Genomic DNA, 50342 nt, shown 5'->3' with positions numbered 1-50342 from the left:
TCGCTCCCGCAGAGTTTGAACGGCGGTATTTCGAGAGGCTCGAAAATATCTAGGCTAGCCGGGGCGATTCAAACTAGCTTTCGGCAATCATACAAATACAGTAACTGATGAACCATAGAGTGGTTTAATTTTGTACCAATTATGCTTTCAAAATCAATTTTGGAAATTGGAGACTCCGAATTAAGACCAGCATACTCCAAGAGGTCAAGCAAACCCTGATTAGAGGCAATAATTGCGTAGTAGGTAACTAAGTCACCGAAGATATTTGCTGCAAGATTGTTATGGACTTTTAGACATTCATCCTCAATCTCATTAATAAAATTGTCTTTGTTAGGTATCCATGTTCCCATTCCATCTAATGAAAACCACACTTCATCGTCATCTGGGGGTACATCAATTGCAATTCCGTTTTTCCTAAGATAAGTCATTTTGCAACCGTTATTTTTAGCTTGGCATGTTTGGTACAACAAAATCTCTAACATCTATTTTGCCAGTGACGGCGTTGGTGATTAATGCTGAGCAATATTCGGTTAACAGAGGTGGCCCCGTTTAGTTGGACAGAATGTTTGATATTTTAAGTGAAATACCTTGCGATTCTGTTTAAGCTGCCTTGGATGTTGCGGACAGGTGTTTAAAGTAAAACTCATCTGGCGTCAGCCTGTCAAGCGAGCTGTGCGGTCGGTCGCTGTTGTATTTTGAGATGTATCTTTCCAATCCTTGTTTGCTGCCGTCACGCTGGCGTAAGCATGAAGGTAAACTTCCTCATATTTGATTGAGCGCCACAAGCGTTCTACAAATATGTTAATCCGCCAGCAGCCTTTGCCATCCATGCTGATTTTGATATTACCCTTTGGGGTCAGGTCTTGCAAAACAACATTTCCAGCATGGCGACCTGCACGCCACACGTTGCAACCCTGATTCAGCTTGCGTAGGGAGGTACCTATTAAATGATCCTACGCTATCAAAAATTTGTTCAATTAATTGTGAGCACCTTTAAAATCGTTTAGGCTTAGGCAGCGCGGCTTTGGCTTCTGCCAAGCGCATTTGCTTTTTGGCTTCATCCTCACGCACAGCGTCTATCACGCGTACCACGCTTTTTAAATCTACCGGTTTATTGTCTTGTTTGAATTGTCCAGTCAGCACCGTTTCGGGTGTGAGTGCGCCTTTTGCGTAGAGCGCCCAGATTTCTTTGCCATAGTGTGTGTTAATAAGCTCGGGCGCAAATTGGCCGAAAAAATCAGCCAAATTACCGACATCTCGTTCCAGCATGCTCATGGCGTGGTTGTTGCCTGCGGCATCGACGGCTTGGGGTAAGTCGATGATGATGGGGCCATGGGCACTGAGCAGGATATTAAATTCGGAAAGGTCGCCATGGACGATGCCAGCGCATAGCATGCGCACGACTTCTTTGAGCAGCGATTGATGATGCTGGCGGGCTTCTTCGGCGGTGAATACCACGTCGTTGAGCCGTGGCGCGGCATTGCCTTCGGCGTCGGTGACTAAATCCATGATCAACACCCCTTCGTAAAATTGATAGGGGGTGGGCACGCTGACACCTGCGGCAGCAAGCCGGTACAGCGCATCGACTTCTGCACTTTGCCAGGCTTCTTCTTGTGCCTGTTTGCCGTATTTTGAGCCTTTGGCCATGGCCCGCGCCTGACGGCTGCTTTTAACTTTGCGGCCTTCGGTGTAATCGACACTTTGGCGGAAACTGCGTTTGTTGGCTTCTTTATACACCTTGGCACAGCGTGTTTCTTCACCGCAGCGCACAACGTACACCGTGGCTTCTTTACCGCTCATCAACTGGCGCATCACTTCATCTACCACACCATCTTCAAGCAGCGGCTCTAATCTTTTTGGGGTTTTCATCTTACGGGCTATTAATAATTTTGGTCAGACTATCATTAAACCGTAGGATAGAGGCGTGATTACAGTGTGCGTAACGTATTTATCTGCCAATTACCATAAAAAACACCGCCCCCCTGAGAGGCGGTGTTTATCGGTCAAGCTGTTTTAAATGACAGAACAAGAGTCATTGGGCTAAGCCTTTTTCACAAACTCCGACTTTAACTTCATCGCGCCAAAGCCATCAATCTTACAGTCGATATCATGGTCGCCATCGACCAGGCGGATGTTTTTCACTTTGGTGCCAACCTTAACAACGGATGAAGAACCTTTGACTTTCAGGTCTTTGATCACGGTGATGGTATCGCCATCTTGCAGCACGTTGCCGTTGGCATCGCGCACGACTTTGAGTTCTTCTGATTCGGTAGTGGCCACTTTGCTCCACTCATGCGCGCACTCAGGGCAGACGTAGTTATCACCGTCTTCGTAGGTGTATTCGGATTGGCATTTTGGGCAGGCTGGCAATGACATAAAAAACTTTCTGGCTAAAACTGTAAAACCATAAATTTTACAGGGTTATTATTGATATGTCTTAGTTATTCATTCACTTTTGCACATATGCCTTGAAAGCAGGCTAGAATGGGTTGGCTTGCATCACTTAAGGATTGCACATGTGGTTACGTACTGAATGTGATATCAGCTTTGTTGTCAGTATTCCCACACCGTTTATTTTGATGCTGAGGCCGCGCAGTGGGGTGCATCAGTGGGTGGCTCGGCAGTCTTATACGCTTAAGCCCAGTGTGCCGGTGGAAGAATATACCGACACTTATGGCAATCTTTGCCAGCGCCTGATTGCGCCTGTGGGTGAGTTTTATATCAGCACATCGGCGGATATTTTGACCGCTGACAAGCTTGAGACTGCGCCCGGCGGGCGGTTTGAAGAGGTTCAGCATTTGCCTAACCATGTGCTGACTTATTTACTGCCGTCACGCTATTGTGAGTCAGATAAATTCATTGATCTGGGCCAGCAAATTGTCGCCAACGTGTTGCCTGGATACGACCAGGTAAAGGCCATCGAGCAATGGATACGCCAGAATATTCGTTTCAATCCGGATTCTCCACATTTTCAACTGTCTGCGGTTGAGGTGAATCAGCAGCGCGAAGGCGTTTGCCGTGAGCTGGCGCATTTGGGCATCGCCTTGTGCCGAGGGCTGTGCATCCCGGCACGCATGGTGGTGGGGTATTTGCACGGACTACAACCGATGGACTTTCATGCCTGGTTTGAAGCGTATGTGAATGGGGGATGGTACACGTTTGACCCGAGCCAGTCAGAATCCATGGGCGGACGCATTACTGTGGCCTATGGACGTGATGCGGCCGATGTTGCCATTTTTAACCAGTTTGGCCCGGCCTTGTACCCGGCGCTGATGCAGGTGCGTGTCACGCAACTGGCCGCCGCACCGATTTAAATGGCGCGAGAAACACACCATGAAGCGATTAAGAATCAAACATCTGACTGAATACCTGTTCTCGGGCACAGTCACACTGCAGCAGCATTATTTATTGCTGCGGCCGCGTGAGGGGCACGATTTGCGCATTGAGTCTTCTATCCTGAATATTACGCCAGCGTATCAGATCAAATGGTATCGCGATGTGTTTGATAACTCGCTGGCGGCTGTCACGTTTTTGCAAGCGAGCGACAGACTCACCATTGCAAGTGAAGTGGTGATTCAACACTATGAAGAGGCCCCACTGGACTTTTGGATTGAACCGTATGCGGTGAATTATCCGTTTGCCTATGCGCAGGCTGACTGGGAAGACCTGGCGGCTTTTCAGCGGCCCACGTTTATGGATGATCAAGATGCGGTGAGCCAGTGGCTGCTACAACTGGGGCTGAGAAACGGCAGTATCAATACATTTGAACTGCTGACCCGCCTGAATCAGGCGATTTATACCCAGTTTCGCTACCAGATTCGCGAAGAACCTGGCGTGCAGACCCCGGCCACCACTTTGAATAAGCTGAGTGGCTCTTGCCGTGACTATGCCACCTTGTTTATTGAAGCTTGCCGCCTCTTGGGACTGGCCAGCCGGTTTGTCAGTGGCTATTTGCATGCCCCGGCGACTGAGGCCGGTAACGCCACCACGCATGCCTGGGCTGAGGTATATTTGCCAGGCACCGGCTGGAAAGGCTTTGACCCCACCGCAGGAAAGGTGACCGGCACACAACATATTGCCGTGGCGGTTTCCCGTAACCCGGAAACGATCCCGCCAGTGGCTGGCAGCTTTATCGGCCCCAATATTCAGCCTAAGTTGATTGTGAATGTACAAGTGAATTTGCTCACAAGCTAAGCAAGAGTAACCTTGCCGTGGATGGGTTGTTTCACGGCATATAGGCGAAAAAAAACCGCTTCACGAGGAAGCGGTTTTTTATGCAGCAATCTGGTCTAAATTACAAAACAGATTTCACTGTGTTCACAACATTCTCTACGGTGAAACCGAAGTGTTTGAACAGTGCGCCGCCTGGTGCGGATTCGCCGAAGGTATCGATACCAACAACGGCACCTTCAATACCTACATACTTACGCCAGAAGTCTGGGTGAGCAGCTTCAACAGCCACGCGTTTAACGCCTGGAGTCAATACGCTGTCTTTGTAAGCCTGGTCTTGACGGTCGAATACGTTGGTGGATGGCATGGAAACCACACGCACTTTAGTACCCGCAGCGTTCAATTCAGCAGCCGCTTGAATTGCCAGATCCAACTCGGAACCGTTAGCAATGATGATCACATCCGCTTTACCTGCAGCGTCAGAGAATACATAGCCACCCTTGCGGATCAGTTCAAAGTCTTTAGCATCGTGCTTGATGCCTGGCACTGCTTGACGGCTCAATACCAAGCTGGTTGGGCCTTCAGTGCGCTCTACTGCAGCAACCCATGCAACGGTTGTTTCTGTAGAGTCAGCTGGACGCCATACATCCATACGAGGAATCATACGCAGACCAGAAGTGTTTTCTACTGGTTGGTGGGTAGGACCGTCTTCACCTTGACCGATAGAGTCGTGGGTCAGCACGTAGATCACACGTTGATGCATCAACGCAGACATACGCATGCCGTTTTTCATGTAGTCAGAGAACATGTGGAAAGTACCGCCGTATGGCAACAAGCCACCGTGCAATGCCATACCGTTCATGATGGCAGCCATACCGAACTCACGTACACCGTAAGAGATGTAGTTGCCTGGCTCTTTACCACTCACGTGTTTGAATTCTTTAGCCGCTGTCAGGTTAGAACCTGTCAAGTCAGCTGAACCGCCCAGGAATTCTGGCAAGATTGGCGCCAACGCTGTAATTGCTTTTTGTGAAGCTTGACGAGTAGCCAATTTCTCAGCTTTTTCGTTCGTTTCAGCGATGATTGCGTCAGTCAGTGACTTCCAGTTAGCTGGCAATTCACCGGCCATACGGCGTTTGAATTCTGCAGCTTCTGCTGGGTAGGCTTTAGCGTAAGCGTCGAACTTGGCGTTCCAGTCAGCTTCGCGTTTTGCGCCTTTGTCTTTTTGGTTCCAGCCTTCGTACACGTCAGCAGGAATCACGAATGGCTCGTGTGGCCAGCCGATTTCAGCACGGGTTGCTGCAACTTCAGCTTCGCCCAATGCAGAACCGTGGCAGTCGTGTGAACCGGATTTGTTTGGAGAACCTTTACCGATGATGGTTTTACAGCAGATCAGTGATGGTTTGTCTGTCACTGATTTCGCTTCGTCGATGGCTTTCTGAATCGCAGCCTGGTCGTGACCATCTACTGAAACAACGTGCCAGCCGTATGCTTTGAAGCGGCCTGCGGTGTCGTCTGTGTACCAGCCTTCGATGTGGCCGTCGATAGAAATACCGTTGTCATCCCAGAAAGCAACCAGTTTGCCCAGGCCCCATGTACCAGCCAGTGCGCAAGCTTCGTGAGAAACGCCTTCCATCATACAGCCGTCGCCCAGGAACACGTATGTGTAGTGGTCAACGATGTCGTGGCCTGGCTTGTTGAATTGGCTAGCCAGCAGTTTTTCTGCCATGGCGAAACCAACGCCGTTTGCAATACCCTGGCCCAATGGACCGGTAGTTGTTTCAACGCCAGGTGCGTAGCCGTATTCTGGGTGACCAGCGCAACGGGAGTGCAATTGACGGAAAGACTTGATGTCGTCCATGGTCACATCGTAACCAGTCAGGTGCAGCAAGGAGTAAATCAGCATTGAGCCATGGCCGTTTGACAATACGAAACGGTCACGGTTAGCCCATTGTGGGTTGTTTGGGTTGTGGCTCAGATTGTGGTTCCACAATACTTCAGCAATTTCAGCCATGCCCATAGGTGCGCCTGGGTGGCCGGAGTTTGCTTTTTGTACAGCGTCCATGCTCAGAGCACGGATGGCGTTGCACAAGTCGACACGAGTTGCCATTGTTTTCTCCCTAGAGTGAAAGTGAACGGTCTTACACAAAAAGCTGCAAAACCTTGATTGAATTCTTTAAAAAAGCCAGAAAACCAGCCTTTTACGGAAAGGCTAGATTATTCCCTAGAACCTGCTTTTCTTCAAGCGTTAATGGTTATTAAATTCATGCACGCGCTTGGTGCCTCAAGCGGTAAAACCGCGATACCGAGCGCATGCAACTAGCCATGGTGGGAGAATTCCCCTACCATGTTGCAATACATTGATAGCAAAGGAGCTCCAAAGATGTCTAATGATCGAATTATTATGCGTGTGGGTGAAGCACTGGTGGCAGGCGGCCCACCCGGCACGGCGGCTGAACCCGAAGTGGCGATTGGTGAAATGAACGGCCCGATGGGCACAGCATTTGCCAACCTGCTGGGCGACCAGGTCAAAGGCCATACCCGCGTACTGGCGATTATGAACACCGACATTATGGTGCGCCCAGCGACGCTGATGGTGAGCAAGGTGACTGTGAAAGATCCGCGTTACACCAATATTTTGATGGGCACCGTGCAGGGCGCCATTGCCAACGGCGTACTGGATGCCGTACGTAGCGGCGATATCCCGAAAGAAAAAGCCAATGACTTGGGCATTATTGTTTCAGTGTGGTTGAGCCCGGCGATTCTGGAACAAGAGAAAATCGACCATAAGGCGCTGTTTGATATTCACCGTGAGGCGACCTTCAAGGCGATTCAAAAAGCCTTGCGCAATGAGCCTAGCATAGACTGGTTGTTAGAAAACCAGGAGAAGATTGTGCATAAGTATTACCAGATGGGCCTGGATAATAAGATTTAGAGCATGGCAAGTTTTAAAACACCAACTCAGCAATAAAAAAAGGATGCCTTGGCATCCTTTTTTTATTGTGCAAAGCCTTAACGTTTCAACGCAGCAATCACCGCTTCAATCGCCTTGCAATTGCCACGCGCATCGTCAAACGTCAGTAAGGGGGCTTTGCCATTGAGCACGCAATCACTGAAATGCTCAATCTCAAGATTAAAGTGGTTAGCCTTGGGCAGCACAATGGTTTCTGACTTGCCGCCCGCTTCCCAGCTAATGACCGGATCATCGCCCGGGTAAGACCACATATTGTGGCACTTGATCCAGCCCTTATCGCCAATCAGCTCATACTCGGCTTTGCGGCCACGCTCAAAACTCACATCAAAGTGGCCGAAACGCGCACGTCCCTGTGCATCAGGGCCAAAATCGAGCACACCACTGGCAACCACATCGGCGCCATGCTCGTTGAGTTTGCCATAGGCCAATACATCTTTAGGTTCGGCAGGGACGCCGTTTTGCGCAAAACACCAGCGCAAGGCATGGATGGCGTAAGGCCCAATATCCCACATGGCACCACCACCGTTGGCCATATCACGGGTAATGCGGTACATACGTGCAGGCGCCATCAGGAAAGAAAAACTGGCACGGCATGAAAGCACATCGCCGATGAGCCCGCTGTCGATTAATTCTTTAACCTTGGCATGCTGCGGATGAAAGCGGTACATAAAGCCTTCCATCACGGTCACCCCTTTGGCTTTGGCGGCAGATTCAATCGCATCAATATCTGCCAACTTGGTGGTCATCGGCTTTTCTATCAGCACATGCTTGCCTGCCGCAATCGCCTTGAGCGCCCATTCGGCATGCTCTTCGTTGGCCATGGGGCAATAGACAGCTTCAACATTGCTGTCTGTGAGCAGACTCTCCATATCGTCATAACAACTAACGCCACCCGCATTGGGTGCGTATTTATCCAGCGTGGCCTTGGCGGCGCCCGGGCGGCGGCTGGCAATGGCAACCAGTTGCGCGTTGCTGGCCTCTACAATCGCAGGTAGCAAGCGCTCATTCACACGCGCAGCACCGAGAATGCCCCATTTTAGTTTTGTCGTCATGATGCTCTTCCCATATTTTAATTTGGCTGATTATACCTTGCAGAAAATGGCGGGGTCATGCGCCTTTGCATTAAGAAAGACAGGGCAAGGGCTTTGTAAGTGCCCTAAAAGATTAAATCAGCCCCATGCGTTGTGCCGTGATGGCGGCTTCAGCCCGCGAAGAAACATTTAATTTGCGGTAGATTTCCTTGACGTACCCAGCCACCGTATTGCGCTTGAGACCGAGAATATTGGCAGTTTCTGCCATGGTCATGCCTTTGGCAATAATCGACAGCACCTCTTTTTCACGCTCGGTGAGAACGCCTTGTGCAGTCGCCTCGACATAGGGCTCGTGAAAATGCCGCAATAACTTGCGCGCAATCGCGGGTGACAGTGGCGGCTGACCCGTCACAATCCCATTCAGCGCCTGTACGATGGCGGTTTGTGGCTGGTCTTTCAGTAAATAACCATGCGCCCCTGCGCGCAATGCCGGGAAAATGTGGCTATCATCATCAAATATGCTGGCTACCACACAAATTGTTTGCGGTGAATGACGATTTAACCATTCAATCACCGCAACCCCGCTACCATCTGGTAGACTCAAATCAATGAGCGCGATATCGATTGCTGATAGATGGTTCAACGCAGTGAGTGCCTGCGCGATGTGATTGGCTGCGTGTATCTGGATATCTGGAAAACTCTGTTGCAGGACCTCAGACAGCCACAATTGTGACTCGGGAGTATCCTCAAGAATAAAAGCAGTTTTCATCATAGGGCAGTGGCTAGGACAGCAATAGCGTTGGGATAAAAACTATATACCAAATTCAACGTATAACACCCCCGCAAACAGGGGGCTCCGATCAAAAAATAATTCGAATACACTCATGACTAAGACTCTTTTGTGTTTGCCTGTTTTGTTGCCGAATCTAATGCGCCCCCTATCACGCCTGAACTGGATCAGTTTATTGATGGGCGGGCTATTGCTGGGCAACCTTCTAACACAAGAGGCATTCGCCATGGATGAATTACCCATACCCACGGCGTTTGGCCTCAACACCATGGCGCCTGAAAGTAGCTGGGGCATCCGCTTTGAGCAACGCAACAACGACTACCACCAGACCTATGATCAACATGGCAACTTGCAAGGGCTGGGCGCCAGCTTTGACGGCATTCAATTAAATAGCAGCATTTTCCCTTCACTCGCACTATTAGGTCCCGGTGCCTCGCTGGGAACGACGCGCTTCAAGAGTGAGGTGCGTAACCAGATCAGCACATTGACCATCGGCTATGGCATCACGCCGGATATCACGATAGGCGCGATCATCCCTTATGTGAAATCACACACGCGCGTCAGTTTTGGCGTCGACGGTGGTAATGTCGGCGCAAACCCCGCGTTTGACGCGAGTCAGCCCATCAGCGCAGGCAACTTTCCGTTTGCGCCTGCGGGTGGCGCGGTGGCTCCCATGGATACGGCTGGCGTGCAAAATATCCTGACGAATCCGGCGTATGGTTATCAATACAAGCAGATTGCTTCTCAACAGTCAGAGGGATTTAGCGACCCGACCATAGGCGTACTCTGGCGGGCCTACAAGGCGGCAGACCAGAGCCTGATTGTGGGCATCGGCTGGCGTGTCGGCCTGGCCAGAAAAGACGACCCGGATAACTTGCTGGATACGCCGCCCGGCGACGGTAGCGACGACCTGCGCACCCGCATAGAATATTTCAAGAATATAGGCAGTCACCTCGACTTGCGGTTACTGGCCGATTACAACTGGCAAACCCGCGACAAAGCCAGCATGCGCATCCCCTCTTCAGGCCAGTTACTGGCCCTCGCCAGTAGCAAACAAAGATTACAGCGCGACCTGGGGGACTTTTATGAAACCGATATTGAGTTGGGGTATCGCTGGTCCAACTGGCGCTGGGCGGCCACCTGGCACCGTTATGAAAAGCAGTCTGACACTTACCGCTCTGACCTTGGCACCGATACCAGCAGCCTGGAAACGAACACCTACACCCGCGCCGACCAGTACCGGCTGAGTGCGACCTGGAGTGGTATCCAGGCCTGGCAACAAGGCAAGTTACCGCTGCCGCTGATCGTCAGGCTCGAAATGCAGGATACTTTTTCCGGGCGCAACTTTGTCGATGTCCGAGACATTTACCTGCAAGTGACGGCCTTGTTTAGATGAGTTTTTGCGTGCATGCCCTGTTAAGACCATTGCGCGATAGCTGCATTTTTTTGTGGCTGTTGTTCGCCTCCCTAAGCACATTTGCAACCCCTGAGGTGACCAGCAACGCTCTAGTCAGCATGAAACAAGGAGAGTTTGTCCAGAGTGCCGCTCCCCAGCCCCCAGGTGACCATGCAGACTGGCAAACTGCCAGCCTGCCGGACATCTGGAAGATCACTCATCCGACGGCAGAGGGCATAGGCTGGTATCGCTTTCAGTTTGATTACCCGACACTCAGCCAGAAGGCTTTGTATGGACTCTACCTTTCCAGGCTCAGCCTGAATGCGGAAGCGTTTCTCAATGGTGAGAAGATAGGCTCTGGCGGTGCGTTTGAAGAGCCCGTCGCCAGGCACTGGAACCGCCCCTTGTTATTTGCCATCCCGCCCCACCTGCTCAAGCCCCGCGACAATCTGTTACTCGTAAGAGTCATTGCCCCCGCACACTCTCAAGGCATGCTCGCTCCGCCGCAAATAGATACATTAGAGCATCTGCAACCGCGCTTTGAAGAAGCCAGATTTATCCGTATCACACTGAACCAGACGTCAAGCTTGCTGATCGTGGGGATTGGGCTGCTGATGCTGAGCCTGTGGTGGCGCAGAAAGCAGGATACCGCCTACGGCCTGTTTGGACTGGCCGCCTTTGTCTGGGCACTGCAATCCCTCAATTTTTACATCATCACCGCGCCCTTGCCGACCCCACAATGGGAGTTGTTTGTGAATGCGAGTTTTCAGGCGATTGCCACCTTGTGGCTGATCTCACTGCTCGATTTTGTCGGCATCCGACTTAAGCGTTTCAATCAGTTGCTGTGGGCGATCCTCATCATGTCGCCGCTGACTTTGCTGTGCACTCCCGATGCTTACTTTACTGACGTCACCGATGTATGGCACCTGGTGACCATGGGCGTGGTGGTGTTCGGCCTCTGCTTGCTGGCAAAAGAAGGCATTATGCACCGCAACAAGGATGCCAACTTACTGTTGCTGACCTTGAGTTTGATCCTGCTATTTGCCTTTCATGACTGGCTGATACACACCAATATTGCTGCACTCAACCACTGGGTGAGCAATGAGGAATATCTGATGCAATTCTCGGCCCCCGTGCTGTTTTTGATTGTCGGGCTCATGATGACTTCAAGGTATGTGGGGGCCCTCAATGATTACGAGCAACTGAATCAGCAACTCGAACAACGCGTGGTTTCCAAGCATGAAGAGCTGAATCAAAACTTTCAGCAATTGCAGTCCATTCTCAAAGAGCAGGCCTCACTGGAGGAGCGCGAGCGGATTTACCAGGATCTGCATGACGACTTGGGAGCCAAACTGCTGACTCTGGTATACCGCGCCCAAGACAGCAACAATGCCGAACTTGCCAGGTCTGCCCTGCAAGACCTGCGCGATGTAGTTTCACGGGCCGGGACAGAACATATCCCATTGACGGATGCCATGGCCGACTACCGTATCGAGTGCGAGAAACGCTTGAGTGATGTCCATATCCAGCTGGTTTGGCAGATTGAGATGAAGGAAGACCATCTGCTTCTGACGCAACCCCAAGTCCTCAACCTTGGCCGCATTATCCGTGAGGCGGTTTCAAATGTGATCCGCCATGCACAGGCAAGCCAGGTCACAGTCAACCTGCGTTGTAGCGACAGGCAGCTGTTACTGACGGTAAGTGACAATGGCATCGGGCTGCCCGCCGAGTCGGCCAGAACCAAAGGGCGGGGTTTGCACAATATTCAGAAACGCGCGACGCTGCTGGGCGGTGAAGTGCACTTTGAAGCCTTGCCCGCAGGCGGGCTCAAACTCTGCCTGCAACTGCCGTTGCAAGCATTCGCGCAAGCTCCCCATTAATACCCCCTATCCAGGGGGTGCAAGCAAAATGGCAAAGTCTCTAAGATGAGTACTCCAATCATCAGGAGGAGAGAGACATGCACAGATTAACAATAATGACCGCACTCACTGGTTGTTTACTTGCCAGTGCCAATATGGCACATGCCACGAGTAGTACCGCGATCTTCTGGGGACCCACGCCCTACCTATCCTCGAGTGACATCCCGGCTGGCTTTTACCTGGGAGGCAATCCTGTCCTACTAGATAATCTGGAAGATGGATCGCTGGATGCGTCTATCAGTGCCAGTAACGGTTCAGTGTATGGACCCACCGGCATTGCCGACTCGGTGGATGCCGATGATGGCAACATTGATGGTTTTGGCACCGCAGGACGTAGCTGGTTTTCAGGCAATGTGACCTTCACTTACACGGGTAGCGGCCCTCTGCCAACAGCCTTTGGTGTGGTCTGGACGGATGGCTCTGGCACCATTACGTTCAGCGCAACAGATGCACTGGGGCAATCGCTGGGTTCACAGTCCTACACAGGCATTCCTGATGGCACGTTTGGCGGCACCACCGGCGATGACCGCTTCTTTGGTGTGCAATTTGCTGGCGGCGTAAAATCAATCACCATAGGCACCGGGGGCGGCATTGAAGTCGATCATATCCAGTATGGGCAAATGGTGAGCAGTGTGCCAGAGCCCACCTCGGCGCTCATGCTCAGTCTGGGCTTGCTGGGCGTGGTTGGATACAGGCGCACGCGCAAATCGACTACAGAATAAAGGCGCTGTCGCGGGCCAAAATCCTAGTAAAAAAATAAAAACGACTGTTTCACCCTTTGAGTAGCTGTGATGGCACCCCCCTGAACTGGGGGTGCCTTTTTTCGGGTGATTGCACTAGTCTATGGACATTCTTAATCTCGTGCCCACCAGGGCAAAGGGTTTGTCATGTTGACCTTGCAGCGCTACGCTAAACCATCTGCCGCCATCATTGTGTTGGCTGCTTGCCTGCCTTTCCAGGCCCTCGCCACAGAAATCGCAACTAACATGCGACTAAACTTTAACGAGATTGCCATCATGAACAGAACCACCTCGGTGTCTGTCGATGGCGTGGATATCACCACTTACAGCAACCAGATTGACAAGCTGTTGACCTTGGACCCAACTATTGCCAATGCGCGGTTTTTGAGCACCCGACTTGGAACGTTCAGTAGCGGCAGCATGACGATTGAACTAAGAGGTAATCAATTTATTTCACTGAATGACCCAGGGGTCTCAGTATTGCCTGATAGCCAACGCACCCTAACGCGGATAGAAGCCGGCGCCACATTGAGCGGCGGCCTGCTGACCACCACCGAGTCACTCAACCTCGATGCCACCTGGTTTTGCCGTGCAACCGCGCTTTCCTGTACCCGCGACGAAGTCTATAGCACGTTAAAATTTCTCTCTCCGCTCTCAAACTCAACCACCAGTGCAGCGGCACTGGTGCAACCCATACGCTTGCAAGCAAGTGGCGCACCCACGTTTACCGCGGATGGTGTGAGCATCAATTATGCCGGGCTCTCTTTATCCGGCACAGTCAATGTGAATGCCACCTTTACCGCCAAAACACGTAGCCAATATGTGGCAGATGCCCTCGCCGCCACCCCAGGGGCAGGTGGCGGAGTCGCAGCCGCACGCTGGGATGCTGCCGCAACCGATATTCAATCCCTGCGCAATAGTGTACTGACGGATGTCGCAGTCGCAAATACCCTGAAAATCGCCCGCACGCCCGAGCTAAAAGATGCACAAACACTGCTCGCAGCCGCCAGAGACAGCACCATTTTGCTCAATGCAGGCGCGACGGACCCTACCATGTTCAACTCACCCTTCGATCTCATGCGTCAGCTATGGAACGTCACCGCAACCGTGGACCCCTCTCTGGGACGCTCAACGGCTGGCTTTAGCAGCGAAGACCTGACCAGTGACCATGCAGCCCTGTCACTGGCGGCATTATCACTAATTGCCAGCGGCAGCAATGAGCATGATTTTGCTTCGAAACTAGATCAAGCGCTGGGCGTGCCACTCACGACAAGTGCCACCCCTCAATTGACGCTGGACGGGGCATTACTTGGGTTGACTAACGCCATGCTCTCCATCTATTACTTAGGCAATAGCAGCAGCGGCTTGGTAGAACTCAACCTGCCAGATGCTGCTCGCTATGCTCTGTTACGGAATGGATTATATGACCGCATCAGTTTGCTGGAGGGAAATGGCCTGACGGTGATTGGTAACAGCGATTATGCCGGTTCGGCAGTGTTGCAAGGTGAAGGTGAAGTCTATATCGGCGAAATCTCAAGTGGTTTGCTAGAACTCAGCGGACAGAGCACGGCCTCGCGCTTGCAACTCAACAATATATACAGCAACCAGTTTTTGGTCGTCGCCAGCTGGGCAGTGACCCCTGTGCCAGAGCCAAGCCAGGCCTGGCTGCTCATGATGGGCTTGCCACTGTTGTTATGGCGTCGTCAAAGCGCTTGAGAAAATACAGGCATATTTTGCCAGGTCGCTTTAACACACATACAAGCATTCTCATCCCATCATTTACTTAAAAGGAGCATATGATGTCATCCCCAGCGATTAATCCAGCTTGGTTTATCAAACTCGTTACGCTTTTTACTATTGGCCTGACTAGCATGCCCGCGATGGCAGCCTTCACGGTATACACGGATAAAGCCAGCTTTTTGACTGCAGCGGGTACGGTGTCTAGCGAAACCTTTGACGCAGTGACGGCAGACCTAGATCCCAGCAGCACCGGCATCCACCTCAATGACTTCACATTGAGCGGCAGTGTCAGTGTCGATGCACCTTCTTCAACGATAGATATCAATGGCACAACCAACCTCTATTTCAACACCTCATACGGCGGCTGGGCGGATCTGATTTTTAGTCAGCCAATCACTGCCTTTGGGCTCACCATGAACAATAGTCGGCTACAATTGCTCTCCATCAGCTTGGCCCGTATCGGCCCGGCCTATGGTGAATACCATCATATTGCCACCTATGCCGCGCCAGACCCTTACGTCAGCAATCAAACTCTAAATGGCTTTATTGGGTTCACCTCCGATGTGGCGTTTAATCGCATCGTCTTTGCTGGCACCGGTTGCTGCTCCAGTACGTTTGCCGTAGACGATGTCACCTATGCGACGACGCTGGCGACGCCAGTGCCCGAGCCGTTATCCGCCAGCCTGCTTGGCCTGGGGGTCGCAGGCTTGTGCCTGTTTAGAAAACAACCGCTGCGTGTATAACTCACCGACACCTTGGCCATCAGGCCTGATGTTGATTTAACCCCGTTCAGCGCGGGGTTTTTAATTGGCATTTTTGCATGCATCATGTTTGCGTCAGCGCAATATGCGGGCACCTCAGCGCCGTATTATTCGCTATACGCTTTTGAGGAGGCCTGCATGCAACCACTCACCATCTCACCACCCAGCCGCAAGGTACCGGCTAACCAGTTTGCACTGTTCAACCTGGGCTTCAGGCCTTTTTTCTTGCTGGCTGCCTGCTTTGCGGTGCTCTCGATTGGCCTCTGGGTGTGGAAATATGCAACGCATTCGGCGCTAGTGTTGAACACGGTGACCGCATCACAGTGGCATGCACACGAAATGCTATATGGTTTTGCCTTTGCCGTGATTGCGGGATTTTTACTGACCGCGGTCAAAAACTGGACCGGTCTGCAGACCTTACATGGTCGCCCGCTCATAGGCTTGGTCACCTGCTGGGCATTGGCCCGCGCCGTCATGCTGATGGCACCCTACCTGGTCGCATTGGCAGCTGCGTTTGACGGCCTATTCAACCTGTGGCTGCTCATCGCGGTTGCCAGACCGATTATTCAGGTGAAGCAATGGCGCCAGCTGGGCGTACTGTCAAAAGTACTGTTGCTGTCGGTTGGCAACCTGGCTTTTTATTCGCAAGCGCTGGGCTGGACAAACCAAGGTGCACATGCCGCGCTATGGATGGGTTTACTGCTCAATGTCAGCCTGATCATGGTGATGAGCCGCCGCATTTTGCCCATGTTTATTGAGCGTGGCGTGAAAGAACAGGTGACGCTCAAAAATTCAGTTTGGATAGATCGCCTGTTGATGGTCTGCCTGGCCGCACTGCTGATCAATATATTAACCGCCAATGCTGAAATTCTGAATACAGTGTTAGGACTTACTATCAGCGTCAGCGCAAGCTTTAGGTTATGGCGCTGGCATACCCCCGGCATTTGGCAGCTGCCGCTACTGTGGAGTTTTTATCTGGGTCTGTGGCTTATTAACCTGGGCTTTTTACTATATGCCTTGAGTTTTTTGCTGCCAAGCATTTCGGTGATTCTGGCCATCCATTGCTGGGCGATTGGCGGCATCGGCGTGATTACGCTGGCGATGATGACTAGGGTCTCCTTAGGGCACACAGGCCGCAATATTCATAACCCACCGCGTAGCTTGGTATGGATATTTGGCCTGGTCATTTTTGCTACCCTGAGCCGGGTGTTATTGCCTATCGTGCTGCCAGACTTTTACCGTTTGTCAGTGATGCTGGCTGCCAGCACCTGGATCGCCGCATTCACATTATTTACGATTGTCTATTGGCCGATCCTCAGTCAACCACGCATTGACGGCACGCCCGGTTAACGCTCATTCTTTCCACTTGATAGAACAACCAATACTGGCGATTTGCTCTTTTGGACCCTGCCCAGTTTCGGCCACCTGTTTCATGGCTTTGAACAATTCACGGGTACTCTCAGGAGCAGTTTCCTTGCGGCTCTCGTCAAACCGACCCCGGTATTGCAACGCAAAATCTTTATTAAAGCCAAAAAAGTCTGGCGTACACACAGCATCATAAAGTTTGGCAATTTGCTGAGTTTCGTCTAACAGATAAGGAAACGGAAACGCCATCTCGGTGGCAATTTTGCGCATGTTCTCAGGGCTGTCTTCCGGATAATCGGAAGGGTCATTAGACATAATTGCCACCGTATTCACGCCCAGCGTCTGTAGTTCTTTTACGTCAGCGATCAGGCGAGGCAAGATGGCTTTCACGTAAGGGCAATGGTTACAGATAAACATCACCAGCAGACCATTTGGCCCCATGCTGGTTTCAAGATTGACGAGCTTGCCATCTACATTAGGCAAATTGAATGCCGGTGCTTTCCAGCCAAAATCACAGACGGGGGGGCTAATACTTGCCATCAGAGTTGCTCCTGCCATTAGATCAAACCATCATGGTACGTGATTAAGACGCCAAGGTGAATCTTGTCACCACCGTGCCCGCACACAGGCATTTTGGTTACAATGCCAGTCATGAGTAATTTACGATTTCATAGCCCGGCTGCATTGACTGTGGGCCAATCCGTCCCACTCAGTGATAACGCTATGGCGCATGCGGTCAGGGTCATGCGGCTCAAAGTGGGCGATACGTTAATCCTGTTTTGTGGCGATGGTTTTGACTATCTCTGCGCGCTGACGCAGGTCGAGAAAAAATCCGCTACCGTTGAAGTCCTCAGCCGCACACAGGTCAGCAATGAATCGCCACTGAATATCCGCCTGCTACAAGGCATCTCCAGCGGCGACCGCATGGATTACACCATCCAGAAAGCGGTGGAACTGGGTGTGCGCGAAATCTTCCCGTTAAGCACCGAGCGCTGCGTGACCAAACTCAGTGGCGACCGCGCCGAAAAGCGCGTCGAACACTGGCAAGGCGTGGCAATCGCCGCCTGCGAGCAAAGTGGCCGCGCCATAATTCCGTTAGTACACGCGCCTCTCACGCTTGCACAATGGCTGAGCCAGCACGCGACCGCTAACAGCCTTAGCCTGTTATTGAATCCTGTCGGTGCACAAAGGCTGGCATCACTAAACCCGCCAAAAAACGCCATTCATTTATTAATTGGCCCGGAAGGCGGCTTGAGCGCGGCAGAAATTGCGCTCGCCTCGCAACATCACTTCCAGTCTATCGTGCTTGGCCCACGGATTTTACGTACTGAAACCGCAGCATTGACTGCCATGAGCGTGATGCAGTCACTGTGGGGAGACTTTTAAGCAGGTCTGACACTGCACACTTAGCAACCCAAGGAGCCTCTATGGAACCCCGCCCACCCTTACCGCCCTTTACCCTGGAAACTGCCATGCAAAAAGTACGCATGGCCGAAGATGCCTGGAACAGCCGCGACCCGGATCGCGTGATCCAGGTCTACACGGAAGATACGGTTTGGCGTAACCGTGCCGAGTTTCCAGTAGGGCGTGCAGAGGTGCATCAGTTTTTAACGCGCAAATGGGCGCGCGAACTGGATTACCGTTTGATCAAGGAAATCTGGGCGTTTCTGGATAACAAGATTGCTGTGCGCTTTGCCTACGAGTGGCACGACGACGCGGGCAATTGGTATCGCAGCTACGGTAATGAAAACTGGATGTTTAACGACGCCGGGCTGATGATGCAGCGCCACGCCAGTATTAACGACCTGCCGATTAAAGAAGCAGACCGCAAATTCTTCTGGCCCCTGGGTAGACGCCCGGATGAGCACCCCGGACTGACCGCGCTCGGTTTATAAGGCGGCACATGTTTCAAGTCATGCTGCAAATGGCCTTGCTGATTATGGCAGGCATGCTCTGGCAACGCTGGGCGCCCTCGCACATCACCGCCCTGTCACACCGTCGTGCGCTGACAGATCTGGTGTTTTATGTGCTATTGCCAGCCTTGGTGCTCAATATCTTATGGCAAGCACCGTTTGATTTGAGTGCAGTCAAAATTGCGCTGACTGCCGTGTGCCGCTTGATGGTCGCGGCCTCGTGCATGTGGCTGGTACTGCAATTATTGCAACGTCTGATGACCGTGACCCGTGCCCAGCAAGGCGCACTGATGCTGGCGGCCACCTTCCCGAACGCGACCTACCTTGGACTACCGGTGACCAGCGAGGTATTGGGCGACTGGACGCATGAAATTGTGCTCAAGTTTGATCTGTTTGCCTGCACGCCGATCTTACTCAGCCTGGGCATGCTCATGGCGCAACATTTTGGCCATGCAGAACAACGCTCGCACCCGCTCAAGGAACTCATGCGCGTGCCACCGCTATGGGCCTTGCTCTTGGCGGCCATCCTCAATCTGTGCCACATTCCGCAACCGGTCATGGTTGCACATGCCTTGCATACCCTGGCGGGCGGCGTGGTGCCCCTGATGCTGATTGCACTGGGCATGAGCATCCGCTGGGATACTTTTAAACTGAAATTCATGCCCTTGTTATTGCCCGTGTGTGCCATTGGCCTGTGCGTCGCACCGCTGGTGACCTGGTGCTTTGCACAATGGCTGGGCATCTCGGGTGACACCCTGACCGCCTGCATTTTGCTGGCTGCCATGCCGACCATGGTATTTGGCATTATTATCTGCGAGCGCTATCACCTGGATGGCGCACTGTATGCCGCGGCCGTGTTCTTGAGTACCCTGCTCAGCATCGCCAGCCTGTCAGTATGGTTTGCAGCATTGCAGCCCTGACAGCAACCGCTTTAGCTCGTTAAAACCATCCTGTCCGACGGAATCTTTGCCGTCAAATCTGTCATACGTCATATGACGAGTTGTCTGCAAGCGCAACTGTTTTTATGATGCAATCCATCAGTCATGCCTCCGTGAAGTGTTATTAGGGATTATCAAACGATCATGCCGAAAACCACGACCAACCATTACCTCAGTGCGCATCCCGCGCCACCGGATACGCTGGCCAGTTTGCTGGCGGGCGCCGGGATCACGATTAATGGCAACGCGCCCTGGGATATCCAGGTGTATGAAGAAAGCGTCTACCGCGATGTGTTGACCAAAGGCTCGCTCGGACTGGGACAGGCGTTTATCGAGGGCCGCTGGGGCTGCAACCGGCTGGACGAGTTTTTCCATCGCGTCATGCGGGCGGACCTGGATGAAAAAATGGGCGGGACGGCCAGACTCAAATTATTGGCTGAGATCATTCGTCATACCCTGTTTAACCTGCAAGCGCCGCACCGGGCTTATCAGGTGGCGCAGCAACACTACGATATTGGCAATGATGTGTTTGAAGCCATGCTGGATTCGAGCATGAGTTACTCTTGCGGCTACTGGCAACATGCGCAAACGCTGGAAGAAGCCCAGCGTCACAAGCTGGATATGATTTGCCAAAAGCTGGATTTGCAACCCGGTGACCGCGTACTGGAAATCGGCTGTGGCTGGGGCGGGCTGGCCAAACATATGGCACAACACTATGGGGTGCAGGTGCTCGGCATCACGGTGTCAGTTGAGCAACAGGCCTTAGCCAGAGAACGTTGTGCAGGATTGCCGGTGGATATCCAGCTCAAGGACTACCGCGAGTTGCATGGTCAATTCGACAAAATTGTCTCGGTTGGCATGTTTGAGCATGTGGGCCAAAAGAACTACGAAACGTATTTTGCCACCGCACAGCGCTTGCTTAAGGATAACGGGCTGTTTTTGTTGCATACCATAGGCAATCATAAAACCGCCCTGCATACCGACGCCTGGATAGACCGCTATATTTTTCCGAATGGCAAATTGCCCTCGGCCAGCGAAATCACTGGGGCGATTGAAGAAAAGTTTTTAATTGAAGACTGGCATAACTTCGGACCGGATTATGACCGCACCCTGATGGCCTGGTGGGACAAATTCAACCGTGCCTGGCCTGAATTGCAGTTTAAGTATGATGAAAGTTTTTACCGGATGTGGAAATACTACCTGATGTGTTGCGCAGGCTATTTCCGCGCCCGGCAAGGGCAACTCTGGCAGCTGGTATTGAGCAAACGGCAGAGCAACCGTGTGTATCGCTCAATCCGCCCGCAGCCAGTCAGTTGATGTTGACGTAGTCTCTCTGTGTTCTTGACCTTAATATGACGGCCTTGGCCGTCATTTTTTTGCGCACCGCTCCCCTTGAATATCTACAAAAACAAAACTTTTTAAGTGCCGATACACGCCGATGAGCGCGAACTGCCCCTGCTAACATTCTGCTGCGCTTGAAACTGCGCGCGCTTTACTTACGCTAAAAACTCAGACCGGGTCTCGCCTGATCGGCGTTTATCTGCTTTCATCGGTGAAAAATCAACACCCCAATATTTGCAATAAAAACCATTTTTATTTATTATTTTGCAAATTAACCTTAAATTAAACGCAAAATGCTCGGCTCAAACATCAGGGAATTGCGTAAATCGCAAAATTTAACCTTGCAGCAACTGGCTGCCCGCATGGGCACAGATGCCAGCAATTTATCGCGCATTGAACGCGGTGAGATTGGCATCTCTGAAGCCCTGCTGCGCGCCGCCGCACAGGCGCTGCATACCACGCCTGGCCGGCTCTATGATGCCAACCTAACCCCCGTCTCGCTGACCAACACGCCACCAGCCATCCTCTCTAGCACGAATAGCAAAGAGTTTGTGCATTGGTTTCGCTCTGCGGCGCCTTATATCCACGCCTTTGGCGGCAGCACCTTTGTCATTGCATTTGGCGGAGAAGTCGTCAGTGAACAACAGTTTGTGGCGCTTTCGCACGACCTCAACCTGCTGGCCAGCCTAGAAGTCAGACTGGTATTAGTCCACGGTGCCCGGCCACAAATTGAGCAACGCCTGAAACGTGACCACCTCACCCCCAAACTGCATAACGGCTTGCGGATCACCGACGATGCCGCCATGGAGGCGGTGAAAGAGGCCAATGGCGCCATCCGGGTAGAGATTGAATCACTGTTATCCATGGGCATTGCCAACTCGCCGATGGCAGGCAGCGACATCCGTGTTGCCAGTGGTAATTTTGTCACCGCCAAACCCTTGGGCGTACGCGACGGTGTGGATCTGCAACATACCGGCGAAGTGCGCAAGATTGATGCGGTCGGCATCCAGAAACGGCTGGACGATGGCGAGATGGTGTTGTTGTCGCCCATGGGTTACTCCCCCACCGGCGAGACCTTTAACCTGACCCTGGAAGATGTCGCGGTGAGTGCCGCCATTGCGCTGGATGCAGAAAAACTGATTTTCCTGATGGACTCAGAAGGGATCCAGAACCTGCGCGGCGAATTGTTGCGCGAAATGACCTCGGCCAAGGCGCGTAACCTGCTTCGTAACGTGCAGGAAAGTGATGAGCCGATTTTCTATTCCGAGGACGTCAATTATTACCTGCCCGCCGCCGTGCGTGCCTGCGAGCATGGCGTGGCCAGAACCCACCTGATCTCGCGCCACATTGATGGCGCCATTATTCAGGAGCTGTTTACGCGCCAGGGCATAGGCACCATGATCACCGAACTGTCACTGGAAACCATGCGCCAGGCCAATATCGAAGATGTAGGCGGCATTTTACGGTTGATTGAACCCCTGGAGAATGAGGGCATTCTGGTGCGGCGCGGCCGCGAACGCATCGAGATGGAGATCAACTATTTTTATGTGATGGAACACGATAACCGCGTCATCGGTTGCGCGGCTTTATATCCGTTTCACGAGGAAAAAATGGTAGAGTTCGCCTGCCTGGCGATAGATCCCGCTTACCGTGGCGGTGGCCGCGGTGACAAGCTGTTTAACTTTTGCCAGCAGCAAGCCAGTCAAAAAGGCTTTAAACAGCTTTTCTGCCTGACCACCCGCACCGAGCACTGGTTTCTGGAGCGCGGCTTTAGCGAACAAAGCGTGGAGCAACTGCCGCAAGAGAAACTCAAGTTCTATAATTTCCAGCGCAAGTCCAAGGTATTTGTGAAACCTTTGTAAGGCCGCAGACCCTTTTATGGCCCCTAAAAAACAAACAATGACCTTAGCTTCTTGAAATGCAACCATTTCATGCCCACTTACGTTACATTGGATATCCGATTGCCATGCAAGCGCTCTGGCAATCAAGCATTTATTTAAACCACATAAACAAAAGGAAAACATGAAACAGTTTTGGAAGCTATTGATGGTGTTGATGGTCTGCATGAGTTTGTTGTCTGGTGTGGCAGAGGCCAAGCGTTTGGGCGGTGGCGGCAGTTTTGGTAAAAATCGGCCTGCGCCTGCCAAACAAATGCAACGTGCGCCTGAAGCGACGCCACAACCAGCCCCTGCGGCTGCACCACGTAACGGGATGAGCAAATGGATGGGGCCATTGGCCGGTCTTGCCATTGGTGCCGGCTTGGCAACCCTGTTTTCACACGGCGGATTGGGCGATTTTGCCAATAATTTCAGCACATTATTGATGGTGGTTGCAGGCTTTGCCTTGCTGATGTTTTTAGTGCGTCGCTTTAAAAATGCGCAAGCCTCGCCGCCGCAATACGCCGGCGCAGGCGCACCGTATGCCCCCGCCGGATTTCAATCTGAATCCGCATACAACGCCAGCGCTGCCCCCACAATAAAAGCAGATATTCCTGCCGATTTTCCGGTGGATAGTTTTTTACGTGGAGCCAAAGCTTCATTTATTCGTCTGCAAGCCGCCAACGACCGCAAAGACATCCAAGACATTCGTGAATACACCACCCCTGAGGTCTATGCTGAAATCACGCTGCAATTGCAAGAACGCGGCGATGCCCCACAAACAACCGAGGTATTGAATATTGATGCCGAGCTGATTGAGGTGGTCACTGAAGGCGCTTACACCATTGCCAGTGTGCGTTACTCGGGTCAGTTGCGCGAAAACAATGCTGCGATTGAACACATCAATGAAATCTGGCACTTGCAAAAAGCGTTACAGCCAAGCAATGCGCCATGGTTATTGGCAGGGATTCAGCAAGCCTGATCTGGATGATGCATCCAGATTAGGCCACTGGCTGCCCTAAATTCGCATGAGGTGTAAGCGCTGTTTTTTAATCAGCGCTTCACATTTCTGCGGTAAAATTCACGCTGTTTTGAACTCAATACGGACCTCCGATGATGCAACATGCCACTGCCTCGCAAAAGGCAAAAACCCTGTCCGAAGCGCTGCCCTACATCAAACGCTTTTTTGATAAAACCATCGTGATTAAATATGGCGGCAACGCCATGACGGACGACCGCCTCAAAGAATGTTTTGCGCAGGATGTGGTGCTGTTAAAACTGGTGGGCATGAACCCGGTGGTGGTGCATGGCGGCGGCCCGCAAATCAATGAAATGCTGGACAAGCTGGGCAAAAAAGGCGAGTTCATTCAGGGCATGCGTGTCACCGACGAAGAAACCATGGACGTGGTGGAAATGGTGTTGGGTGGCCAGGTGAACAAGGAAATCGTGAACCTGATCAATCGCCATGGCGGCAAGGCCGTCGGCTTGACCGGCCAGGATGGTAACTTTATCCATGCGCACAAACTGCTGATGGAAGACCTCAAAGACCCGAGCAAAATGATTGATGTCGGCCAGGTGGGCGAGATTTCCGGCATAGACCCCAGCATCATTACGTTTCTGGATAGCGGTGACTTTATACCGGTCGTCGCGCCCATTGGCGTAGGCAAGGATGGCGAAACTTATAACATCAATGCTGATGTGGTGGCGGGCAAACTGGCTGAAATCCTTAATGCAGAAAAACTCATTTTGCTGACCAATACACCAGGTGTGCTGGATAAAAATGGCCAGCTGCTGACCGGCCTGACACCCAAGCAAATCGATGACCTGGTAGAGGATGGCACCCTGAGTGGCGGCATGTTGCCAAAAATCGGTTCTGCGCTAGATGCGGCGCGCAGTGGCGTCAAGTCTGTGCACATCATTGATGGCCGCGTGGAGCATGCCTTGCTGCTGGAAGTGTTGACTGACGAAGGCGTGGGCACGCTGATCAAGGCGAAATAGCCATTCAGCCACGCTCATCAGCAGTGCCCAACCATGGCTGAGATTATTTTATACAGCAACAAACTGTCGCGTGGCCGTGCCGTGCACTGGCTGCTCGAAGAGCTGGGCCTTGTGTATCAGGCGGTGTGGCTGGACTTTGGTCCGGCCATGAAAAAAGCAGACTACCTGGCAATCAACCCCATGGGCAAAGTACCTGCCCTCCAGCATGGCGGGGCCGTGGTCACCGAGACGGCCGCGATCCTGACCTATCTGGCAGACACGTTTGCCGACAAGGGCTTGATTCCAGCCGCAGGCACCCCGGAAAGGGCCGCTTTTTACCGCTGGATGTTTTTTATTGCCGGTCCGTTGGAAGCGTCAACCACGGCTGAGTTTCTGGGCTGGCAAACGCCGGAAAAAACACCTTTGGGTACGCCTTGTCAGGCTTTTCTGGGCTTTGGCTCACTGACACTCACGCTAGATACCCTGGAATCGCATTTACGCCAGCATGCCTATGTGTGTGGCGACCAGTTCACCGCCGCCGATGTCTATCTGGCGACCCATCTGGCGTTTGGCATGCGTTACACCAAAGCCTATCCGCCGCGTGCCGTCTTTGACGACTACTTAAACCGCCTGCTGCACCGCCCGGCCAAATTGCGGGCAGATGCCCTTTAATCTGGCACGACAGTAATGACGCGCAGAGTGTGGATTTTTGACCTGGACGACACCCTGCACAACGCCTCGGCGCACATCTTCCCGGTGATGAACCGCGCCATGACCCAATATATCCAGGATCACTTGCAACTGGATGAACCTGCCGCCTGCGCCTTGCGCCAGCATTACTGGCAGGTCTATGGCGCCACTCTCAAAGGGCTGATGCGCCACCACGGGGTCAACCCGCATCATTTTCTTGCAGAAACCCATGCCTTTCTGACGGACGAGATGGTGCATACCACCAAACAGCTCAGGCAATTATTGCAGCAACTGCCGGGACGTAAATGCGTCTTCACCAACGCACCGCGTCACTATGCGTTGCGCGTGCTGCAAGTGCTGGGCATTGAGGATTGCTTTTCACTGGTCTTCAGTGTGGAATCCAGTGGCTTTCACGCCAAGCCCAGCGTGCGCGGGTTTCAATTGCTGCTACGCCAGCTTAAATGCCGTGCGGCAGATTGCACCTTGTTTGAAGACAGCCTGCCCGCACTAATGACGGCCAAACGGCTGGGGATGCGCACGGTGTGGATCAGCAGCAAGTTACGCAAACCAAACTTTGTGCAATATAGGTTAGCGCATATGTTGGCGCTCACTCACAGTGGCCTGAAAAAAGGGCCGGTTTACATTCCCGCCGCCGGTGAATAAGGTTAAAATACGGGTCAAAATAACCACCTAACGATCAGGCTCAGGCTCCCCATCATTATGGCTACTATCAATAAAGAAGCACGCGCAAACCGTAAACAGCAAATTCTGGAAACCCTGGCAGGCATGCTGCAAACACCACGTGGCGAAAAAGTCACCACGGCAGCCCTGGCTGCCAAACTCGATGTTTCCGAGGCGGCACTTTACCGCCACTTTGCCAACAAGGCCAAAATGTTTGAGGGCCTGATCGAGTTTATTGAAAGCGCCTTGTTTGGTGTCATGAACAAAATCACCACCGACGAAACCGATGGCCTCAAGCAAGTACAGCTGATGCTGCAAACCATGCTCAAGTTTGCCGAGCGCAATCCCGGCATGTCACGGGTGTTGATTGGCGATGCCCTGGTCAATGAAGATGACGCCTTGCAATTACGTATCAACCAGTTGCTGGACAGGTTAGAAGCCAGCCTCAAGCAATCGTTGCGTATTGCCGAAGCACAGGGTCACAAAATCAATGATGCCGGCACGGCGGCCAATACCATGATCAGTTTTGTGCTGGGCCGCTGGCATGCTTTTGCCAAAAGCGGATTCAAACGCAAACCGAGCGACAATCTTGAGCAACACTTGGCCCAGCTGATTACGGGCTGCCTGCAATAAGTTTCAACAGAAAGTATCACGGATGGAAACCACTATTTTTGGCATGAATGAAGCCCAACTCACCGAGTTTGGCATGTCCTGGGGCCTCGCGTTCCTCATGCTGTTTATTGTCTTTATTGTGGGCAACCTGGCCTGGAAATCCAAAGCGGGCAAAACCGGCACTTTTGCCTTGTTTCTGGCCCTGACGCTGGGGCTGGTCGGATTCCTGGCCAAATTTGCCATTCAGCACTATCTGAATATTCACTAGCTGAATATTCACCTGTTTTATCAAAACCAGCGTCTGCTTTATACTGCATGCTCCCTTGGTGAGGTGAAGCAATGCAGCACATCCTGGTTTACTCAGACTCGTTAAGCTGGGGCATCATCCCCAATACCCGTCAGCGCCTGCCGTTTGAGCAGCGCTGGCCTGGGGTCCTCGAAATCAGCCTGAGTCAAATGCAGCAACGCGTGCGCGTGATTGAAGATTGCCTGAATGGCAGGCGCACGGTGTTCGAAGACCCGTTCAAACCCGGACGCAACGGCCAGCAAGGGTTGGCGCAGCGTATCGAAATCCATTCGCCGCTGGCGCTGGTCATCCTCATGCTGGGCACCAATGACTTTCAGTCCATGCATCCGCACACCGCCTGGCACGCCGCGCAAGGCATGGCCAGCCTGGTCACCACCATACGGCAAGCCCCGATAGAATCAGGCATGCCTGTCCCACAAGTCATGATCGTGGCACCACCACTCATCACTCAACCACAAGGACCGATTGCAGAAAAGTTTGCTGGCGCCGCACAAAAATGCCAGGGACTGGCCACGGCTTACCGCGCAGTCAGCCAGGCGATGGATTGCCTGTTTGTCGATGCAGGGTACATCGTCACCACCAGTGAAATAGATGGCGTGCATCTGGATGCTCCACAACATCTGCAATTAGGGCAAGCCCTGGCCCATGAAGTGAACGCGTTTCTAGGGCAGCAAGCCTGAATTGGCTATTGCGATCCTGCTGTCCGTCCGCTACCCTTAATCAATTTATCACACCACCGTTTTCGCCATGGATCACGTACTGCCCCCTCAAGATAACGATACTTATAAAACATTGCTGGAATCCACCAAAGCGATTCCATGGAAATTAGACTGGGCCTCCAAACGGTTCACTTATATTGGTCCACAAATTGAGTCCTTACTCGGCTGGACACAGGACAGCTGGCAATCCGCAGGGGACTGGGCCGCACGCATGCACGAGGAAGACCGCGATCGGGTATTCAATTTTTGTATCTCGCAATCACTGCAAGGCCTGGATCATGAAGCCGACTACCGCGCACTGACGGCTGACGGTGGCTTTGTCTGGATACGCGATGTGGTACATGTGATCCGTGCTGCGAACGGCGAGCCCGAGGCACTGATTGGCTTTATGTTTGATATCAGCGAACGCAAACAAACAGAACAACAATTACTGGATTTGCAAAAACAACTTGAAGTGCTGTCCTATCAGGATAGCCTGACTGGCGTCGCCAACCGCCGCATGTTTGACAGCGTGCTGGAAAAAGAATGGCTGGAAGCCAGCAGACATCAGCAGCCCTTGGCACTGATCATGATAGATATCGACTATTTCAAGCAATTCAATGATGCTTACGGGCATCTGAAAGGCGATGAGATACTCAAGCAAGTCTCCAGCCTGTTGTCTCATGCAGGCGTGCGTGCAAATGATTTTTTTGCCAGATTTGGCGGCGAAGAGTTTGCCTGGATTTTACCGGAGACCGATCTTGTTTCCGCAGGCAAGATTGCTGAGCGTTGCCGCCATCTGATTTTCAAGGCACAGATTCCGCATGCGCACTCAGCCGTCAGTCAGCTGCTCACCATCAGTGTGGGGGTGGGCAGCATCATCCCCTCAGCAACAGACCAGATGAATGATTTTTTGGCGGATGTAGACAGACTGATGTATCACGCCAAGCATCAAGGCAGAAACCGGATAGTCTTGCAGGAAGAGGTTTAGACCCTAAACGGTCGCGGACTGGTTAATGCAGATGCATGGCCTGCTGGATGGCCTGTGTTCTGGCTTCCGCCACCGCTTGTTTGATCTGCACAGGCGACTGGCATTGTTTGGCAATTGCGCCCGCATCTACGGTCAAGGCCGCCTGCAATGCGCGGCTCAGGTGCTCGGCATCCTCAAGTGGGCATTGCTCTAATCCCAGCCGGCCTCGGCTGTCACATTCACAGGCCTTGAGAAAATCCTCAAAACGGCTGCGCTGTCTGAATGCGTCCAGCTCCTCTAGAAAATGCAGCAGCGTACTTGCCTTCATTTGCCGCGCCGCATGCAATTTGCCATGATATTTCGCCACCACCAGTGACAGATCCTTGCAATCATTGGGCACTTTGAGGCGGGCCACGACATCCCTAATCAGATCAACGCTGCGCAACTCATGGCCAATATGGCGCGGCAGCACTTCAGCAGGCGTAGTGCCCTTGCCCAGATCATGGGTCAGTGCCGCAAAGCGTACAGGCAGGCTAAAGGCTTGCGTCGCAGCGTAATCTATCACCATCATGATATGGATGCCGGTATCCACTTCAGGATGATAAGTGGCGGTTTGCGGTACACCCCACAATCGGTCCAGCTCTGGGAAGATGATTTTCAACGCGCCGCAAGCACGCAGCATCTCAAACATGCGGCTCGGTTGGGACTCCATGAGGCCTTTGGCGATCTCTTGCCAGACGCGCTCGGGCACCAGGGCATCCACCTCGCCTGCAGCGACCATCTCGCGCATCAGCACCATGGTTTCAGGTGCCACAGTAAAATCGGTAAATCTGGCTAAAAAACGGGCAGCACGCAGGATTCTGACCGGATCTTCACTAAACGCGGCTGTCACATGCCGCAAGATTCTTTTTTCAATATCTGCCTGGCCACCGAACGGATCAATCAGTTGACCCTCCGCGGTCTGGGCAATGGCATTAATGGTGAAGTCACGGCGAGCGAGATCTTCCTCCAAGGTCACGTCTGGATCGGCGTGAACACTAAAGCCCTTGTAGCCTTTGGCGGTTTTGCGCTCGGTACGCGCCAGCGCGTACTCTTGCTGGGTCTGGGGATGTAAAAAAACGGGGAAATCCTTGCCGACTGCGCGGTAGCCTGCGGCTAGCATTTGTTCGGGGCTGGCACCCACCACCACATAGTCACGGTCTTTGACGGGCAGGCCGAGCAGGCTGTCCCGCACGGCACCCCCTACCTGGTAAATCTGCATGACAGGCAGCCCTGTACGCAATCAACGTCTGGCGTTGATGACACGCCCAGCGGCCGCGCGGAACTGATCATAGGCCCCCCGCGGATTGTTTTTGACCAGATACCCGGAAATCACGGCGAACATATCCGTTGGGACCACACACAGTTCGTTGGCCATCGGTTGCTGGCACACATTATCGACCTGCATGGATTTGACGTTATCGCGTGAGATCAGCTTGATGGGCAACAGCTGCATAAAGCTGCCTTGCAGCAGGGACATGCGCAGGCTCAAGCCCAGGATGGGGCGCTGCACATGGATGGTTTTCATGACCGCCTCAATGATTTGCTGCAAGGTCATGATGGCGGGGCCACCCAACTCATAAGTCTTGCCATAGGTCGCAGGCTCATCGACAGCATTCACCATGGCGGCAGCGACGTCTTCCACCCAAATCGGCTGGAACTTGGCATTGGGCATGGCCAGTGCCAGCACGGGAATCCATTGGATCAGCTTGGCAAACAGGTTGATAAAACGGTCACGCGTGCCAAAAATGACTGAAGGCCGGAAGATGGTCACATGCAGTTTTTTGCTGAACGCCATGACGGCACTGTCCCCCGCGGCCTTGCTGCGCAAATATTCACTGGGGGCACTGGCAGAAGCCTGCAGGGCGCTCATATGCAGCAAACGCGGAATCCCCAACGCTTCGCACAATTGCGCGACCTGGCGTGGAAACTGGTGATGCATTTTTTCAAAGGCGTTATCACGGGTTTGATGCAAGATGCCAATCAGGTTGATCACCACATCACTGCCCTGCAATTGCGCCTTGAGGGCGGCGTGGTCATGAATATCACACTCAACCACCTGCACATTAGGCAGCAAAATCAAGTGCTTGGCCTGCTCGCGACGCCGCGTCAGCACTTTGACTTGGTAACCGGCCTGATCTAGCCTGGCGACCACACTGCTACCAACAAAACCGCTACCACCCAACACTGTGACTGTCTTCATTTGCTTGTTCCTGATGCGTCTTGCGTTAACTGAGTTCGTATTTGCTTATTGTACCGAAAAACCGCCGCTTACTCTTGCTCTGAAATCGTGATCGTGGTGGTGACCGTGTCAGCCTCTGCCACACTGCGTGCGGGGATCGTCCCCAGACGTTTCTTGAGGGTCACCACCGGCAAGCCCAACCGCGCAGCGTACATATGCGCATTGGCCAGCACTTTTTTCACGTAATTGCGCGTCTCGCTAAACGGGATGGTTTCGGCATAAATTGCGCCTTCGAGTGGCGTACTGGCCGCCCAGCGCCGTGCACGGCTCGGGCCGGCATTGTAGGCGGCGGTGGCCATCACCTCCTGGCCATTAAACGTATCCAGCGTGTAGCGCATGTAATAAGTGCCCAGATTCACATTGGTTTCGATGTCATGCAGCATGCCATCATGGTAGCTATTCAAGCCGAGTTTTTTGGCGATCCATTTGGCAGTAGCAGGCATCACCTGCATTAAACCACCTGCGCCCACCGATGACTTGGCGTAGTGCATAAACCGGCTCTCCTGCCGGATAATGCCATAGACCCAGGCTTCATCAATCTCCCGGCTGCGAGAGGCTTTTTGCAGGTAATCGCGGTAGGGCGTGGGGTACCGTAACTCAAAATTATGGGTACGGCTGGTTTTGTCTGCCGCCAGCACCGCCAGGTCAAACCAGCCTTTCAGCATGGCATATTGTGCGGCGACGATACGTCCGGGATCATCCAGCGCTTCCAGCAAGTACATCCACTCCAGCCTGGCCTCGTAGCGTGCCTCGACGTCAAACAAGGCTTCCATGCGTTTGACTGCCGGTTGCCGTGCAAACTGCCGGACTTCGTCGTCAGCGGGTTGATAAGTGGCCGTCGGCTCACCCAGCATTGGCCCCAACTCTTCAGCGGCCAGCCAGCCATAAAAATGCCGCTCCTGCGAGAGTTTAGCCAATAAGGCATTGGCTTCTGCAGGCGTCCCCTTCATCAGCAGCGCACGTGCTTTCCAGTACCGCCAGGCAGCCTCTTCGCCCAAGACCGGCGGCATGTCAGAGATCACTTTCAGCAGCTGGTTCCAGTCCTGCTGACGCAAAGCGGCCCGTGCATACCATTCCCACTGCTCGTTATTGAGCACAGAGGCAGTCACCTTGTTAAAACTTTGCAAGGCTTCCGGCGCGTGTTTACGTGCCGCTTCCAGTGCGATATAAGCCTGAACCAGTTGCTTTTCTTCACCATCCAGCAAGCCGTTATATTTTTGATAACTGGCCCGCGCGACCTCGATCTCAGCCTTGGCCTGTCTATGGATGATATACATGTATAACGCCCGACCATAAGCGCTGCGGTCCTGAATCGTGCCTTTTTTCAGCGCCAACGCCGGGTTTTGCGTGACTTCGTCCAGTTGTTTAAACAGCGCAGCATCTGTTTTGCTGCTGCGTTTGGCCATCGCTTTGGCTAGGCCCGGCTTATTGGCAAACAGCGCGTCCCGATACAGGGTCAGTAACAACTTCTCGTCGAGCACGCCCACTTGCTGCAAGGCTTCCAGCATGCCCTGACAATCGGGTGGCAGGTCTTTGCCCGCCAGCAACAGTTTCTTGCCGTCCTCGTAGGCATTTGGATCATCCATGGCGATCCCGGCCTGAATCTGGTAACACTGGTTACCCACATCGTTCAAGCTGTAATACATGGGCATTTGCGCACGCATTTCAATAAACTGGTCCCAGAACTGCAAGCGGCCCAGTCGTTTCAACCACAGCTCACGCACCCGCTGCGACAGCAAGGATTCATTATTTTCCTGCAAAAACGCTTGCACCTGGTTGTAAGAGAGTTGATCCAGCGTGAGGATCATCTGCCAGTATTGCAGATAAGGCAGCAACGGCGAGCGCTTTTGCCTGAGCGTATCAGTAGCTTCGGATAATTGGGCCAGGTTTCTGGTTTGATAGGCTTGTTTGGCCTGTGCATAGACCTCAGCGTCGCCAGCGAATGCAGCAGTCGCGAAAATGAACAGCGCAGCAGCCAGTGCCACGAAAATGGGGAATCTAGTCTTCATGCATTAACGATCACGTGATGGCGTGATCAATTTCAAATTCTGGCCAATCGACTGAGGAAAAAGAACAACAGCAACAACAGGATGACCACAAACCCACCGCGCCAGACTGCCTTGAGCCAGCGCCAGTAGCGTGGCTGCCCGGTCTGCCAGCTCAGCAAGCCCAGGATCAGGGTGCTCAACACCAGCACGGCAAACAAGATTCGTATCCACCACATTGTGATCTGCCTGGACGCGGTTTACGCCGGTAACAGCGGCGCCGGACTAAAATAGTCGCGTTGTTTAACAAAGCCAACTGGGGCATGGGCGTCGTTATCAAACGTACAGTATTCCCAGGCGCTTTCATCGGCCAGCAGGGCGCGCAGTAACTGGTTATTCAAAGCGTGGCCCGATTTGAACGCAGTAAACTGTCCGACAATCGGATAGCCCAGAATATACAAGTCGCCAATCGCATCGAGGACTTTGTGTTTGGCGAATTCGTCTTCATAACGCAAGCCACCGCCGTTGAGGACTTTGTATTCATCCAGCACAATCGCGTTATCGAGGCTGCCGCCTTTGGCGAGCCCATTGGCCCGCAGGTATTCGACCTCATGCATAAAGCCGAATGTGCGTGCACGGCTGATCTCGTCCACATAGCTCTGGCTGTCGTAATCAATGGTGACCGTTTTGCCAGAAAACTCGAACACGGGATGTGCAAAATCAATGGTAAATTCGGCTTTAAAGCCATGGTGCGGCGTAAATTTTGCCCATTTATCGCCTTCGCTTACTTCTACCGGCTTGAGGATACGCACGAATTTTTTCGGTGCCTCCAACTCAGCCAGTCCGGCCGTTTGCAACAGATAGATAAACGGTCCCGAGCTGCCATCCATGATGGGCACCTCGGCGGCCGTCAGTTCTATCAATACATTGTCTACCCCCAAACCGGCGAGGGCAGACATTAAATGCTCCACGGTAGCCACGCGCGCACCTGAAAACTCTAGGGCGGAGCTCAGGCGAGTGTCATTCACTGCCGTCGGGGCGACCCGCATGGCAGGCGCATCGGGCAAATCGATGCGCTGGAACACCACTCCGTGATCGGCGGGCGCAGGCTTGAGCGTCAGCGTGACTTTTTCACCGCTGTGCAGCCCAACGCCGGTGGCGCTGATCGATTGTTTAAGCGTGCGTTGCTTTAACATGGTTTTCTCTACTGTTAATGATTGGCGACATTATAAGCCAATCGCTGTACTCACTCATGATTCATCTGGCCTTCCCTGTGTTGCACCCGGTTCCGCCAGGGGCATCATTAGTCAGCCTGCTTGCGCAAAAATGCCGGAATATCGTATTCCTCAATCCCGGAGTTCTTCATGGCTTCGACCTGCGCACGGCGGCTGTTGCTGGTGAATACGGCTGGCTCGTCTTCTTCAACCGTGTTAAAGATCGGCTGGTTAGTCGTACCATCACGCAGGGTCGTCATCACCTTGAGCTCAGGTTTGGCCTGGCGTTTGCCCACGGAACCGTTCAAGCCGGTGGCCACCATGGTCACACGCAGGTTATCGCCCATGCTTTCATCCATCACGTTACCGACGATCACGGTCGCATCTTCTGCGGTGAACTCCTTGATCGTGTTCATCACGTCATAGTATTCACGCATCTTGAAGCTGCCGCTGGCACTGATGTTCACCAGTACGCCACGCGCATTGGCCAGATTCACGTCTTCCAGCAATGGGCTGGCAACCGCTTGTTCTGCGGCAATCCGTGCACGGTTAGGTCCGCTGGCTTCTGCAGAGCCCATCATCGCCATGCCCATTTCAGACATCACGGTGCGTACGTCAGCAAAGTCCACGTTCACCAGGCCTGGGCAGTTGATGATTTCAGCGATGCCAGACACGGCATTGTGCAAGACATCATTGGCTGCACGGTAAGCTTCTACCACGGTCACGTCTTCACCCAGCACGTCCATCAGCTTTTCGTTAGGGATAACGATAAGAGAGTCTACGTATTGGGAAAGTTCTTCCAGACCTTCCTGTGCGACTTTGGCACGTTTGCCTTCAAAGGCAAAAGGCTTGGTCACCACGGCCACGGTCAGGATGCCCATTTCACGCGCCACTTCTGCAATGATCGGTGCAGCCCCAGTACCAGTCCCGCCACCCATGCCTGCGGTAATAAACAGCATGTCTGCACCATCAATGGTTTCGGCGATACTGTCGCGGTCTTCCAGCGCGGCTTCGCGACCGATTTCCGGTTTGGCACCAGCGCCCAGGCCTTTGGTAATGTCAGAACCAATTTGCAGCACGACTTTGGCATGGCTCTTTTTCAAGGCCTGCATATCCGTGTTGGCGCAAATAAACTCAACGCCTGTCACGCTCTTGGTCATCATGTGCTCTACGGCGTTTCCACCGCAACCACCGACCCCAATCACCTTGATCACGGCGCCATCATTCTCTTTGTCAAAAATCTCAATCATACTCACCCTCCATTGCCTATTATTTGAGTGCTTGGTTTGCCCCGCACACTCGCCCTAAAACACATTAAAAAAACAACAAAAACCTAAAAGTTGCCGGTAAACCAGCGCTTCATTCTTTCAAACAATCTGCCAAATGACCCGGATTGCAGATCGCCTACCATTTGTTTCTCCACCTGCTGTTTGGCCATCAACAACAAGCCGATGCCGGTGGCATAGCGTGGATTGCCCACCACTTCTGACAAGCCCTCCACATAGCGCGGCACACCCAGACGCACCGGGGTATGGAAAATCTCTTCGCCCAGCTCGACCATGCCGCGCATTTGTGCCGCGCCACCGGTAATGACGATGCCGGAAGCAATCATGGATTCCATGCCACTGCGGCGCAGCTCTTGCTGCACAAACTCGTAAATCTCTTCGACGCGGTCCTCAATCACCTCGGTCAATGCCTGGCAGGACAACTGGCGTGGCTCACGGCCATCCACCGCAGGTACTTCCACCACTTCGCGTGGGTCGGCCAACTGACGCAAGGCACAGCCATGCTTGACCTTGATCTCTTCTGCCGACTGCGTCGGCGTGCGCAAGGCCACCGCAATATCATTGGTAATCTGATCACCGGCAATCGGGATCACTGCGGTATGGCGGATCGCGCCATTCTTGAACACCGCCAGGTCTGTGGTACCGCCACCGATATCCACCAGACATACGCCCAGCTCTTTTTCATCATCAGTGAGCACTGATTCGCTGGAAGCCAGTGGCTGCAAAATCAGGTCACTGACTTCCAGGCCGCAGCGCTTGATGCATTTGACGATGTTTTGTGCCGCGGCAATGGCGCCGGTCACAATATGTACCCGCACTTCGAGGCGGATGCCGCTCATGCCCAGCGGTTCGCGCACATCTTCCTGACCGTCGATAATGAATTCCTGGGTCAGGATATGCAGAATCTGCTGGTCTGCCGGCAAGGCAATCGCACGGGCGGTTTCCACCACGCGGTCGATGTCCATCTGCGAGACTTCGCTCTCTTTGATTTTCACCATGCCGTGCGAATTGAGGCTTTTCACGTGGCTGCCCGCAATGCCGGAATACACGGTATTGATCTTGCAATCCGCCATCAACTCCACTTCTTCAATCGCGCGTTGAATCGCCTGCATGGTGGAGTCAATATTCACCACCACGCCTTTTTTCAAGCCACGGGAAGCATGCTGCCCGACCCCGATCACTTTCAGGGTGCCTTCCGGCAAAATCTCTGCCGCAATCGCAACAATCTTCGAGGTGCCGATATCCAGCCCCACGATCAAATTTTTATCTTCTCTGACTCTACTCATGTGTTTTCCTTGACCTTCTTTCTGGCAATGTGCCGCCTACGCCCCAGGCCGTGGCATGCGCAAGGCAAAGCCATTCGGGTAGCGTAAATCGGCATAACGCCAGTCGCTCTCTGCAATACTTGCTTGCTGACGGTAAGCCGTCACAAACTGTTGCAATCTTTGTTTCGCGGCTTCTCGCCCCAGCATCATCTGGCGGCCATCCGCTGTTTTAATTTCCCAGGCACGGCGCGAGGACAGGCTCAGTTGCTGTATCTGTAGCGGTGTGCCTGCCAGCATCTGTGCAAAACTAGCATAGCCTTGCGCCACTTCTTTCACGGCATCGCCGGGCCCATAAAAGGTGGGCAATTGCTCATCTGAGGCGGCCTGAAACAGTTCGCCATGCTTATTAACCAGTGCCACGCCGCCCCAACGGCCCAGGGCCTGATGCTCTTCAATCTGTACCACAATAGTGTCTGGCCACTGGCGACGGACGGCCACCTTGCGCGCCCAGGGCAGCTTTTCAAAAGCGGTACGCGTGCGTTGCAAATCCAGCGTATAAAAATTGCCCTTCAGGTATTTGCGCACAATGAGCTGGATCTGCTCATGGTTCACATGGTCGAGGTTGCCCTCCACCTGTACTTGCTTGACCGGGAAGATGGGCAAATGCAACACCACAAACAACAAGGCGTACAACAACATCACCACTGCCAGTGAAAACAGCAGGTTGGCGATCCAGTTCAGCAATGTTGGTCTATCCCACATCGTTTTATTCGTCCCCGTTATGCGTCACGCAAGGTTTGTTGCAAAATACGGATCACCAAGGCATCAAAATCCATGCCGGCCGCTTTTGCTGCCATCGGCACCAGGCTGTGATCGGTCATGCCCGGGCTGGTATTCACCTCCAGAAAATAGTGTTTACCGGCCTCATCCATCAAAAAGTCCACCCGTCCCCAGCCTTTGCAGCCCAGCACCTTGAATGCCTGTAAGGCTTCAGCCTGGATCTGTTGCTCCTGCGCGGCAGACAAGCCACAAGGGCAGCGGTACTCGGTGTCGTCGCGCAAATACTTGGCTTCGTAATCGTAATATTCGTTTTTGGGCACAATGCGCACGATAGGCAGTGCGGTCTCGCCCAGAATGCCGACGGTATATTCACCGCCACCGACAAACTGTTCGGCAATCACCAGCGGGTCTGACTGTTTGGCCAATGCATACGCTGCCTGCACCTCCCCCGCCTGCTTGACCTTGCTGACACCGATGCTGGAACCTTCATTGGCCGGTTTCACAAACAGCGGCAAACCCAGTGCCGTGACGACATTTTCAACATGGGTACTGTCATCCATGAGCACATAGTTAGGCGTGGTCACACCCGCAGCCGTCCACAACAACTTGGTGCGCCACTTATCCATGCCCAGTGCCGACGCCATGACGCCGCTGCCGGTATAAGGGATGCCCATTAACTCAAGCGCCCCCTGTATGGTGCCGTCTTCACCAAAGCGTCCATGCAAGGCAATAAAGGCACGGTCAAACTGCTTGAGCGCCGACAAGTCCTGGCTGGCCGGATCAAAGGCATGCGCATCCACGCCCTGGCGCTGCAAGGCCGCCAGCACAGCCGAACCACTTTTGAGCGACACTTCACGCTCGCCGGAACGACCGCCGAACAACACGGCCACTTTGCCAAATTGAGACTGACTTGTACTCATGCTTGTAAAACACCTTCCCCAATTACTTTTACTTCTTGCACCAATGCCACGCCCTGTTTGGCGCGCACGGTGGTTTTCACGTGCTCAATCAGGGCTTCAATATCCGCCGCGCTGGCCTGCCCAAGATTCACAATAAAGTTGGCATGCTTTTCAGAGACCTGCGCGCCACCGATGGTGGCGCCCTTCAACCCTGAAGCTTCAATCAGCCGCGCAGCAAAATCGCCTTCAGGATTTCTAAAGGTAGATCCTGCACTCGGCATATTCAGTGGCTGGCTGGCCAAGCGCTTCGCCAGCAACTGCTTGATCTGTTCGGCAGACGCCTTGCCATCGCCAGCAGGGACGGCAAACCAGCCACCCAAAAACCACTCATCTGCCGCCGGATGCGCCACATGACGATAGCTGGGCTGGTATTCAACTTTTGCACGGGTTTGCACGATGCCAGCACGGTTAATCGTTTTTACCTGATCCACCCATTGCCAGGTTTCCCCCCCATAACAACCGGCATTCATCGCCAGTGCACCGCCGACGGTGCCCGGAATGCCAGCCATAAACTCGGCCCCAACGCGGTCCTGGCTGGCAGCAAAGCGCGCCAGCTTGGCACAGGTCACGCCAGCATCCGCATAAATACGCTCACCTTGCATCTCCAGCGCTTGCAGCGCCTGATGCATGACCACCACTGTGCCGCGCACTCCGCCATCCCTTACCAGCAGGTTGCTACCCAGGCCAATAAAAGTCAGCGGCTCGCTGGCCGATAATTGCTGCAAAAACTCCTGCAAGGCTTCTACGCTGTCAGCCAGCACCAGGCGATCCGCCGGGCCGCCGACACGCCAGCTGGTATAGCGGGCCAAAGGCTCGTTCTTGAGCACTTGCAAACCTGAGCTTTTCACACGGGTGGCACTCATACGCTAGCCATTTCCCGTGTTTTGGCCGCCACGCTACCGATATTGCCAGCGCCCATCACCACCACCACATCGCCAGGCAACACACTCTCAAGAATGGCTGCCGGCAGTTCTTCGGTGGTTTCCACAAAGCGTGGCTCCACCTTGCCGTTGACGCGGATGGCGCGGATCAGGCTGCGCGTATCCGCCGCCACAATCGGTGATTCGCCTGCCGAATACACTTCGGTCAACAGCAAAGCATCCACGGTCGACAACACTTTTACAAAATCTTCAAAACAGTCGCGCGTGCGGGTATAGCGGTGCGGCTGGAAGGCCAGCACCAGACGGCGACCCGGGAAGGCGCCGCGCGCGGCTGCAATCACCGCCTGCATTTCAATCGGGTGATGTCCGTAGTCATCCACCAGCGTGAAGTGTCCACCGGCATGCTCGCCTTGACTGGTCGGGATTTCACCATAACGCTCAAAGCGACGGCCCACCCCGCGGAACTCAGCCAGCGCCTTGAGGATGGCGGCATCCGGCACATTCAACTCAGTAGCAATCGCAATTGCCGCCAGCGCATTCAGCACATAGTGGTGGCCGGGCAGGTTCAAGGTCACCTCATTACGTACGGTCACGCCGTTTTTACGCACCAGGGTGAAATGCATCTTGCCATTGTCGGCAATGATGTTTTCCGCGCGAATCGCAGCTTCTTCGTGCGTGCCATAGGTGGTCACTGGCCGGGTGACGCGCGGCAGGATTTCACGCACATTGGCGTCATCGATGCACAACACAGCCATGCCCCAGAAAGGAATCTGCTGCAAGAACTCGACAAACGCGGTTTTGAGTTTGTCAAAACTGTGCTCGTAAGTGTCCATGTGGTCCTGGTCGATATTGGTCACCACCGCCATGATCGGCGTCAGGTGCAAGAACGACGCATCAGACTCATCGGCCTCTACCACGATCAATTCACCGGTACCCAAGCGCGCATTGGCGCTGGCCGCTTCCAGCTTGCCGCCAATGACAAAGGTCGGGTCCATGTCGGCCTCTGCCAGAATGCTGGCAATCAGGCTGGTAGTGGTGGTTTTGCCATGTGTCCCTGCGACGGCGATGCCTTGCTTGAAGCGCATGAGTTCGGCCAACATGACCGCACGCGGAATCACGGGCACTTTGCGCGCGCGCGCGGCGATGATTTCCGGGTTTTCTTCATTGATCGCACTGGATACCACCACCACATCCGCATTGCCCAGGTGCTCGGTGGCATGCCCCTGAAACACAGTGGCGCCAAAGCCTTGCAAGCGTCTGGTGGTGGCATTGCTGGCCAGGTCTGACCCGCTGACTTCAAAGCCCAGGTTCAGCAGCACTTCGGCAATGCCGCTCATGCCCGAGCCGCCGATGCCGATAAAATGAATTTTTTTGACTTTATGCTTCATAGTGCTTTAAGTTTTCCGTTGTTCTCGGCCAGTTGCTGGCAAACCGCTGCCACCTGGCGCGTGGCCTGTGGCCTGGCAAGTGCGCGCGCTTTTTGCGCCATCGCCAGGCAAGTGGCTCTATCCAGTGTTTGCAACAAGGCGGCCAATGACCCAATGTCCAGGTCACGCTGTTGAATCAGCTGCGCCGCGCCTGCTTGTGCCAAATACGCGGCATTGGTGGTCTGGTGATCATCCACCGCAAACGGGAAGGGCACCAGAATGCTGGCAGCGCCCACATTGGCCAACTCCGCCACGGTCAGGGCTCCAGCCCGGCAAATCACCAGATCTGCCCAGGCATACACTTCTGCCATGTCATGAATAAAGGCGCGGCAATCAGCCGCCACACCTGCCTCGGCATAGGCTTTTTTCAAAGCCTCAATCTGTTTTTCACCAGACTGATGAATGATCTGTGGCCGCGCATTGGGCGGCAACTGCGCAAAAGCCTGTGGCAGCAAGGTGTTCAATGCCACCGCGCCCAAACTGCCGCCTACCACTAGGACCCGCAACACGCCGTGATGCTCGGCAAAGCGCTGTTCTGGCGTGGGCAAGGTGGTAATGCCTTCACGTACTGGATTACCGACCATTTCCCCTTTGGCCCCCAACGCATTGGGGAAGCCGGTCAATACCCGATTTGCCAGCTTGGCCAGCACTTTATTGGTCAACCCCGCCACCGAGTTTTGCTCATGAATCACCAGCGGCACGCCAGCCAGCTTCGCCATCACTCCACCTGGAAACGCGGCAAAGCCGCCCATGCCCAACACGACATCGGGCTGATGTTCCGCAATCGCCCGCCTGGCTTGGGCAAATGCACGCAGCAGCTTGACTGGTAAAGTCAACCAGCCCATCACCCCTTTACCGCGCACGCCTTGCATGGTCATCATGGCTTTTGCATAGGGTTTGTCTGCAATCAGGCGGTTTTCCATGCCCCCCTCGGTGGCCAGCCAGACAATTTGCCAACCTTGTGCATGCAAGGCATCGGCCACGGCCATCGCAGGATACACATGGCCGCCAGTGCCGCCCGCCATCACCAGTAATGTGTATGCACGGGTCATGACTGCAGGCCTTTCTGCAGACGTCTGTTCTCGAAGTCAATACGCAGCAACACCGACAAAGCGATGCAATTGGCCAAAATGCCGCTACCACCGTAAGACAAAAGTGGCAAAGTCAGGCCTTTGGTTGGCAACAGGCCCATGTTCACGCCCATATTGATAAAACCCTGCACGCCCATCCAGACGCCGATGCCTTGTGCCAGCAAGGCCGAGTAATAACGCTCATTGGCAACGGCTTCTTTGGCAATGCTAAAGGCGCGGATCACCAGCCAGGCAAACAACAAGACCACGACCAGCACACCCACATAGCCCAGCTCTTCCGCCACCACGGCCAGTAAAAAGTCAGTATGTGCCTCTGGCAGGTAGAGCAGTTTTTCCACACTGCCGCCCAGACCCACGCCCCAAAACTCACCGCGACCAAACGCGATCAGGGCATGCGATAACTGATAGCCGGTATCAAATGGATCATCAAACGGATTCAAAAAGCCTTTCATGCGCTCCAGACGATAGGGTTCCATCACCACCAGACCAATCACTGCCAATGGCAAGGCGCCCAGCATGGCCAGAAACACCTTGAGATTGACGCCCCCCAGCCACATGATGGAAAACGCAATCGAGGCCGTGACAGCAAACGCGCCAAAATCGGGCTCTTTCAACAGCAGCACGCCGACAAACACCATCACACCCAGCATGGGTAAAAAGCCCTTTTTAAAGCTGTGCATGCTGCTGGCCTTGCGCACGGCATAGTCGGAGGCATACATGGCAATAAACAGCTTCATGAGTTCTGAAGGCTGCAGATTCATGATCAACAGGGAAATCCAGCGGCGACTGCCATTGACCACTTTGCCGATGCCGGGGATCAATACCAGAATTAGCAGCACAATGCCGGCAATAAACAGGTAAGGCGACATCTTTTGCCACCAGGCCATGGGCACTTGAAACACCACGATGGCTGCCCCCAAGCCGACTGAAATATACAAAGCCTGGCGCACCAGGAAGTAGGTGCTGTTATGGCCAAACATCTTGCTTGAGTCGGCGTAGGCAATGGAAGCCGAATACACCATGACCATGCCAAACGCCAGCAGCGACAGCACCACCCACACCAGCGACTGATCATAGCTGGGCGAGTTATAGCGCTCACGCGACATCATCAGCGGCCCAAGCATGCGGCCTCCATGGCTTTCACAGCCTCGACAAATACCTGTGCGCGGTGTTCGTAGTTGCGGAACATATCAAAACTGGCGCAGGCAGGGGACAGCAAGACCGCATCGCCCGCCTCAGCCAGTGTTTTGGCAATATGCACTGCCGCGGTTAGATCAACGGCATCGACCACAGGTAATTGCAAGTGCTGCAAGACCTGTTGAATTTTGGGACCATCACGGCCGATCAACACCACAGCACGCGCATGGTGCAACACGGCATCACGCAAGGGATTAAAGTCCTGGCCCTTGCCGTCGCCGCCCGCAATCAGCACCACTTTTTGTGGTTTGCCCTGTTTGAGCATGCCGCTGATGGCAGCGCAGGTCGCGCCAACATTGGTGCCTTTGGAGTCATCGTAAAAGTCGACATCCTCAATGTTGGCCACCCACTCCACGCGGTGTGGCAAGCCGGCAAACGACTGCACGGTATGCAGGATGGAAACTTTGTCTATGCCGATGGCCTGCGCCAGCGCAATGGCAGCCAGCGCATTGGCAATATTGTGTTTGCCGCGGATCTGCAGGGTATCGGCTTCAATATAGTGGCGATTACCCGCGCACAGCCAGCCTGCGTCATTGAGGCCGTAATCATTGATGCTAGGGGCCGGGTTAACGCCGAATGAAATCTGCGGCATGGCACCAGCCAAGGCCATGCTGGCAGGATCATCACGATTTACCACGGCAATGCGGGCATGCTGGTAGATACGGGCCTTAGCCTGCGCATAATCGGTCATGCTGTCGTATCTATCCATATGATCCTCGGACAGATTGAGCACCGTGGCAACATCAATCTCCAGGCTGTGCGTGGTTTCCAGCTGAAAACTGGACAGCTCCAGCACATAAACGTCTGGCGCGGGCATGTGCAGCGTATCCAGCACGGGCAAACCGATATTGCCAGCCACAATAGTATTGAGACCGGCCTGTTTGCAGATTTCGCCCACCAGCGAGGTCACGGTGGTTTTGCCGTTGGAGCCGGTGATGGCAATCACCTTGGCATAAGGCGCACGGAAGCGCGCAAACAGCTCGACATCACCGACCACGGCTTTACCTTGTGCCATCAGATCGGCCAATACAGGCTCTTTCAGTGCCACACCCGGGCTGGCCACAATCAAATCCATCGCCGCCAGCAAGCTGCTATTAAAAGGTCCAAGATGGTATTCGACCTCAGGAAATTCTTCTTGCAGGCGATCCAGGCCTGACGGATGCGGGCGTGAGTCAAGCATCACCACTTCTGCGCCCATACCACGCAGCCAGCGCAACGCCGAGAAGCCGGTATCACCCAGTCCCAGGACAGCAATGCGTTGGTGTTCGAAGTGTTTTTTCATGTGTTTGCCTGACAATGACGTTTTCGTCTTATCTCAATTTCAGGGTGGATAATCCCACCAGCACCAGCATCATGGTAATGATCCAGAAACGCACGACGACCTGTGTCTCTTTCCAGCCCTTTTGTTCGTAGTGGTGATGCAAAGGCGCCATCAAAAAGATGCGTTTGCCGGTACCAGTCATTTTTTTGGTGTATTTGAAATACAGCACTTGCGCGGCCACCGAGAAAGTCTCAATCACGAACACGCCGCCCATGATGAACAGCACGATTTCCTGACGTACAATCACGGCGACCACGCCCAGGGCCGCGCCCAGCGCCAATGCGCCGACATCGCCCATGAACACTTCAGCCGGATAAGCGTTAAACCACAAAAAGCCCAAGCCCGCACCAGCCATTGCCGCGCAGAACACCATCAACTCGCTGGCGCCAGCCACATAGGGAATCCCCAGGTATTTTGAAAACACGGCATGCCCGGCAACATACGAGAAAATCGCCAGCGCACTACCCACCATCACAGTAGGCAAGGTCGCCAGACCATCGAGACCATCGGTCAGGTTGACGGCATTGCTGCTACCGACAATCACCAGGTAGGTCAGCACAATAAAACCGGTGGCACTGAGCGGAAACACCAGGTGCTTGAAGAAAGGCACAATCAGTGTGGTTTCTACAGGGGTGCTGGAGGTCGCGTACAGAAAGCCTGCCACGCCAAAACCGATCAGGCTTTGCCAGAAATATTTTTCTTTGGCAGACAGGCCCTTGGGATTTTTAAAGACCACTTTACGGTAGTCATCGACCCAGCCAACCGCACCAAAACCCAAGGTAGTGATCAACACCACCCAGATAAAGCGGTTATGCAAATTGCCCCAGAGCAAGGTAGACACGGCGATGGCGACCAGAATCAATGCGCCGCCCATGGTCGGGGTGCCGGCTTTGACCAGATGAGTTTGTGGACCATCATCACGCACCGCCTGACCGACTTTGTATTCGGTCAGCTTGCGTATCATGGCCGGGCCGACCAGGAATGAAATCGCCAAGGCCGTCAGTGTCGCCAGCACCGCCCTGAAGGTAATGTAGTTGAATACATGAAACCCATGCACATCCGAAGCCAGCCATTTTGTTAGTTCTAGTAACATACTCTTCCCTATTTCCCCACCTGTTCAGTGGCTTGCGCCTCAACCAACGCCTGTACCACGCGCTCCATTTGCATGAAGCGTGACCCTTTGACCAATACGATGTCTTGCGCAGTCACCGCCTGATTTAAGGCCTCGACCAGGCTGGGCAATGACTCAAAATGTTGTGCCTGTGGCCCAAACGCCTGTGCAGCGGCTTTAGCCAGGGTGCCCAGTGCATAAAAATGACGTATGCCCCGGTCTTTGGCATAGCGGCCAATCTGTGCGTGCATGGCCTCAGCATCCGCGCCGAGTTCGCCCATGTCGCCCATGACGAACACGGTATTCGCGCCCAGGCTGCTGAGCACATCGAGCGCCGCCTTCATCGAATCCGGATTCGCGTTATAAGTGTCATCAATCAGGCGCGCACCACAGGCCGCGGTTTTTTGTTGCAAACGGCCCTTGACGCCTGCAAACCGGGCCAAGCCTTGCGCCACTTCGGTCAGGCTGACACCCGCGGCCAGACAGCTCGCAGCAGCGGCAAGTGCGTTCATCACGTTGTGAGCACCTGGCACGGCCAGCGTGACCTTGATAGACTCACCTTGAAAGCTAAGCTTGAACTGACTGTCACCATCCAGCATTTCACCCTGCACATCGGCGGCCTGCTGCATGCCAAAACTCAACACCCGGCGCGCAGGATTCAAGCCGCGCCAGTAATCGGCAAAGTCGCTATCGGCATTGATCACGGCGACCCCGTCCACAGCCAATCCGGCAAAAATTTCGCCCTTGGCCTTGGCAATGTTTTCCCGCGACCCCAGTTCTCCAATGTGCGCAGTGCCTGCATTATTGATGACCGCCACATTTGGCCGCGCCAGACGCGTCAGGTAATCAATCTCACCGAGATGATTCATGCCCATCTCGATCACGGCGCACCGGTGCGTTGCGCGCAAACGCAACAGGGTCAGCGGCATGCCGATATCGTTATTAAAGTTACCGGCCGTGGCCAACACCAGATCGGTGCCGCCGACATGCACTTGCATAATCGCGGCAATCATTTCTTTGGTGGTGGTTTTGCCGTTACTGCCAGTGACCGCAATCAGTGGCAATGCCAATTGCTGGCGCCACCAGCTGGCCAGCTGGCCTAACGCCAGGCGGGTGTCTTTCACCAGCACGGCAGGCAAATCGGTCTCTACGGGCTTGCTGATCAGCGCTGCCACCGCGCCTTGCGCAGCCACTTGCGGCAAAAAGTCATGGCCGTCAAATTTCTCACCCGGCAAGGCCACAAACAATTGCCCGGGTAGTACGCGGCGACTGTCAGTATCTACCGAAGTCACTGTGACGTCGTTGCCCAGCAAAGTGCCTTGCAATACCTCGGCGATGGTTTTCAGCGCAATCATGCGTTCACCTTTTTCTTCAATGCGCTTTGCACCCACTCCGCATCACTGAACGGATAGCGGATACCCTGGATTTCCTGATAGTCTTCATGCCCCTTGCCAGCCACCAACACCACGTCGCCTTTGCCCGCCTGGCTGACCGCCAATGCAATCGCCTTGGCACGGTCAGTCTCGACCGCGGCTTCACGGCGCATACCCTCGGCAATCGCCGCAATAATGGCGTAGGGATTCTCACTGCGCGGATTGTCATTGGTCATCAACACCAGATCGGCCAATTCATCAGCAATGCGCCCCATTTCACTGCGCTTACCACTGTCACGGTCACCGCCACAGCCAAATACACAAGTCAGCTTGCCGCGGGTTTGCATGCGCAAGGTATGCAGCGCTTTCTCCAGCGCGTCCGGCGTATGGGCATAATCCACCACCACCAGCGGCAGGTCGCCACCACCAAACATCTGCATGCGGCCAGCCACCGGCACCAGTCCCGACACAGCCTGCAAGGCGGCAGGCAAGGCTACCTGGTTGGCCAGCAGGCTGCCCAGTACCGCCAATGCGTTATACACATTGAATTGGCCCAGCGCGTGCAATTGCACTTCGCCAATGCCATGCGGTGTACGCACCTTGATTTCAAAACCTGTGGCATGCATGGTCACGGCCGTGGCACAAATATCTGCTTCAGGTTGCAAACCATAACTGATCACGGTTTTGCCCTGCTTGCGCAGTTCGGCAATCAAGCTGGCACCAAAGGCATCATCCAGATTGATGACCGCGGCTGACAGGGTCTGCCAGTCAAACAATTTGCGTTTTGCAGCCTGATAAGCCTCCATGGTCAGGTGGTAATCCAGATGATCACGCGTCAGGTTGGTGAATACAGCCACATCAAAGGCCACCCCATTCACACGCCCCTGGTCCAGGCCATGCGAAGACACTTCCATCGCCACCATCTGCACCTGGTCCAACACAAAGTTGGCCAGCATGTTTTGCAACTCTACCGGGCCCGGGGTAGTGTTTTGCGTAGGCTGCAAGTCTTCGAGCACGCCATTACCCAGTGTGCCAATCACAGCTGACTGCCGCTGCAAAAAGCGGTAAGCCTGCGCCAGCCAATGCGTGACCGTGGTTTTGCCGTTGGTGCCGGTGACACCCACACACCACAACTGCTCGGATGGATTTTTGTAAAACTGGCTGGCGATATGGCCCACCTGATATTTCAGCTCGGGAATCGCAATATTGTGGACTTGCCAGTCAGGGTTCCAGTCAAAGCCCTCACTATCCCAGATCACAGTATTCACACCTTTGGCAATGGCATCGGCGATGTAATCGCGACCATCGCTGTGCTGACCAGGATAAGCGAGGAACAAGCCATGCTTTTCCACCTTGCGGCTATCTGCCGTGATGCCATGGACGGGCGCGGGAATAATGTATTTACTCACATCGCCTCCTTGACTTCAGCCGCATCCGCAGGCGGCGTCACAGGCAGCGCATTGCCGTCTTGCGGGATCACCAGCATGCGCAACACATCATTCATCACCGCGCTAAACACCGGCGCCGCCACACTACCACCGTAGTATTCGCCATTGCTCGGTTCGTCTATCATCACCGCCATAATCAGGCGCGGATTAGAGGCGGGCACCATGCCAACAAACGAACCCACATATTTGTCGTGCTCATAGCCATGGTCACCGAGTTTGTGCGCCGTGCCGGTTTTACCCGCCACGCGGTAACCAGTGACTTGCGCCTTGATCGCGGTGCCGCCAGGCTGCACGACCAGCTCCAGCATATCCTTGACCGAATTGGCCACTTTGGCTGAAAACACCTGACGCCCGACAGGTGGCTCGGAGAGTTTATTCAGTGTCACCGGCAGCAATTCGCCCTCGTTGGCAAACACGGTATAAGCACGCGCCAACTGCAACAAGGTCACACTGATACCGTGCCCGTAAGACATGGTGGCCTGCTCAATCGGACGCCAGGTCTTGTAATCACGCACCTTGCCAGAGGCCTCACCCGGGAACCCGATTTTGGTAGGTGAGCCAAAGCCGAGTTGCACATAGGTGTTCCACAATTGCTCGCGGTTTAAATCGAGCGCCATTTTGGCCGAACCAACGTTGGAGGACTTCTGAATCACCTGTGACACCGTCAATACCTGATTCGGGTGGGCATCGTGAATGGTGGCGGTCCCAATACGCAAAAAGCCGGGGGCAGTCTGGATTTTGGTATCGGACTGGTAAGGACCAAACTCCATGGCTGCCGCCGCAGTGACCGGCTTCATGGTCGAGCCCGGTTCAAAAATATTGACGATGGCCGAGTTGCGCAGCTTGCTGGCGACATTGACCGGATTGTTCGGGTTATAGGTCGGGATATTGACCAAGGCCAGCACCTCGCCGGTTTTAGCATCCAGCACCACCGCTGCGGCCGCCTTGGCTTTGTGTTTTTCAACCGCACGCGACAACTCGCGGTGCACCACATATTGCACGGTGCGGTCTATGCTGAGTACCAGATCCTGACCATCATGCGGCAGTTTGACCGCGACCAGATCCTCGACAACATGGCCCTTGCGGTCACGCACAAAGTCACGCTTGCCGGGTGTGCCAGACAGAACATTGTTGCGATAGAGCTCCATGCCCTCTACGCCGGTGTCATCCACGCCCGTAAAACCGACGATATGCGCCGCCACTTCTGCCGCTGGGTAGAAGCGTTTGTATTCTTTCTGACTGAATACGCCGGGCACTTTCATCGCCATCACCTGTTTTGCCACATCGGGCGCCACTCTCCGTTTGATATACACAAATTCTTTTTTCTTTTTCTGCAACTTCTGTTGCAGCTCTTTGGGCGGCATCTCGAGCAATTTCGCCATTTGCTTGAGCTGTGCCGCCGTAAACTGTACGTCGGTCGGGTTAGCCCATACCGACTCCACTGGCAAGCTGATCGCCAATGGTTTGAAGTTACGGTCATAAATCTTGCCGCGATGTGGCATCAACACCACTTTGCGCCGCGAAAACGCCTCACCCTTTTTAATCAGGTAATCCTTGTGCAAGGTTTGCAGGTAAAACCCGCGTCCCAGCAACAGGACAAAACTCAATAGCAGCAAGACCAGCAGCGTTCTTCTGCGCCAGGCCGGCAACTTGACCAGCTTGTGTTGGCTTTCCTTAAGCAACATGACTGTTGATCCTCGTCACGCCTGCTCAGGGCGCCGCTGGCGCATCCAGCAGAATGACCTGCGTTTGCTGCATGCTCGGGCTATGCATATGCAAGCGGGTGGTCGCAAAATCTTCCAGGCGCGAATGCATGGCCCAGGTGCTCTGCTC

Annotated in this window: 48 protein-coding genes and 1 pseudogene (1 of these 49 only partly in view); 22 read left to right on the top strand and 27 right to left on the bottom strand. The window is 53.8% G+C overall.

The window, feature by feature from the left end; all coding sequences use genetic code 11:
* Positions 1–68: 68 nt before the first annotated feature.
* The 4 genes and pseudogenes from Q9292_RS12780 to Q9292_RS12765 all read right to left on the bottom strand — a co-directional run bounded on the left by Q9292_RS12780 (position 69) and on the right by Q9292_RS12765 (position 2376).
* The gene (locus Q9292_RS12780) at positions 69–482 is read right to left on the bottom strand and encodes a hypothetical protein (protein ID WP_313988695.1); all 414 of its coding nucleotides are present in this window, start codon (positions 480–482) and stop codon (positions 69–71) included.
* Between the two features lie 118 nt (positions 483–600).
* Positions 601–845: pseudogene (locus Q9292_RS12775) on the bottom strand (integrase core domain-containing protein); the annotation flags it as partial.
* Between the two features lie 148 nt (positions 846–993).
* Positions 994–1869 (bottom strand): PA4780 family RIO1-like protein kinase, encoded by an 876-nt coding sequence (locus Q9292_RS12770; protein WP_313988692.1) that lies wholly within the window; start codon positions 1867–1869, stop codon positions 994–996.
* A gap of 171 nt (positions 1870–2040) precedes the next feature.
* Positions 2041–2376, bottom strand: coding sequence for a zinc ribbon domain-containing protein YjdM (locus Q9292_RS12765; RefSeq protein WP_313988690.1), 336 nt, complete (start codon positions 2374–2376; stop codon positions 2041–2043).
* 140 nt (positions 2377–2516) lie between these two features.
* Between Q9292_RS12765 and Q9292_RS12760 the strand changes: the two genes are divergently transcribed.
* Positions 2517–3314, top strand: coding sequence for a transglutaminase family protein (locus tag Q9292_RS12760; RefSeq protein WP_275356588.1), 798 nt, complete (start codon positions 2517–2519; stop codon positions 3312–3314).
* Positions 3315–3333: 19 nt separating this feature from the next.
* Positions 3334–4194 carry a transglutaminase family protein gene (locus Q9292_RS12755; RefSeq protein ID WP_313988687.1) on the top strand — a complete coding sequence of 287 codons (861 nt, stop codon included), beginning with the start codon at positions 3334–3336 and terminating at the stop codon, positions 4192–4194.
* Between the two features lie 100 nt (positions 4195–4294).
* On the opposite strand, the gene tkt is transcribed toward Q9292_RS12755, so the two are convergent.
* Entirely contained in the window at positions 4295–6280 is a 1986-nt protein-coding gene (gene tkt, locus Q9292_RS12750) for a transketolase (RefSeq protein ID WP_313988683.1), read from the bottom strand.
* Between the two features lie 273 nt (positions 6281–6553).
* On the opposite strand from tkt, the gene fae reads away from it, so the two are divergent.
* Positions 6554–7105: a formaldehyde-activating enzyme gene (gene fae, locus Q9292_RS12745; protein ID WP_313988680.1), complete on the top strand. Its 552-nt coding sequence runs from the start codon at positions 6554–6556 to the stop codon at positions 7103–7105.
* 77 nt (positions 7106–7182) lie between these two features.
* On the opposite strand, the gene Q9292_RS12740 is transcribed toward fae, so the two are convergent.
* Together Q9292_RS12740 and Q9292_RS12735 are read right to left on the bottom strand one after the other, a co-directional pair.
* Complete coding sequence (locus tag Q9292_RS12740; RefSeq protein WP_313988677.1) at positions 7183–8196, bottom strand: Gfo/Idh/MocA family oxidoreductase; 1014 nt, start codon at positions 8194–8196, stop codon at positions 7183–7185.
* A gap of 112 nt (positions 8197–8308) precedes the next feature.
* Positions 8309–8947, bottom strand: coding sequence for a response regulator (locus tag Q9292_RS12735; protein ID WP_228518904.1), 639 nt, complete (start codon positions 8945–8947; stop codon positions 8309–8311).
* 157 nt (positions 8948–9104) lie between these two features.
* Here Q9292_RS12735 and Q9292_RS12730 point away from each other — a divergent pair, with 157 nt between their 5' ends.
* From Q9292_RS12730 to Q9292_RS12705, 6 genes are all read left to right on the top strand, one after another.
* A complete protein-coding gene (locus Q9292_RS12730; protein ID WP_313988673.1) occupies positions 9105–10361 on the top strand; it encodes a hypothetical protein in 1257 nt (418 codons plus the stop codon).
* Between the two features lie 119 nt (positions 10362–10480).
* A complete protein-coding gene (locus Q9292_RS12725) occupies positions 10481–12241 on the top strand; it encodes an ATP-binding protein (RefSeq protein WP_313988670.1) in 1761 nt (586 codons plus the stop codon).
* A 77-nt stretch (positions 12242–12318) separates the two neighbouring features.
* The gene (locus Q9292_RS12720; RefSeq protein ID WP_313988668.1) at positions 12319–13002 is read left to right on the top strand and encodes a PEP-CTERM sorting domain-containing protein; all 684 of its coding nucleotides are present in this window, start codon (positions 12319–12321) and stop codon (positions 13000–13002) included.
* A 165-nt stretch (positions 13003–13167) separates the two neighbouring features.
* Entirely contained in the window at positions 13168–14736 is a 1569-nt protein-coding gene (locus tag Q9292_RS12715) for a hypothetical protein (protein WP_313988665.1), read from the top strand.
* 80 nt (positions 14737–14816) lie between these two features.
* On the top strand, positions 14817–15503 hold the full coding sequence (locus Q9292_RS12710; protein WP_313988663.1) for a PEP-CTERM sorting domain-containing protein: 687 nt from the start codon (positions 14817–14819) through the stop codon (positions 15501–15503).
* Positions 15504–15659: 156 nt separating this feature from the next.
* Positions 15660–16871 (top strand): NnrS family protein, encoded by a 1212-nt coding sequence (locus tag Q9292_RS12705; protein ID WP_313988661.1) that lies wholly within the window; start codon positions 15660–15662, stop codon positions 16869–16871.
* Positions 16872–16874: 3 nt separating this feature from the next.
* On the opposite strand, the gene Q9292_RS12700 is transcribed toward Q9292_RS12705, so the two are convergent.
* A complete protein-coding gene (locus Q9292_RS12700; protein WP_313988658.1) occupies positions 16875–17426 on the bottom strand; it encodes a thioredoxin family protein in 552 nt (183 codons plus the stop codon).
* Between the two features lie 111 nt (positions 17427–17537).
* Between Q9292_RS12700 and Q9292_RS12695 the strand changes: the two genes are divergently transcribed.
* The 13 genes from Q9292_RS12695 to Q9292_RS12635 all read left to right on the top strand — a co-directional run bounded on the left by Q9292_RS12695 (position 17538) and on the right by Q9292_RS12635 (position 28911).
* Complete coding sequence (locus tag Q9292_RS12695) at positions 17538–18272, top strand: 16S rRNA (uracil(1498)-N(3))-methyltransferase (RefSeq protein WP_313988655.1); 735 nt, start codon at positions 17538–17540, stop codon at positions 18270–18272.
* A 41-nt stretch (positions 18273–18313) separates the two neighbouring features.
* Positions 18314–18781 (top strand): nuclear transport factor 2 family protein, encoded by a 468-nt coding sequence (locus tag Q9292_RS12690; protein WP_275356574.1) that lies wholly within the window; start codon positions 18314–18316, stop codon positions 18779–18781.
* Between the two features lie 8 nt (positions 18782–18789).
* A complete protein-coding gene (locus tag Q9292_RS12685) occupies positions 18790–19719 on the top strand; it encodes an AEC family transporter (RefSeq protein WP_313988653.1) in 930 nt (309 codons plus the stop codon).
* Between the two features lie 162 nt (positions 19720–19881).
* Complete coding sequence (gene cfa, locus Q9292_RS12680) at positions 19882–21054, top strand: cyclopropane fatty acyl phospholipid synthase (protein WP_313988651.1); 1173 nt, start codon at positions 19882–19884, stop codon at positions 21052–21054.
* Positions 21055–21371: 317 nt separating this feature from the next.
* A complete protein-coding gene (gene argA / locus Q9292_RS12675; protein ID WP_194749211.1) occupies positions 21372–22940 on the top strand; it encodes an amino-acid N-acetyltransferase in 1569 nt (522 codons plus the stop codon).
* Between the two features lie 160 nt (positions 22941–23100).
* Positions 23101–23937 (top strand): Tim44-like domain-containing protein, encoded by an 837-nt coding sequence (locus tag Q9292_RS12670; protein WP_313988649.1) that lies wholly within the window; start codon positions 23101–23103, stop codon positions 23935–23937.
* A 134-nt stretch (positions 23938–24071) separates the two neighbouring features.
* On the top strand, positions 24072–24953 hold the full coding sequence (gene argB / locus Q9292_RS12665; protein ID WP_379073761.1) for an acetylglutamate kinase: 882 nt from the start codon (positions 24072–24074) through the stop codon (positions 24951–24953).
* Positions 24954–24986: 33 nt separating this feature from the next.
* Positions 24987–25604 carry a glutathione S-transferase family protein gene (locus Q9292_RS12660; RefSeq protein WP_313988647.1) on the top strand — a complete coding sequence of 206 codons (618 nt, stop codon included), beginning with the start codon at positions 24987–24989 and terminating at the stop codon, positions 25602–25604.
* 15 nt (positions 25605–25619) lie between these two features.
* Positions 25620–26285, top strand: a complete 666-nt coding sequence (locus Q9292_RS12655; protein ID WP_313988644.1) for a pyrimidine 5'-nucleotidase — start codon at positions 25620–25622, stop codon at positions 26283–26285.
* A gap of 57 nt (positions 26286–26342) precedes the next feature.
* Positions 26343–26936 (top strand): nucleoid occlusion factor SlmA, encoded by a 594-nt coding sequence (gene slmA / locus Q9292_RS12650; RefSeq protein WP_275356568.1) that lies wholly within the window; start codon positions 26343–26345, stop codon positions 26934–26936.
* 22 nt (positions 26937–26958) lie between these two features.
* Positions 26959–27183: a DUF2788 domain-containing protein gene (locus Q9292_RS12645; RefSeq protein WP_194749205.1), complete on the top strand. Its 225-nt coding sequence runs from the start codon at positions 26959–26961 to the stop codon at positions 27181–27183.
* Between the two features lie 71 nt (positions 27184–27254).
* Positions 27255–27902, top strand: a complete 648-nt coding sequence (locus Q9292_RS12640) for an SGNH/GDSL hydrolase family protein (protein WP_313988640.1) — start codon at positions 27255–27257, stop codon at positions 27900–27902.
* Positions 27903–27969: 67 nt separating this feature from the next.
* Positions 27970–28911 carry a sensor domain-containing diguanylate cyclase gene (locus Q9292_RS12635; RefSeq protein ID WP_194749203.1) on the top strand — a complete coding sequence of 314 codons (942 nt, stop codon included), beginning with the start codon at positions 27970–27972 and terminating at the stop codon, positions 28909–28911.
* 22 nt (positions 28912–28933) lie between these two features.
* On the opposite strand, the gene Q9292_RS12630 is transcribed toward Q9292_RS12635, so the two are convergent.
* From Q9292_RS12630 to ftsL, 19 genes are all read right to left on the bottom strand, one after another.
* The gene (locus Q9292_RS12630) at positions 28934–30151 is read right to left on the bottom strand and encodes a multifunctional CCA addition/repair protein (protein ID WP_313988637.1); all 1218 of its coding nucleotides are present in this window, start codon (positions 30149–30151) and stop codon (positions 28934–28936) included.
* A gap of 21 nt (positions 30152–30172) precedes the next feature.
* Positions 30173–31132, bottom strand: a complete 960-nt coding sequence (locus Q9292_RS12625) for a complex I NDUFA9 subunit family protein (protein ID WP_194749201.1) — start codon at positions 31130–31132, stop codon at positions 30173–30175.
* Between the two features lie 68 nt (positions 31133–31200).
* Positions 31201–33180 (bottom strand): transglycosylase SLT domain-containing protein, encoded by a 1980-nt coding sequence (locus Q9292_RS12620; RefSeq protein WP_313988633.1) that lies wholly within the window; start codon positions 33178–33180, stop codon positions 31201–31203.
* A gap of 32 nt (positions 33181–33212) precedes the next feature.
* Entirely contained in the window at positions 33213–33395 is a 183-nt protein-coding gene (locus Q9292_RS12615) for a hypothetical protein (protein WP_194749199.1), read from the bottom strand.
* Between the two features lie 21 nt (positions 33396–33416).
* Complete coding sequence (gene lpxC, locus Q9292_RS12610) at positions 33417–34352, bottom strand: UDP-3-O-acyl-N-acetylglucosamine deacetylase (RefSeq protein ID WP_194749198.1); 936 nt, start codon at positions 34350–34352, stop codon at positions 33417–33419.
* A gap of 107 nt (positions 34353–34459) precedes the next feature.
* Positions 34460–35620 carry a cell division protein FtsZ gene (ftsZ, locus tag Q9292_RS12605; protein WP_194749197.1) on the bottom strand — a complete coding sequence of 387 codons (1161 nt, stop codon included), beginning with the start codon at positions 35618–35620 and terminating at the stop codon, positions 34460–34462.
* Positions 35621–35703: 83 nt separating this feature from the next.
* Entirely contained in the window at positions 35704–36942 is a 1239-nt protein-coding gene (gene ftsA / locus Q9292_RS12600; protein WP_194749196.1) for a cell division protein FtsA, read from the bottom strand.
* A gap of 36 nt (positions 36943–36978) precedes the next feature.
* Positions 36979–37683, bottom strand: coding sequence for a cell division protein FtsQ/DivIB (locus Q9292_RS12595; RefSeq protein ID WP_275356562.1), 705 nt, complete (start codon positions 37681–37683; stop codon positions 36979–36981).
* A 17-nt stretch (positions 37684–37700) separates the two neighbouring features.
* A complete protein-coding gene (locus Q9292_RS12590; protein ID WP_313988626.1) occupies positions 37701–38621 on the bottom strand; it encodes a D-alanine--D-alanine ligase in 921 nt (306 codons plus the stop codon).
* Positions 38618–39523, bottom strand: coding sequence for a UDP-N-acetylmuramate dehydrogenase (murB, locus tag Q9292_RS12585; protein WP_313988624.1), 906 nt, complete (start codon positions 39521–39523; stop codon positions 38618–38620). Before murB ends, Q9292_RS12590 begins: the two co-directional genes overlap by 4 nt.
* Positions 39520–40929: a UDP-N-acetylmuramate--L-alanine ligase gene (murC, locus tag Q9292_RS12580; protein WP_313988621.1), complete on the bottom strand. Its 1410-nt coding sequence runs from the start codon at positions 40927–40929 to the stop codon at positions 39520–39522. Before murC ends, murB begins: the two co-directional genes overlap by 4 nt.
* Positions 40926–42020: an undecaprenyldiphospho-muramoylpentapeptide beta-N-acetylglucosaminyltransferase gene (murG, locus tag Q9292_RS12575; RefSeq protein ID WP_313988618.1), complete on the bottom strand. Its 1095-nt coding sequence runs from the start codon at positions 42018–42020 to the stop codon at positions 40926–40928. Before murG ends, murC begins: the two co-directional genes overlap by 4 nt.
* Entirely contained in the window at positions 42017–43183 is a 1167-nt protein-coding gene (gene ftsW, locus Q9292_RS12570; RefSeq protein WP_228518902.1) for a putative lipid II flippase FtsW, read from the bottom strand. Before ftsW ends, murG begins: the two co-directional genes overlap by 4 nt.
* Entirely contained in the window at positions 43168–44538 is a 1371-nt protein-coding gene (murD, locus tag Q9292_RS12565; RefSeq protein WP_313988614.1) for a UDP-N-acetylmuramoyl-L-alanine--D-glutamate ligase, read from the bottom strand. The genes ftsW and murD overlap by 16 nt, the downstream gene beginning before the upstream one ends.
* 28 nt (positions 44539–44566) lie before the next feature.
* Positions 44567–45670, bottom strand: coding sequence for a phospho-N-acetylmuramoyl-pentapeptide-transferase (gene mraY / locus Q9292_RS12560; protein WP_194749189.1), 1104 nt, complete (start codon positions 45668–45670; stop codon positions 44567–44569).
* Positions 45671–45678: 8 nt separating this feature from the next.
* Positions 45679–47043 carry a UDP-N-acetylmuramoyl-tripeptide--D-alanyl-D-alanine ligase gene (murF, locus tag Q9292_RS12555; protein WP_275356556.1) on the bottom strand — a complete coding sequence of 455 codons (1365 nt, stop codon included), beginning with the start codon at positions 47041–47043 and terminating at the stop codon, positions 45679–45681.
* The gene (locus Q9292_RS12550; protein ID WP_313988610.1) at positions 47040–48470 is read right to left on the bottom strand and encodes a UDP-N-acetylmuramoyl-L-alanyl-D-glutamate--2,6-diaminopimelate ligase; all 1431 of its coding nucleotides are present in this window, start codon (positions 48468–48470) and stop codon (positions 47040–47042) included. Before Q9292_RS12550 ends, murF begins: the two co-directional genes overlap by 4 nt.
* Positions 48467–50194, bottom strand: coding sequence for a penicillin-binding protein 2 (locus Q9292_RS12545; protein WP_313988607.1), 1728 nt, complete (start codon positions 50192–50194; stop codon positions 48467–48469). Before Q9292_RS12545 ends, Q9292_RS12550 begins: the two co-directional genes overlap by 4 nt.
* A gap of 25 nt (positions 50195–50219) precedes the next feature.
* Positions 50220–50342 carry the final stretch of a cell division protein FtsL gene (ftsL, locus tag Q9292_RS12540; protein WP_313988604.1) on the bottom strand. 156 nt of this gene lie beyond the right edge of the window, so 123 of the gene's 279 nt are visible here — the last part of the coding sequence; its start codon lies off the right edge, out of view — the gene reads right to left on this strand; the stop codon is at positions 50220–50222.

Origin of the sequence: Methylophilus sp. VKM B-3414 (assembly GCF_032248435.1) — a bacterium.
Classification (GTDB): Bacteria; Pseudomonadota; Gammaproteobacteria; order Burkholderiales; family Methylophilaceae; genus Methylophilus; species Methylophilus glucosoxydans.
The sequence above is the reverse complement of the archived record's forward strand: the minus strand, read 5'-3'. Positions and strand labels throughout refer to the sequence as shown.

Excerpts from the sequence above, each read along its gene's own strand:
- Q9292_RS12780 (WP_313988695.1), bottom strand. The coding sequence starts at position 482 with ATGTTAGAGATTTTGTTGTACCAAACATGCCAAGCTAAAAATAACGGT.
- Q9292_RS12770 (WP_313988692.1), bottom strand. The coding sequence starts at position 1,869 with ATGAAAACCCCAAAAAGATTAGAGCCGCTGCTTGAAGATGGTGTGGTA.
- Q9292_RS12765 (WP_313988690.1), bottom strand. The coding sequence starts at position 2,376 with ATGTCATTGCCAGCCTGCCCAAAATGCCAATCCGAATACACCTACGAA.
- Q9292_RS12760 (WP_275356588.1), top strand. The coding sequence starts at position 2,517 with ATGTGGTTACGTACTGAATGTGATATCAGCTTTGTTGTCAGTATTCCC.
- Q9292_RS12755 (WP_313988687.1), top strand. The coding sequence starts at position 3,334 with ATGAAGCGATTAAGAATCAAACATCTGACTGAATACCTGTTCTCGGGC.
- tkt (WP_313988683.1), bottom strand. The coding sequence starts at position 6,280 with ATGGCAACTCGTGTCGACTTGTGCAACGCCATCCGTGCTCTGAGCATG.
- fae (WP_313988680.1), top strand. The coding sequence starts at position 6,554 with ATGTCTAATGATCGAATTATTATGCGTGTGGGTGAAGCACTGGTGGCA.
- Q9292_RS12740 (WP_313988677.1), bottom strand. The coding sequence starts at position 8,196 with ATGACGACAAAACTAAAATGGGGCATTCTCGGTGCTGCGCGTGTGAAT.
- Q9292_RS12735 (WP_228518904.1), bottom strand. The coding sequence starts at position 8,947 with ATGATGAAAACTGCTTTTATTCTTGAGGATACTCCCGAGTCACAATTG.
- Q9292_RS12730 (WP_313988673.1), top strand. The coding sequence starts at position 9,105 with ATGCGCCCCCTATCACGCCTGAACTGGATCAGTTTATTGATGGGCGGG.
- Q9292_RS12725 (WP_313988670.1), top strand. The coding sequence starts at position 10,481 with ATGAAACAAGGAGAGTTTGTCCAGAGTGCCGCTCCCCAGCCCCCAGGT.
- Q9292_RS12720 (WP_313988668.1), top strand. The coding sequence starts at position 12,319 with ATGCACAGATTAACAATAATGACCGCACTCACTGGTTGTTTACTTGCC.
- Q9292_RS12715 (WP_313988665.1), top strand. The coding sequence starts at position 13,168 with ATGTTGACCTTGCAGCGCTACGCTAAACCATCTGCCGCCATCATTGTG.
- Q9292_RS12710 (WP_313988663.1), top strand. The coding sequence starts at position 14,817 with ATGATGTCATCCCCAGCGATTAATCCAGCTTGGTTTATCAAACTCGTT.
- Q9292_RS12705 (WP_313988661.1), top strand. The coding sequence starts at position 15,660 with ATGCAACCACTCACCATCTCACCACCCAGCCGCAAGGTACCGGCTAAC.
- Q9292_RS12700 (WP_313988658.1), bottom strand. The coding sequence starts at position 17,426 with ATGGCAAGTATTAGCCCCCCCGTCTGTGATTTTGGCTGGAAAGCACCG.
- Q9292_RS12695 (WP_313988655.1), top strand. The coding sequence starts at position 17,538 with ATGAGTAATTTACGATTTCATAGCCCGGCTGCATTGACTGTGGGCCAA.
- Q9292_RS12690 (WP_275356574.1), top strand. The coding sequence starts at position 18,314 with ATGGAACCCCGCCCACCCTTACCGCCCTTTACCCTGGAAACTGCCATG.
- Q9292_RS12685 (WP_313988653.1), top strand. The coding sequence starts at position 18,790 with ATGTTTCAAGTCATGCTGCAAATGGCCTTGCTGATTATGGCAGGCATG.
- cfa (WP_313988651.1), top strand. The coding sequence starts at position 19,882 with ATGCCGAAAACCACGACCAACCATTACCTCAGTGCGCATCCCGCGCCA.
- argA (WP_194749211.1), top strand. The coding sequence starts at position 21,372 with ATGCTCGGCTCAAACATCAGGGAATTGCGTAAATCGCAAAATTTAACC.
- Q9292_RS12670 (WP_313988649.1), top strand. The coding sequence starts at position 23,101 with ATGAAACAGTTTTGGAAGCTATTGATGGTGTTGATGGTCTGCATGAGT.
- argB (WP_379073761.1), top strand. The coding sequence starts at position 24,072 with ATGCAACATGCCACTGCCTCGCAAAAGGCAAAAACCCTGTCCGAAGCG.
- Q9292_RS12660 (WP_313988647.1), top strand. The coding sequence starts at position 24,987 with ATGGCTGAGATTATTTTATACAGCAACAAACTGTCGCGTGGCCGTGCC.
- Q9292_RS12655 (WP_313988644.1), top strand. The coding sequence starts at position 25,620 with ATGACGCGCAGAGTGTGGATTTTTGACCTGGACGACACCCTGCACAAC.
- slmA (WP_275356568.1), top strand. The coding sequence starts at position 26,343 with ATGGCTACTATCAATAAAGAAGCACGCGCAAACCGTAAACAGCAAATT.
- Q9292_RS12645 (WP_194749205.1), top strand. The coding sequence starts at position 26,959 with ATGGAAACCACTATTTTTGGCATGAATGAAGCCCAACTCACCGAGTTT.
- Q9292_RS12640 (WP_313988640.1), top strand. The coding sequence starts at position 27,255 with ATGCAGCACATCCTGGTTTACTCAGACTCGTTAAGCTGGGGCATCATC.
- Q9292_RS12635 (WP_194749203.1), top strand. The coding sequence starts at position 27,970 with ATGGATCACGTACTGCCCCCTCAAGATAACGATACTTATAAAACATTG.
- Q9292_RS12630 (WP_313988637.1), bottom strand. The coding sequence starts at position 30,151 with ATGCAGATTTACCAGGTAGGGGGTGCCGTGCGGGACAGCCTGCTCGGC.
- Q9292_RS12625 (WP_194749201.1), bottom strand. The coding sequence starts at position 31,132 with ATGAAGACAGTCACAGTGTTGGGTGGTAGCGGTTTTGTTGGTAGCAGT.
- Q9292_RS12620 (WP_313988633.1), bottom strand. The coding sequence starts at position 33,180 with ATGAAGACTAGATTCCCCATTTTCGTGGCACTGGCTGCTGCGCTGTTC.
- Q9292_RS12615 (WP_194749199.1), bottom strand. The coding sequence starts at position 33,395 with ATGTGGTGGATACGAATCTTGTTTGCCGTGCTGGTGTTGAGCACCCTG.
- lpxC (WP_194749198.1), bottom strand. The coding sequence starts at position 34,352 with ATGTTAAAGCAACGCACGCTTAAACAATCGATCAGCGCCACCGGCGTT.
- ftsZ (WP_194749197.1), bottom strand. The coding sequence starts at position 35,620 with ATGATTGAGATTTTTGACAAAGAGAATGATGGCGCCGTGATCAAGGTG.
- ftsA (WP_194749196.1), bottom strand. The coding sequence starts at position 36,942 with ATGAGTAGAGTCAGAGAAGATAAAAATTTGATCGTGGGGCTGGATATC.
- Q9292_RS12595 (WP_275356562.1), bottom strand. The coding sequence starts at position 37,683 with ATGTGGGATAGACCAACATTGCTGAACTGGATCGCCAACCTGCTGTTT.
- Q9292_RS12590 (WP_313988626.1), bottom strand. The coding sequence starts at position 38,621 with ATGAGTACAAGTCAGTCTCAATTTGGCAAAGTGGCCGTGTTGTTCGGC.
- murB (WP_313988624.1), bottom strand. The coding sequence starts at position 39,523 with ATGAGTGCCACCCGTGTGAAAAGCTCAGGTTTGCAAGTGCTCAAGAAC.
- murC (WP_313988621.1), bottom strand. The coding sequence starts at position 40,929 with ATGAAGCATAAAGTCAAAAAAATTCATTTTATCGGCATCGGCGGCTCG.
- murG (WP_313988618.1), bottom strand. The coding sequence starts at position 42,020 with ATGACCCGTGCATACACATTACTGGTGATGGCGGGCGGCACTGGCGGC.
- ftsW (WP_228518902.1), bottom strand. The coding sequence starts at position 43,183 with ATGCTTGGGCCGCTGATGATGTCGCGTGAGCGCTATAACTCGCCCAGC.
- murD (WP_313988614.1), bottom strand. The coding sequence starts at position 44,538 with ATGAAAAAACACTTCGAACACCAACGCATTGCTGTCCTGGGACTGGGT.
- mraY (WP_194749189.1), bottom strand. The coding sequence starts at position 45,670 with ATGTTACTAGAACTAACAAAATGGCTGGCTTCGGATGTGCATGGGTTT.
- murF (WP_275356556.1), bottom strand. The coding sequence starts at position 47,043 with ATGATTGCGCTGAAAACCATCGCCGAGGTATTGCAAGGCACTTTGCTG.
- Q9292_RS12545 (WP_313988607.1), bottom strand. The coding sequence starts at position 50,194 with ATGTTGCTTAAGGAAAGCCAACACAAGCTGGTCAAGTTGCCGGCCTGG.